The organism is Caballeronia catudaia (assembly GCF_001544755.2).
Taxonomy (GTDB): domain Bacteria; phylum Pseudomonadota; class Gammaproteobacteria; order Burkholderiales; family Burkholderiaceae; genus Caballeronia; species Caballeronia catudaia.
Genome location: NZ_FCOF02000024.1, coordinates 57,672 through 98,090, shown reverse-complemented (window position 1 = coordinate 98,090; position 40,419 = coordinate 57,672). Strand labels below are relative to the sequence as shown.

Annotated in this window: 30 protein-coding genes, 2 pseudogenes and 1 riboswitch (1 of these 33 cut by a window edge); of the genes and pseudogenes, 10 read left to right on the top strand and 22 right to left on the bottom strand. The window is 62.4% G+C overall.

The window, feature by feature from the left end; genetic code table 11:
* Positions 1 to 125 precede the first annotated feature (125 nt).
* A complete protein-coding gene (locus tag AWB75_RS23375; protein WP_061126417.1) occupies positions 126 to 512 on the top strand; it encodes an MAPEG family protein in 387 nt (128 codons plus the stop codon).
* Positions 513 to 1,789: 1,277 nt separating this feature from the next.
* Here the strand turns inward: AWB75_RS23375 and atzF are convergent.
* The 12 genes and pseudogenes from atzF to AWB75_RS23305 form a co-directional block, all read right to left on the bottom strand.
* Entirely contained in the window at positions 1,790 to 3,619 is a 1,830-nt protein-coding gene (gene atzF, locus AWB75_RS23370; RefSeq protein ID WP_061126416.1) for an allophanate hydrolase, read from the bottom strand.
* A 19-nt stretch (positions 3,620 to 3,638) separates the two neighbouring features.
* Positions 3,639 to 7,238, bottom strand: a complete 3,600-nt coding sequence (gene uca / locus AWB75_RS23365) for an urea carboxylase (RefSeq protein ID WP_061126415.1) — start codon at positions 7,236 to 7,238, stop codon at positions 3,639 to 3,641.
* Positions 7,239 to 7,410: 172 nt separating this feature from the next.
* The gene (locus AWB75_RS23360; RefSeq protein ID WP_061126414.1) at positions 7,411 to 8,052 is read right to left on the bottom strand and encodes an urea amidolyase associated protein UAAP2; all 642 of its coding nucleotides are present in this window, start codon (positions 8,050 to 8,052) and stop codon (positions 7,411 to 7,413) included.
* Positions 8,053 to 8,064: 12 nt separating this feature from the next.
* On the bottom strand, positions 8,065 to 8,769 hold the full coding sequence (locus AWB75_RS23355; RefSeq protein ID WP_061126413.1) for an urea amidolyase associated protein UAAP1: 705 nt from the start codon (positions 8,767 to 8,769) through the stop codon (positions 8,065 to 8,067).
* A 16-nt stretch (positions 8,770 to 8,785) separates the two neighbouring features.
* Entirely contained in the window at positions 8,786 to 9,577 is a 792-nt protein-coding gene (locus tag AWB75_RS23350) for an ABC transporter ATP-binding protein (RefSeq protein ID WP_061126412.1), read from the bottom strand.
* Positions 9,574 to 10,389 carry an ABC transporter permease gene (locus AWB75_RS23345; RefSeq protein ID WP_061126411.1) on the bottom strand — a complete coding sequence of 272 codons (816 nt, stop codon included), beginning with the start codon at positions 10,387 to 10,389 and terminating at the stop codon, positions 9,574 to 9,576. The genes AWB75_RS23350 and AWB75_RS23345 overlap by 4 nt, the downstream gene beginning before the upstream one ends.
* 37 nt (positions 10,390 to 10,426) lie before the next feature.
* A complete protein-coding gene (locus AWB75_RS23340; RefSeq protein WP_061126410.1) occupies positions 10,427 to 11,494 on the bottom strand; it encodes a putative urea ABC transporter substrate-binding protein in 1,068 nt (355 codons plus the stop codon).
* Between the two features lie 58 nt (positions 11,495 to 11,552).
* A riboswitch (guanidine-I (ykkC/yxkD leader) is annotated at positions 11,553 to 11,652 on the bottom strand.
* An 895-nt stretch (positions 11,653 to 12,547) separates the two neighbouring features.
* Positions 12,548 to 13,111 (bottom strand): serine O-acetyltransferase, encoded by a 564-nt coding sequence (locus AWB75_RS23330; protein ID WP_061126408.1) that lies wholly within the window; start codon positions 13,109 to 13,111, stop codon positions 12,548 to 12,550.
* Between the two features lie 350 nt (positions 13,112 to 13,461).
* Positions 13,462 to 13,836, bottom strand: coding sequence for a hypothetical protein (locus tag AWB75_RS37750; RefSeq protein WP_159462799.1), 375 nt, complete (start codon positions 13,834 to 13,836; stop codon positions 13,462 to 13,464).
* Positions 13,837 to 14,778: 942 nt separating this feature from the next.
* Complete coding sequence (locus tag AWB75_RS23315) at positions 14,779 to 15,339, bottom strand: cytochrome b (protein ID WP_061126405.1); 561 nt, start codon at positions 15,337 to 15,339, stop codon at positions 14,779 to 14,781.
* Positions 15,340 to 15,613: 274 nt separating this feature from the next.
* Positions 15,614 to 15,815: pseudogene (locus AWB75_RS23310) on the bottom strand (type II secretion system protein GspG); the annotation flags it as partial.
* A gap of 681 nt (positions 15,816 to 16,496) precedes the next feature.
* Entirely contained in the window at positions 16,497 to 17,771 is a 1,275-nt protein-coding gene (locus AWB75_RS23305; RefSeq protein WP_061126404.1) for a right-handed parallel beta-helix repeat-containing protein, read from the bottom strand.
* A 410-nt stretch (positions 17,772 to 18,181) separates the two neighbouring features.
* On the opposite strand from AWB75_RS23305, the gene AWB75_RS23300 reads away from it, so the two are divergent.
* Together AWB75_RS23300 and AWB75_RS23295 are read left to right on the top strand one after the other, a co-directional pair.
* Complete coding sequence (locus tag AWB75_RS23300; RefSeq protein WP_061126403.1) at positions 18,182 to 21,463, top strand: adenylate/guanylate cyclase domain-containing protein; 3,282 nt, start codon at positions 18,182 to 18,184, stop codon at positions 21,461 to 21,463.
* Positions 21,464 to 21,682: 219 nt separating this feature from the next.
* Positions 21,683 to 22,243: a DUF4337 domain-containing protein gene (locus AWB75_RS23295; RefSeq protein WP_061126402.1), complete on the top strand. Its 561-nt coding sequence runs from the start codon at positions 21,683 to 21,685 to the stop codon at positions 22,241 to 22,243.
* 6 nt (positions 22,244 to 22,249) lie between these two features.
* Here the strand turns inward: AWB75_RS23295 and AWB75_RS23290 are convergent, their stop codons facing one another.
* Positions 22,250 to 22,882: a hypothetical protein gene (locus tag AWB75_RS23290; RefSeq protein WP_061126401.1), complete on the bottom strand. Its 633-nt coding sequence runs from the start codon at positions 22,880 to 22,882 to the stop codon at positions 22,250 to 22,252.
* 345 nt (positions 22,883 to 23,227) lie between these two features.
* The gene (locus AWB75_RS23280) at positions 23,228 to 24,430 is read right to left on the bottom strand and encodes a hypothetical protein (protein WP_235012210.1); all 1,203 of its coding nucleotides are present in this window, start codon (positions 24,428 to 24,430) and stop codon (positions 23,228 to 23,230) included.
* A gap of 927 nt (positions 24,431 to 25,357) precedes the next feature.
* On the opposite strand from AWB75_RS23280, the gene AWB75_RS38670 reads away from it, so the two are divergent.
* Together AWB75_RS38670 and AWB75_RS23270 are read left to right on the top strand one after the other, a co-directional pair.
* Positions 25,358 to 25,735, top strand: coding sequence for a glycosyltransferase (locus tag AWB75_RS38670; protein ID WP_235012209.1), 378 nt, complete (start codon positions 25,358 to 25,360; stop codon positions 25,733 to 25,735).
* Positions 25,736 to 26,102: 367 nt separating this feature from the next.
* Positions 26,103 to 27,593 (top strand): N,N-dimethylformamidase beta subunit family domain-containing protein, encoded by a 1,491-nt coding sequence (locus AWB75_RS23270; RefSeq protein WP_061126397.1) that lies wholly within the window; start codon positions 26,103 to 26,105, stop codon positions 27,591 to 27,593.
* Here the strand turns inward: AWB75_RS23270 and AWB75_RS38665 are convergent.
* The 3 genes and pseudogenes from AWB75_RS38665 to AWB75_RS23255 form a co-directional block, all read right to left on the bottom strand.
* Positions 27,532 to 28,193 (bottom strand): annotated as a pseudogene (locus AWB75_RS38665) (hypothetical protein); the annotation flags it as partial. The gene AWB75_RS23270 and the pseudogene AWB75_RS38665 sit on opposite strands and share 62 nt — an antisense overlap.
* Positions 28,145 to 28,921 carry a MipA/OmpV family protein gene (locus AWB75_RS23260; protein WP_061126395.1) on the bottom strand — a complete coding sequence of 259 codons (777 nt, stop codon included), beginning with the start codon at positions 28,919 to 28,921 and terminating at the stop codon, positions 28,145 to 28,147. The pseudogene AWB75_RS38665 and the gene AWB75_RS23260, both read right to left, overlap by 49 nt.
* A complete protein-coding gene (locus AWB75_RS23255) occupies positions 28,918 to 29,799 on the bottom strand; it encodes an alpha/beta hydrolase (protein WP_061126394.1) in 882 nt (293 codons plus the stop codon). Before AWB75_RS23255 ends, AWB75_RS23260 begins: the two co-directional genes overlap by 4 nt.
* Before the next feature lie 522 nt (positions 29,800 to 30,321).
* Here AWB75_RS23255 and AWB75_RS23245 point away from each other — a divergent pair.
* Complete coding sequence (locus AWB75_RS23245; RefSeq protein WP_061126393.1) at positions 30,322 to 31,128, top strand: alpha/beta hydrolase; 807 nt, start codon at positions 30,322 to 30,324, stop codon at positions 31,126 to 31,128.
* A 466-nt stretch (positions 31,129 to 31,594) separates the two neighbouring features.
* Here the strand turns inward: AWB75_RS23245 and AWB75_RS23240 are convergent, their stop codons facing one another.
* Complete coding sequence (locus AWB75_RS23240; protein WP_061126426.1) at positions 31,595 to 32,248, bottom strand: TetR/AcrR family transcriptional regulator; 654 nt, start codon at positions 32,246 to 32,248, stop codon at positions 31,595 to 31,597.
* Positions 32,249 to 32,441: 193 nt separating this feature from the next.
* On the opposite strand from AWB75_RS23240, the gene AWB75_RS23235 reads away from it, so the two are divergent.
* From AWB75_RS23235 to AWB75_RS23215, 4 genes are all read left to right on the top strand, one after another.
* Positions 32,442 to 32,678 (top strand): hypothetical protein, encoded by a 237-nt coding sequence (locus tag AWB75_RS23235; RefSeq protein WP_061126392.1) that lies wholly within the window; start codon positions 32,442 to 32,444, stop codon positions 32,676 to 32,678.
* 358 nt (positions 32,679 to 33,036) lie between these two features.
* On the top strand, positions 33,037 to 34,407 hold the full coding sequence (locus tag AWB75_RS23225) for an MFS transporter (RefSeq protein ID WP_061126390.1): 1,371 nt from the start codon (positions 33,037 to 33,039) through the stop codon (positions 34,405 to 34,407).
* Between the two features lie 47 nt (positions 34,408 to 34,454).
* A complete protein-coding gene (locus AWB75_RS23220; RefSeq protein ID WP_061126389.1) occupies positions 34,455 to 35,666 on the top strand; it encodes a cytochrome P450 in 1,212 nt (403 codons plus the stop codon).
* A gap of 11 nt (positions 35,667 to 35,677) precedes the next feature.
* Positions 35,678 to 36,424 (top strand): glucose 1-dehydrogenase, encoded by a 747-nt coding sequence (locus AWB75_RS23215; protein WP_061126425.1) that lies wholly within the window; start codon positions 35,678 to 35,680, stop codon positions 36,422 to 36,424.
* 18 nt (positions 36,425 to 36,442) lie between these two features.
* On the opposite strand, the gene AWB75_RS23210 is transcribed toward AWB75_RS23215, so the two are convergent.
* The 4 genes in view from AWB75_RS23210 to AWB75_RS23195 are tightly spaced (at most 41 nt apart) and all read right to left on the bottom strand, a layout consistent with a single transcriptional unit that may run on beyond the window.
* On the bottom strand, positions 36,443 to 37,912 hold the full coding sequence (locus AWB75_RS23210) for an MmgE/PrpD family protein (protein WP_061126388.1): 1,470 nt from the start codon (positions 37,910 to 37,912) through the stop codon (positions 36,443 to 36,445).
* Between the two features lie 36 nt (positions 37,913 to 37,948).
* Positions 37,949 to 38,878, bottom strand: coding sequence for an electron transfer flavoprotein subunit alpha/FixB family protein (locus AWB75_RS23205; protein WP_061126387.1), 930 nt, complete (start codon positions 38,876 to 38,878; stop codon positions 37,949 to 37,951).
* The gene (locus tag AWB75_RS23200; protein WP_061126386.1) at positions 38,878 to 39,633 is read right to left on the bottom strand and encodes an electron transfer flavoprotein subunit beta/FixA family protein; all 756 of its coding nucleotides are present in this window, start codon (positions 39,631 to 39,633) and stop codon (positions 38,878 to 38,880) included. Before AWB75_RS23200 ends, AWB75_RS23205 begins: the two co-directional genes overlap by 1 nt.
* 41 nt (positions 39,634 to 39,674) lie before the next feature.
* Positions 39,675 to 40,419 carry the 3' end of an MFS transporter gene (locus AWB75_RS23195; protein ID WP_061126424.1) on the bottom strand. The gene runs 911 nt beyond the window's last position, so only the last 745 of its 1,656 coding nucleotides appear in the window; its start codon lies off the right edge, out of view — the gene reads right to left on this strand; the stop codon is at positions 39,675 to 39,677.

Genomic DNA, 40,419 nt, shown 5'->3' with positions numbered 1-40,419 from the left:
ATGGCGAGGCGTTCTTCAGGTTGAAGGTGCTGGTATGAAGTAGTTTTGTCGGGCATTGCAACACCTTATACGAGATAGGTGTTGCACCTCGCTTTTGAGGCCGCCCTTCAAGGAGGCTCGTTCAAGTGAACATTGTTGCTCTCATATGCGTGATGATTCTTGGACTGCTACTTTTCGGCCTCGGATTGTCCATCTCAGTGATGCGTTTTCACGAAGGTACCAACTTTGGCTGCGAGTCGGACCCCGCGAACCGACTACACAAGCTCGTTCGGGCTCATGCCAACACGGCCGAATACGCGCCATTCCTCGCGGTGCTGTTTCTCTACCTTGGCGCGCGATCGCCTTCGATCGTAGCCGAGTCGCTGATCGTCGCTTCAACCGCGTGCCGCTGTCTGCTCGTCATCGGACTTATCGCGTGGCCCACGATGGCCAAACCCAACCCCTTCCGGTTCGTCGGGGCACTTGGGACCTACGGGGCCGGTCTGGCGCTATGTGTCATGGTGCTGCGTTGAGATGCGACAGACAGATCACGTCTGACTCTCTGCGGCATATGGCCCTAATGCAGAGACGCCATCTTCGACCCCCAAGATCTTGCCGAAGCAATTTCGGCCGGACAAGCGCTGTCATCAAACATCAAACATCAAGGGGGAACATTGAGTTGCCGAGGTGGTCACCGGCGCGTTTCCGGCGAAACTAAAATGCTCCGATCCTTATAAGGCAATGACGGACTATTTGAACATTCGCGTGAAGGCAGTCGTATCAAAGTCGTGAGTCCAGTCGGCCTCGTGAGTACAGAGCAGCAGCGGAACAAGACGCGCACATGTTTCACACGAGTGAGCGGTCAATCCGTGTACCCAATCTTGCCCGCTGGCAGGCGACCGTGTCGGATCGCTTTTGTACATGACTTCGGACATGGCCCAGCGAGTCAGGTCGATACGCTGGTTTCTCCTTTGATGATCCAAAATGGCCTGCTGTATCAGACGCGGCGCAGCGCAAGCACCCGGTGGATATCCGCCCCCGCGTTTCGTGCCTTTGTACAGATCCGGTGTAATCGGTCGAAAGCGGACGTCGAGTAGGCCTGGAAAGTTTGGGCCTCGTTCGTCACAGGTCGTGTATCCGCGTCCACGAGCCGCAATCAAAAATGGCGTGAAACCATTATGCAACTGTCCAGAATGGGCAGCATATATCGCAGCGGGCGTGATTAAAACGCCGAACATCCTGTCAGCCTGATCTACCCCTGCATATTGATGTTTCCGTGCGTAGACGAGTTCACCCATCAACTGCAGAAGTTTGAAGCGGCTGGCCGATGTTTCCTCGATTCCCTCTCGCGGTAGATGAACGCGGGCGCACCGCGGACAATTTTTGCTCGTTCCATAGGATACGTACTGTGATCCGTACATCATGCCCTCCACTTGACGGTGTTGTGTCGCTGCTCTCTGAGAAAGTGTTCTTCTAAGGGCGGCGCGTACTTCCCTCTAAGGGAAGCTGCTACAGCCATTTGCAGAACAGTCGGGCGAGCGTTCCTATTCCATCAAACAAGGCAAGCGAGCGAATGTGCGTCCATCCGGGTCCCGATGTTAAATACTGCCGGGCGGTAAAGAGCTGGGGACGCCCTACGTCCTCTGGGGACATTCACCGACTGGACTGCCACCACTGTGATCGTTGGGTCGATCCCTAAACTAACCCGCCCACGGGTTACGGGACGGAAACACCGGAATTCTTGAAGAATGTTTCCTCATGACGGTGCTTGCTTCTCGCAAAGTGCTTTACGTCTTCGCTATCGACGAACCTAGACGGACTGTTCCCTTTTCTCGGGCGGCGCGGCTTGCGCGAGCCACGCGCGCCATCCGCCAAAGGCCGTGATGTCCTCCGCCGACTGCACGCCGTAGGGCTCACACAGAAAGCCCGTGATCCACGAACCGTCCGCCGCCTCGATCTTGCCCAACGCGAGCGGAGAAGGCACCGTGGCGATGAACGAGCCGAATTGCGAGCTGGGCATCTCCCAGACCTCGATCGCGATTTCGGCACCGTCATTCTCGACCCGCCACATGCCGGGACGCCGCGCGCCGTCCGCCGATGGCGGCAATGCGCACAACCGGTACGAAGAAGCGGTGCGCGTCGCCCGCACGAGACGCGCGTCCCGGCAGAGCAGATCGCGATTCAACGGCAAGCCCTGCATATGCGCGCCGCATACCGCCAGATGCATGCGATCGTTGCTCGCTGCGCCTCGCGCGGCTGCATCGATTTCGTTGTTCCCGACGCACGCGATGCCGCTCACGCGCTGCAGCAGGTCCGCGATGCCGAGCAGATATTGATCGGTGAATGCGCGGCCGAAGACGGTTACGCCCCACGGCAGGCCGTTTTTCATGAAGCCGGTCGGCGTGGCGACCGCCGCATAGTCCAGCAGGTTCACGAAGTTGGTGTAGTGGCCGAGCAGCGAGTTCGCACCGATCGGATCGCGTTCCAGTTCGGCGAGCGTCACCGGACGCGGATACGTCGGTGTCAGTACGAAGTCCAGCGTATCGAGCGCGGTGTCGCAGACGGCCTTCAGCGCCTGCAGACGGTATTGCGCGCGAAACAGCTCGACGGCGGTGGCGCCCGGTGCTTGCGCGAGCACATCGCGAATCACGGGCAGCACGGCGTCAGGCTGCGTCTTCATGAGTTCTTCGGTCACGCTATAGCGCTCCGCCACCCACGGACCCTGATAGAGCAGGCGCGCCGCTTCGACGAACGGCGCGAAGTCGATCTCGACGGCTTCGCCGCCGGCGGCTTGCAGCATCGCTCGAGCCTTGGCGAACAACGCGCGGCTTTCGGCACATCCGTCGAATTCGGGCTGCGCGGGAACGCCGAAGCGAAACGTAACGGGCTTGCCGAATGCGCGCGCGCCGTTCCATTGCGGATTTCTGCGGCTGTATGCGTCGCGCGGATCGGTTTGCGCGGTCAGCGCGAGAAGCTCGCTCGCTTCCGTGGCCGTCGCCGTGAAGAACGTCACGCAATCGAGCGTGCGGCAGGCCGGCACCACGCCCGCGGTCGACAGCACGCCCTTCGTCGGCTTCAGTCCGACGAGGTTGTTCAGCGCGGCAGGCACGCGTCCCGAGCCGGCGGTGTCGGTGCCGAGCGCGAAGCTGGCGACGCCCAGCGCGACGGCAAGCGACGAACCCGCGCTCGATCCACCCGACGGATAGTCAGAATGCACACTGTTGCGGCACTTGCCATAAGGCGAGCGCGTGCCGTTGAGGCCGGTGGCGAACTGATCGAGATTGGTCTTGCCAAGGGGTATCGCGCCGAGCGCGACCAACCGGGCGACGACCGTCGCCGATTCTGTCGGTGTGTATGCGAACGCGGGGCAGGCGGCCGTCGTCTCGATGCCCGCGAGGTCGATGTTGTCCTTGATCGCGAACGGAATGCCGTAGAGCGGCAGGCTCGCGACGTCGTGTTCATCGAGCCGGTTCAGGAAGGGCGCGATCTCTTCTTCCGTCAGAAGATGGATGAAGAGATGAAACTCGGGATCGAGCGCGGCGGCTTTTGCGCGCAGGCCGGTGATCAGTTCGCGTGGCGTGACCGTTCCATCGAGATACGCGCGACGCAGCGTGGAGAGACGCAGATCGAATGACGACATATTGTTTTCGTCCGGTGGTTTATTGACGGTCGATGACTGCGACGCGTTGTCCCGCGCGCACGGGCGACCCGGGTGCGACGTGGATGGCGCTGACGGTCCCGGCGCACGGCGCGCAAACGGAGATTTCCATCTTCATCGATTCGATGACGAGCAGTACGTCGCCAGCCGCGACCGTATCGCCGGGGGCGACTTTCACCTGCCACAGACTGCCCGCGATTTCGCTGTCGACCGCTATTTCGCCGTCTTGCAGCGACGCCAGTTCGATGTCGTCGGCGACGGTCACATCGATCGATTCTTCCGACGCGCCCGCTTCGCGCCAGCGCTCGCGTTCCGCCTGAAACGCCGACTGCTGCCGCGCCCGGAACGCATCGATGCCCGACGATTCCCGCGCGAGAAACGCCTGATAGTCCGGCAGCGACAACTCGGCTTCATCGATACGCAGCGGGTAGCGCCCGAGCGGAAAGTTCGTGCGGATGCGCATGAGTTCATCGGCGGAGACTTCGAAGAAACGGATCTGGTCGAAGAAGCGCAAAAGATAGTGCTGACCACCGAAATCCGCGACCTCGCGATAGCGATTCCACATCTGCAGGGTCCGGCCGACGAACTGATATCCGCCCGGCCCTTCCATGCCGTACACACACAAATAGGCGCCGCCGATGCCCACCGAGTTTTCCGCGGTCCAGGTGCGCGCCGGGTTGTACTTCGTCGTCACGAGACGGTGACGCGGATCGAGCGGCGTCGCGACCGGCGCGCCGAGATAAACGTCGCCCAGGCCCATCACGAGATAGCTGGCATCGAAGACGATCTTTCTGACGGCTTCGATGGAATCGAGATCGTTGATGCGTCGAATGAATTCCAGATTGCTCGGGCACCACGGCGCATCGCGGCGTACGGTGGTCATGTATTTCTCGATCGCGAGCCGACACGCCGGGTCATCCCACGAAAGCGGCAGATGCACGACGCGCGACGGGACGCGCAGATCGTTTTGCAGCAGAACCTCTTGCCATGTCCGGGCGACGATATCGAGCAAACGTGCCAGCGGCAGGTCGTCAGGCCGATAGTGAACCTGCAGCGAGCGAATGCCCGGTGTCAGATCGATCACGCCGGCCAGCGCTTTGGCTTCGAGCGACTGCATCAGCGCATGGCCGCGAAACCGCGACACGAGATCGAGTTCCGCCGGGCCGATCTCGAGCAGCAGATGCGTATCGCCGGACACCCGCGCGACCAGTCTTTCGCGATCCGCACCGGTATCGAGCACGATGGGCGAGCTCAGCGCCGCGTGCCGTTCGACGACCGCATGCCGCTCGATGTCGAGCGTTTCGATCTCGCGACGGCGCCTGCGCGCAGCCTCGCGTGCCTCATCGATTTGCACCGGCACGAAGCGGACCTTGTCGCCCGCCTTCAACTGGCCTATATGCCACAGGTCGGCCTCGATGATCGTCACGGGACAGACGAAGCCGCCGAGACTCGGTCCGTCGGGTCCGAGAATCACCGGCATGTCGCCCGTGAAGTCGATCGCGCCGACGGCGTACGGATTGTCGTGAATGTTCGACGGATGCAGCCCCGCTTCGCCGCCGTCCTCGCGCGCCCATTCCGGTTTCGGACCGATGAGCCTCACGCCGGTGCGGCTGGAGTTGAAGTGGATCTCCCATTCGGTGTCGAGAAAGCGCTCGATATATCGGCTGCTGAAGTATTCGGGCGCGCCGTGCGGACCATAGATGACGCGAATCGTGCGGACGTTTTCGAGTATCGGTACGTTCGCGAGCGCCACCCCGGCCCGTGCATCGCCGAGCGGATAAAGATGCAGCACGTCGCCCGCGCGGAGCGCGCGTCCGCCATGTCCGCCGAACTGGCCGAGCGTGAACGTGCTGCGGCTGCCCAGATAGCACGCGACGTCGAGGCCGCCGCGCACGCAGAGATACGCGCGCGCGCCCGCGCCGCGGATCGCGCCGAGCGCGAGTATCGAGCCGGCTGCAACGTGGATGCTCGTGTGCATCGGCTGCGCGATATCGTCGATCAGGATCGGAGTCTCGGCGCCCGTGACGGCGATGACCGCATCCGTGTTGAAGCGCAGCGTCGGGCCGCTCATCGTCACTTCGAGCGCGGCGGCATCGGCGGGATTGCCGAGCAGGCGATTGCCGAGGCGCATCGCGCGATCGTCCATCGGTCCCGATGGCGGAATGCCGACCGCCCAATAGCCGAGCCGTCCCGGATAGTCCTGCACGGTCGTCTGCGTGCCGCCGCTCACGACTTCGACCGTGCTCGCGCGATAGTTCAGCGTTTCGAGGCAGCGCGTCCACGGCTGGCCGGACGCGAACGGCGCATCGTCGAGAATCTGGCGCAGATAGTCGCGATTCGTTTCCACGCCGTAGAGGCGCGTGTTCCCGAGCGCGTTATCGAGCGCATGGCGCGCTTCGTCGCGCGTCGGCGACCAGGCGATGATTTTGGCGAGCATCGGATCGAAGTAGGGCGGCACTTCGCAGCCTGCCTCGATCCACGTGTCGATGCGCAGCGCGCGGCCGTCCGCCTGCGGGAGCGCGACGTCGGTCAGCAGGCCGGGGCTCGGCTTGAAGTCGCGGCCCGGGTCTTCCGCATAGAGACGCGCCTGGATCGCGTGACCGCGCGGCGTCAGACTGGCCGCGAGCGTCTGCAGCGGCGCGAGCGTGCCGGCGGCGAGTTCGATCATCCAGCGCACCAGATCGACGCCCCAGACCTGTTCGGTGACGCCGTGCTCGACTTGCAGGCGCGTGTTCACTTCGAGAAAGTAGAACTGTTGCGCCGCGCTGTCGTACACGAATTCGACGGTGCCCGCCGAGCGGTAATCGACTGCCTTCGCGAGCCTGATCGCCGCATCGCAGAGCGCGGCCGGAACGCCTTCCGGGAGCGAGGGCGCGGGCGTTTCCTCCAGCACTTTCTGATTGCGCCGCTGCACCGAGCAGTCGCGCACGCCCAAGGCGATCGCGTCGCCCTGGCCATCGCCGAAGACCTGGACTTCCAGATGCCTCGCACGTTCGATGTACTTCTCCAGAAACACGCCCGCATCGCTGAAATTGTTCTCGCCAAGACGCTTCACGGCGTCGAAATTCGCGCCGAGCTCAGCGGCGGTCCAGCACACGCGCATGCCGATGCCGCCGCCGCCCGCCGTGCTCTTCAGCATCACCGGATAGCCAATGGATCGCGCGGCGTCGAGTGCGGCCTGCACGTCTTCGAGCAGGCCGGTGCCTTCGAGCATCGGCACGCCCTGTTTCGCGGCGATCTCGCGGGCCGTGTGCTTCCGGCCGAACGCGCGCAATTGCGCGGGCGTCGGTCCGATGAACGCGATGCCCGCCTCTTCGCACGCTTCGCCGAACGCGGCGTTCTCCGACAGGAAGCCGTATCCCGGATGAATCGCCTGCACCCCTTCGCGACGCGCGACATCCAAAATCTTCGCCATGTCGAGATAAGTCAGCGACGCCGGACCGTCGCCCAATGCATGCGCAATGGGCGCGTCGCTCACATGGCGGCTCGCGCGGTCGGCTTCGGCGTACACGGCGACGCCGGTGACATCGAGCGCGCGCAAGGTTCTGAGAATGCGACACGCAATCGCGCCGCGATTGGCAATCAGGATCTTCTCGAACATGGAAGGAATCGTGATTCGGAGGCGGGCCGTCCCGCCGTGGGCATGGCGAGCCGCGGTCGTCCGCGGCTGCATTCGGATCAGCGACAGCTCTGGTTCAGCCGTTCGCGCGTGAGCGTGCAGCAACGTCCCGAGCGCACCAGCATGACGTGGTAGATCCAGCGGCGCAGGCGCGTCAGTTCCATATGATCAGCTCCGCCGGCGTGGGGTTGTAAGCGTTGCAGGGATTGTTGAGTTGGGGGCAGTTCGAGATCAGCACGATGACGTCCATTTCCGCGCGCAGCTCGACGTACTTGCCCGGCGCGGAAATGCCGTCCTCGAACGTGAGACCGCCATCGGCCGTCACCGGCACGTTCATGAAAAAGTTGACGTTCGCGCCGATGTCGCGCTTCGCAAGCCGCCCGTCGTGCGCACATGCGCGCAGGAAGTTGTCGCGGCAGCTGTGCATGTAGCGCGTCTCGAGCGAATAGCGCACGGTGTTGCTCTCCTGCGCGCAGGCGCCGCCGAGCGTGTCGTGACGGCCGCAGGTGTCCGCGACGATGGTCAGCATCGGATTGCCGAGGTTCGAATACAGCACCGAACCCGTCGTCAGATAGAGGCTCTTCTGTCGACGCAAGGTGCGCTGCGGATCAAAGCGTTCGCGCGCATCGTCGAGGCTGTAGAACAGCGTATCGACGGCCTGATTGCCTTCAAGATCGACGATGCGCAGCGTCTGTCCGGCCTTCAATTCATGCAGCCACGGTTCGCCTGCGGCGAGCGTTTCGCGATGAATCGCGTTCTCGGGGTGTCTGCCGCTAACGGTAAGCGTGTTCGTCATGTCGGGCTTCGCTCAAAGAAAGAATCGTTCGGTGTTGATGAAACCGCGCATGTTCTCCTCGCATGCGGTGCGGCAGGTCTCGGCCACTTCAGGATGCGCGCGGCTCAATTCGAGCTTGACGGGCTTCGGCGCATAGTCGGGATTCGGGTCGAGCGGATGCTGGACCGCGGTGAGCACGATGAGCGTGTTCATCGGCGCATACAGCTCGACGTTGTCGCCCGCCTTCGAGTTGCCGGCCACGAACGCGAGCGCGCCTGTATCGTTCACGTCGACGCGGCTGAAGAGATTGAGCGTCATCATCAGATCGGAGACGTCGAGTCCCCACTTGCTCATTTCGACGAGCAGATTGTCCGTGCCGTTGCGGTAGAACGCGTTGCGCAGCTCCTGATAGCGGCCGGCGCCATATCGCTCGGAGACTTCGTCCGCGTTCGATACCCCGCCGATGCTGTCGTGCCAGCCGCATGTGTCGGCGACGATGGCTGCGAGCACGCGACCCATGTCGGAGTACAGGCAGTGCCCGGCCGTGAATTTTGCGGTGTGCTGGCACTTCAGCGAGTCCGGCACATTGAGGCGCTCGCTTTTCTCGCTTGCGTTGACCATCATCACGCTGACGTTCGCGCCGCCGCGCAAATCGGTGATGCGCAACGACTGTCCGCGTTTGACGATGAGAGAGGTATGACCGCCGCCGGGAACGGTTTCTTCGAATAGCAATGTCATGTGATTGAGCGTCCTTTCAGTCGGAGAGCAGTTCGATGCGGGATGCGCCTTGCACAGCGGCCTGTGCGACATGGATCGCCGACGCGGATGCGCGCGGGCGGTCGAGCGGAATGTCATAGGTGATGCGCGCGCCATACGCGCCCGGCGCTTGCGGATCGATGCGGACCTTGTCGAAGACGAGCACGCGGTTGCCCAACGTGAAGCCTTCCTTGAGGTCGTGTGTGACCATGAAAATGGTGAGCTTCGACTCGCGCCACAGGTCGGACAGCAACGCGTGCATGTCCTTGCGGATGCCGGGATCGAGCGCGCCGAACGGTTCGTCGAGCAACAGCACGCGCGGCTTCATCATCAGCGCCTGCGCGATGGCCAGCCGTTGCTGCATGCCGCCCGAAAGCTGCTGCGGGTACTTATTCAGGGCCGCGCCGAGGCCCACGCGTTCGAGCATCGCGGCGGCTTCCTCGCGGGCAGCGCGCCGGCGGGCGCCGAACAGGCGGCCCGTGAACCTGGCGCGCGGCAGTTCGAGACCGAGCATCACGTTGCGCAGCACGCTCAGATGATCGAACACCGAGTAGCGCTGGAACACGACGCCGCGATGCGCGTCCGGTTCGGCGGGCAGCGCTTCGCCGTCGAACAGGATCTCGCCGCGTGTCGCGCGTTCCTGACCGAGCAGGAGGCGCAGAAACGTCGACTTGCCGCAGCCGGAGGCACCGACCATCGAGCAGAATTCGCCTTCCTTTACCCTTAGATTCAGGCGCTCGAGCACGACCTGATCGCCGTATTGCTTCCACAGGTTGCAGACTTCAATCATCGCACGCCTCCGCCGTACCACGGAAAGCACCACTGCGTGATGCGTCGAAGCAGCTCGTCGGTCAGCCACGCGAGCAGCGTGATCCATGCGACGTACGGAAGAATGAGGTCCATTGACAGATAACGCCGCACGAGAAAGATGCGATAGCCGAGTCCGTCGGTCGATGCGATCGCTTCCGCTGCGATGAGAAAGAGCCATGCCGCGCCGAGCGAAAGACGCAGCGCGACGAGCAGGCGCGGCAGCAGTTGCGGCAGCACCAGACGCAGAATCAGCGTCCAGCTTGTGGCACCGAGCGTTTGCGCCTTGACCCACAATTCCGCCGGAATCTCGTGGGCACGGGCGTGCAGGTCGCGAACGATCATCGGCGTGATGCCGACGACGATGAGCACGACTTTCGACAGCTCGTCGAGGCCAAAGACGATGAAGAGGATCGGCAGAACGGCGAGCGGTGGCACCATCGAAATGACGGTGATGAAGGGCGATAGTGTCGCGCTCACGAGCGGAAACGATCCCGTGGCGATGGCGACGACGAGCGCGATCACACTGCTCACGACGAGTCCGATGCCCAGCCGCCGCAGGCTCGACGAGGTATCGGCCCACAGCAGATATTCGCCGGTGCGCCGGTCTTCGGTGAATGCGGCCGACTTCATCGCCTCGTTCATTTGCGCGGCGCTCGGCAGCAGCTTGTCGTCGGGGTTGATCGCGAGCCGCATCGACGAGCCGGTGAAATAGACCGCGAGCAACACCACGAACGGCAGCAGAAGCAGCATCAGGCCGCCGGTCCTGCTCGGATGTCGATTGATGAGTCGCATGATGACTGTCTCGTATCTAAAGCGTGTGCCGTCGGATTCAGAGCTTGCCGGCCGCCGCCATCTCGACGTAGGTCGGATCGAAGCGCAGCTTCACGTTGCCCTTGTTGCCGACGACGACGCCCTTGTCGAACGCCATGCCGACGGCGTCCGCGCTCCTGGCGTCCTGCCCGAGCAGGCCGTGATCGAACGAGAAGTTCGCGACGCGCGTCATGATCTTCGGCATGTCCGGGCTGGTGACGAAATCGAGCGCGGCCTTGGGTGTATAGAAGAGGGCGGTCGTCGAGAGCTGGCCCTTGAAGTTGGCGAGATCAGTGCCGGACGCCTTCGCCATCGACGTCAGTGCGTTCGTGGTTGCCGGGGAATTACCGTGCATCAGCGCGACCATCTCGAACCACGCGCCGATCAATGCCTTTCCGAGCGCCGGGTTCTCCTTCAGCGTCTTCGTGTTGACGACCATCATGTCCATTATCTCGCCGGGAATCTTGCTGGAGTCGAAGACTTCGGTGACGTTCGGCTGCACCTTGAGATCGGCGAGCATCGGATTCCATGTGACGGTGTTGTGCACGGCAGGCGTGGCGAATGCGCCGGAGATATCGGCATCCGACGTATTGACGACCTTGAGATCGCGCTCGGTCATGTGGGCGCTTTCGAGCGCGCGGGCGAGCAGATAGTGCGAGACGGAGAACTGGACGAGGTTGACTTGCTGGCCTTTCAGGTCGGTGATCTGCCTGCCCTTGCCCTTCATGAGCACGCCGTCGTTCCCGTTCGAATAATCGCTGACGATGAGCGCTGTCGAGTCCACGCCGCCCGACGCCGGAATGGTGAGCGCGTCCATGTTGGTCATCGCGCAGCCATCGAACTTGCCGGCCGTGTATTGATTGATCGACTCGACGTAGTCGTTCAGCTGCACGACATCGACATTGATGCCGTACTTCTTCGCCCACCTGGAAACGATGCCCTGCGTCTTCGCTTCGCCCCACGGCATCCAGCCCGCGTAGATGGTCCAGCAAACCTTGAAATCGTTGCGAGGCGCGGCGGATGCGGCGCCGGAAGCGAAGGCGAGGGAGACGGCGGCGATGCCAAGACAGCGAACGAGCTTGCGCATGAGGTTGACCTCGAAGGGGACGGTTGACGACGGCAGGGAGCAGCGCAAACATCGCGTTCTCTTCCGGGCTTTTATCCCGCCGTGTAACCTCGCCTGAGGTCGACAGCTCTCGGACCAGCACCTGCGAGAAGCAGATCGGAACCCTAGCCGTCCATTGCCAGATTGTTTGATGAACCGGATGATGGGCCGGCTCCTTGCATGCTTGACTAAGCGGGAAGCGTGCCAGCAATGGGATCAGAGTATTTGGACGCAGCGCGGGCGTTTCGTGCCCTCTGGCGGTGAACGGTGCACTCGAAGCTTCACCCGCTGCACCGCCTTCGAGCGTTCGACGTTTGCATCCGCAGCGATTCGCTGAGCAGAGGTCCTTCCCTGTCCGTGATCGGCGTCCAAAAGCGTGGCGCGCTATCACGAGCCGCTTGGTGGGTTGCGGCCTATAGGCCGGTAGCTACTTTGCCGGGGAGGGGACGCAAGGGCGTGGCCGAACCGTGACAGAGGCGTTGTCGAAATCACGCACATCGCAGCCTGAACGACAACAAAGGTTGCGCCGCCTGTCCAGAAAAATTGGCAAGGCCCGAAGGTGGCGAGCAGCCCCACACTTAAAGACTCCGCGCCACGTCGAAATCCCTACAAGGAGTGCCCTTGAGCCAGCCCGAGCAGACGACGCGACATCAATAAAGCGTTGGAGCACGGAGGAGCATCTGTCGCTGCGCCAGACCAGTTCCCAGTCTTGACGGATAGTCAGGTCCGACGGGTGAGTGGCAATGGAGATAATCGGCGACGTGTTGTACGCCGGCTATTTCTGCGCCAAGAGCAAAGGCTGGGACGAGGAAAAACAAGTGTCGTTCGCGCTCGCACATGCTTGCGACGCCATCAGCAAGCATTTCGGCATTGACGCGGGAATCTCGAACACGCGTTGTGGCCCGAGAACCTCGCGGAGTTAGCCGCTCTGGACCCGCAGGCGTTGCGAGAAAAGCATGCGTCAGGCGGCGCTTGCCGACGAACTTGCGAAGGACATCGCTGCTGGCAAAATTACGGCACACTGATCGGGGTCTGTCATGCCGCGCCTGTCTGCCACCGACGCATGATGTAGCGCGCCGCCCGCTCCGGCGTGGCGTCGTCGGTCAGGATACGCGCCGGGCAGCCAGCCACGGTGACGTTCGGCGGAATGTCCTTCGTTACGACGCTGCCCGCGCCGATCGTCACGTTGTCGCCGATGGTCACGTCTTCGATAATGCAGACGTTCGGCCCGATATACACGTTGTCGCCGATCGTCGCCGCCTTGCCGTGGTTCGATCCGATGGTCACGCCCTGCGATATGTTGCAGTTCGCGCCGATGACTGCCGTCGGATTGACCACGATCGTGCCGATATGACTGATATAGAATCCCGGCCCGATGCGCGTGCGCGGACTGATGACGAATCCGAAGCGGCGCTGCTTGAGGCGCACGATGTTATTGAGCACGAGTTGCACCGGCCGCGACGACGCGGCGCTCGCGAGCCGCAGCCAGAACATGTAGTTGAACCCTTCGTTCAGCATCAGTTGCTCGAGAAGGAGCATGACGCTGTACTCGCCCGTATAGCGATAGAGATCGGTTTTGATCAGATCAAAGGTTTTCATCGCGGTGGGTCCGCTGGTCCGTGATTTCTTGTAATACCACCGGCCGAAATCGGCCGTTCCCTCAACCGCTCTGCGCACCGAGATCCGAGACTAGTGCATTGGTCCGAAGCGTTCGGTGCGAAATGGAACATATGACCGAAGCCAGATCGAAACATTATGGGTGATCGGCGCCGGGCCGGACACGACGTGTTGCAGCAACGCGCTGCCACATTGCATGTTTCTCATCTGGCATCCCGTTGCTGGAACTCGTGGCGCAGCGCGAGCAGTTCGTTCGTAAGCGGTCGAGGAGCAACGTCCCTCCAATGAGTGGCTGAAGGTCTGAACCTAAGTGTCCGCGTAGACACATGCACTCAGACCACATGAACGAGAATCAAGACCTTCGCAGCAGACTGGTCGTCGGCCAGAAGCGGGACGGACGACGCGAATTCAATGAGGATGCTGCACGGCCGATTGACACCGGTATCTGCCGCAGATCCGCACGGGTCCCGGGAGCCGGAGCCAATGGTTGTCGACGGCGTGTCGATCGACATTTCCGCGCCGACGATCAAGGGTTCCGCGACGGCAAATACCTTACCGGCGTTCGTGCCCGTCGTCACAGCGCCAATGGCGCCGTCGATGGCGTCTAGTCCGATTCCATCAATGAAGCTGGCGCTGCATGTTCTGTTACCTAATGGTGTCGAACTCAGCTTCGACGAAGCTGGCGTGGGTGAGATCACGACGATCATCCAGTTGCTCGGGAGGCTGCCGTGTTCCGGTTTAACGAACGAGCGCCTTACTGGCCGTCGCGGGTTGGAGAATGCCTGAAGTTCGCAACGGAAGAGACATTTCAGTAGAACCCGGTTGAACGGCTCAGATGGGTCGTGAGCGTGAGTACGCTGATCTAGGCAGTTGCAGTCCTTCCGCGCGACATTGCCATCGTCAACAATCCGTCGGGCTGCTCACGATGAGGGTAACCCGCTTCAATGTCGGCCGACAATTCGTCTTGAACCGGCTTATTTTCACGTCCGAGTGTGCGATTAAGGGGGCAACGCCTTGAAGGCACGACCGAACGCAAGGACAATCGCCGGGCGGGCCAGTGCGGGTCGGCGCGTTCTTTTCCGCGGGCTCGCAACCGGCGCGCACGCCCTGGTTGGTGCCCGAGCCAAGCTTCCGCAAAACGAGCGTGTCGTAGAGCGCTTAGCGGAGTCGCTGAGGCTGCATTACGATCTTCGTCGCGCGCTCGGAAGCGCTCCACGACTGACACCCATGCACTCCCAACTCGCTGGTTCGGGCAAGCTTGCGAGCACCATTACTCCAGTAGGAGTTACCGGAGAAACCAGCGGATGGGGATCAGTTCCGGCACACGGCCTGCATTAGATGCTTCGAGTAGAGCGATCGGGTCTCGCTTCCCAATCTTGCACTCTGCAAGCTTTGCTCGAGGAACCTTTGAACGTGCTTCCTTGCCGCGATCGATGCGGGAGGCAAGCGAACCTCGGCCTGCAAACAGGTCGGAAAAACTTTGGTGTGTGGCCGGGTTCTGTGTCGTCATCGCCTTCACTGAGTGTTTGGATAGCTGATTGATCCTTGTTCAAGGAGTCGCAAGCTGCAGACTCCGTCTCCGGGAGCCGTCCACACAGGCATTGCCTCTATGCTCGAGAATCTTTAACCCGAAACGCCGTTGCGCGAAGTTACCTGAATGGCTTGCGACGAGGTGTCAACATGATGCGCTGAAGCACGTCGTCGCGTAGCACGAAGCGATGAAAGAGTGCATCAGCGATATGGGCGATGGATAGTACGAGCAAAACCCAAGCGAGCCATCCGTGCACCGTGCCCATCGCATCTCCGAGCGCAGAATTCCTGCCCGTAAGCAGGGGATAGAACAGAAATCCAAGTAGACGGACAACCCAGCCCCTCGAAGACGCATTGGCCCAACCTGTGATAGGCACTGCAATCAGCGTTACATACAGTGTCAGGTGGGTCACCTCCGCCAGACGGCCACGCGCAACCGGACCGCCAGCCGGGTCCGGCTCGTAGATCAGTCGGCAAACCACGCGAACCCACATGATCGCGAGAAGTAGCGCACCGACGGACAGATGCCAACCTATTACTCCTGTCGGGGCGCTGGCTTGGGTGAGCCTCGGCATGGCCCAGCCGAGAGCGAACTCGACGAAGACCAACGGCGCAACCAACCAATGCAAAAAACGGACTATCGGGGCGTATGCGGCCGCCTGCGAGGAAGCTTCGGTCACTGGACTCCCGGCTCTTCAAAAATGACGAAGCCGACCATGGTAGTTGGTCGGATCTGATGAGAGCATTAAGGCTCACTCCGATCTCCGACTTGCGCCGAAAGACGATGCGCGGCTTATGCCAAATTCGTCGCTTTGAGTGTCCGCGTGATAGTGCCCTTTGGCTGGGAATGGCTGATCGACGGCGTTTCTGCCGTGCTGACTCTCCGTACTCACGCCGTCATCGCCAGGTGCCGCTGACGTAGCCGGTCTCGCCCGCCCTCCCGGCTTTACCTTATTGGTATGCGTTGCCCCACGGGGTCTTTCGGTAGTCTTTCAAAATAGCCGCCGTCTTTCCAGTTCGCGGGCACGGGATCGGAGTTCGGTTTCTCCACGAGCGCCCGCAATCCCTGCTCTCGGGATGGGTAGCTGCCGTTATTGAGGCGATGAAGTTTCAGGGCTTGCATGATCGTGCCAATGTCCTGCTGCGCAGCGACACGTCAGCCGTTCAGCAGCCAGCCGTACTTCAGTCGCGCATTGACGTGCTGCAATCTTTGCAAGAAGCGAACGTCCTCAAAGCGAGGTCGGGCAGGTTCACCTACTTCCAAGAATAAAAGATAGGTGCTCAATGGCAATCAAAGTGACTTATGGGCACGCCGCCGAGGCGGTCGTCCTCGGCGGTACTCTGAACGGACTCGGTGTCGTTCGGTCGTTAGCGCGCGCAACCTGAGTGAGGATCCTAAATGTGGTGGTCCGGCAGAGCCTTTGACGAGTTCCCCCGGATCGGGCGTCCGGAGTTGCCACGGCTCGGCGCGCCCGCTCGCGAAGATCCAGCAACGCTTTCCAGGAGGAACCGGTTGCGCGAAAAGGATGTCATAGCCAGGAACACCCTGGCATCCCGACCTGCAAGTCAGCGGAGCGCAGCTCGACTGTCATCGTTGATCTATTGTTTTCGTGACGAACTGAAGTCCAACTTCATGCCAACGGCTGGGACGCTGCAACCTTTAGCGACCCGACGCGCGGCTGCGTCCAATCGCGAAATATGGGCGCCGAGACCCATCGTGAAATTTGACGCATGACTTCAGACCCTGGGTGGGCGAATGCCCTACGGTATCAAACGTCGCTGAACCCGCTGTACGGGGACCAAGCCGAAATGATAGGAATGCGGAACATTTTGAATATTACGATAGTTTCGAAGCGAAAGAAGGGTTCACAACCGATACCCTCGGGCCTGACGGAATCCAGTCACCCAGGGACCAGTTCTCGATCCATACAGGATTCATGCTTGCGATCTCTCCCGTCACGATGTAGGCGCTAGGCTCCAGGCCGCCGACGCTGAACGGGCCATCGGTCTGGCTGTTGTCGAAATGGTTGGTGATGCGAATGTCGACGCTCTTGGCGACGGGCCCTGCAAGCGATCCGAGGTAGACCTGAATGCCCGCGCCGGCGCAACCCAGCGTCTTGGGGTTGATAATCCTGATCGCCCGGAGCACCGCCGTGTTGTCATTCGGTTCAATGTCGAGGCCCGCCTGCGGCGCCGTGCCCGCAATGTTCTGCCACACTGGGTTGTGGAAGGTGATGGTCTCGCCCGAAATGATCGTCACACCCTGACGACGGCAGCCGTCCGCGAGATGGTTGCTGATGTTGACGGACTTGCTCGTCACGCTGTCGTCGTTATAGCTGTTTGCGATGTAAATGCCGTCACCCCAGCAGTTGATGGTCGTCGGCGACGTGATGGTGACGTTCGAACTGCCGGCGATCGAGATACCCATGCCCCACTCGCCCGACGTGGCCGCATTGAGCGACTTGCTGCCATCGAGGTACGGCGACTCGAGAGTCACGTTGCTCACATCCCAGACACGCAACATCTGATACCAGTCGGCTTTGTGGGCGAGCAGCTGGATCGACGCGCCCTGTGCGAAGCGCATGTGCGTATTCGAGCGCAGCGTGAGCCCCGTGTTGTCGATCCGGCACTTCCCGGTGATCAAGAGAATCTGCCCGACCGACCCGTCGATCGCGGCTTGCAACGCAACGCGGTCATTCGTAACTCCGTCGCCTTTCACGCCGAAGGACGCGTCGAGCACGACGCCGTTCAGACTGGCGTCGCTCGCGCCCTGCGAGCCGGTGGCCGGGCTAAGGCTGACGCTGTTCGTCTTCGGCGCGCCGGTTGCCTCACCAGAGCTGGCGTTGCTCGCGCTCTGCGAGCCGGTGGCTGTGCCCGGACTGGCGTTGCTCGCGCTCTGCGAGCCGGTGGCTGTGCCCGGACTGGCGTCACTCGCGTCCGCGGAGCCGCTGCTCGTGCCCGGGCCCGTCTTGTTCGACGAACTGGCCGAAGCCGGTGAATTCGCGCTGCCACCGCCACAAGCGGTCAGCGCAATTGAGCCGGCGCCGAGGAGGAGCGTCGAAAGGAAGGTGCGACGCATGGTGCTGGGAATATCGGAGCGTGTCGGGGCCATGCTTGATTTGCTCGATGGGAAAATGCAACACGCCTGTGGCGTCCAATTGATTTGCGCGTCAGGAAGACGGAGCGACGGGCGACGAGAAACCGCCTCGGTGCTTATTTGGTTTTCGGCGCGAAAACCAAATTCCTTAGTGAAAAAGCCGTATTGGATATGTCGTGCCTGGAAAGTCCCGAGCGGCTGAGCGCACGAGCAACCCCGCCAACGAAAGGAATCCGGAGACGTGATCGCGCAAGCGACATAACTTGGCCCGCAGGCGAGGGATTGAAACGCGCCGATCGAGAGCGCTCAGGCAGACGCCTGAGCGTTCACTTGGATTACGGGGGAGACCGGCGCCGCATTGCAAAAAAACCGGATTCCACGGCCCACCACGCGAACTAGAATCAAGATCATCGTGGCGTCGGGCAATGACGATGGATATCGCACAGTGGCTGAGTGAGCTGGGACTCCGCCAATACGCACAGGCGTTCGCGGATAACGACATCGATCAGGCGATGCTTCCCGAACTCACCGAAGCGGATCTGAAAGAGCTTGGCGTACGGTCGCTCGGCCATCGCAAGCGCCTGCTCGCGGCCATCGCGGCGCTCGCGCCGTCCCCCGATCCCGTGCCCTCGGACGAACGCAGGCAGGTCACGATTCTCTTCGCCGATATGTGCGGCTACACAGCGCTTTCGCAAACGATCGATGCCGAAGAACTACGCGATCTGGTCGGCCGCTTCACGGCGCTCGTCGACGGCATCGTGCTGGCCTATGGCGGCACCGTCGACAAACACATCGGCGACGCCGTCATGGCGCTCTTCGGCACGCCGCGCGCGCATGAAACCGATCCGCTGCGCGCCGCCTGCGCCGCGCTCGATATTCACGCGGCGCTCGCCGACGCGAGCGCGAAAGGCTCGCATTCGCTTCAGGCGCATATCGGCATCGCGAGCGGGGAAGTGGTGGCGGGGACGGTCGGCCGCGCCGGTGCACAGGACTATACGGTGCATGGCGATTCGGTGAATCTCGCCGCGCGGATCGTCGGCGCGGCGCTGGCCGGTGAGACGCTGCTCTCCGATGGCGTGCGGCGCGCGCTCGGCGAGAACGCGGTCTGCGAAGCCGCGGGCGACATGCGCTTCAAGGGCATCGACACGCCCGCGCGCGTCTGGCGTCTGCGAAGCGCCGCGAGCCGGCCCGTGCCCGCGAATCGCGGCCGCTTCGTCGGACGGGCGGCGCAACTGGAGCAATTCCGCGTGATCACGCGCGCCTGCGCCGGGCAGCGCGAGGGGCACATCGTCTACGTGCGCGGGCCGGCGGGCATCGGCAAGACGCGCCTCGTCGAGGAAATGCGGGCGTTCGGACAGACGCTCGGTTTCACGGTGCATCGCGGTCTGGTGCTCGATTTCGGGGTGGGCAAGCGCCAGGACCCGGTGCGCGCGGTCATCGACGGTCTGCTCGGGCTTTCGCCCTCCGCCCCGGATGACGAAGCGCAGGCCGCGGCCGATGGTCTGGTGAACGCGCGCGTCGTCATGCCGGAACAGCGCATGTTTCTGTACGATCTGCTCGGCTTGCCGCAACCGGCCAACGATCGCTCGCTCTTCGACGCAATGGATCATGCGGCGCGCAAACGCGGCAAGGAGGCGGTGACTGCCGCGCTGACCGCCAATGCATGCCGTCGTGCGCCAGTGATGATCGTTATCGAAGACCTGCACTGGGCCGATGCGCAGTTGCTCGGCTATCTCGCGTCTTTCGCCGCCGGTATCGCCGAGGGCGCCGGACTGCTCGTGATGACCTCGCGCATCGAGGGCGATCCGCTGGATGCCGCGTGGCGTGCACGCCTGCGCGACCGGCCCCTCGCGACCATCGATCTCGGCCCGCTGCGCCGCGAGGAGTCACTGTCGCTCGCGAGCCATTTCATCGACGCGACCCAGCGTGCCGCACTCGCGTGCGTCGAGCGCGCGGCCGGCAATCCGCTTTTTCTCGAACAGTTGCTCCACAACGTCGAGGAAGGGAGCGGCGAGACGATCCCGCCCTCGATCCAGAGTCTCGTGCTCGCGCGCATGGACCGGCTCGCGGCGCGCGACCGGGCGGCGTTTCGCGCCGCATCCGCGATCGGGCAGCGTTTCAATGTCGCGCTGGTGCGGCATCTGATCGACGATCCCGGCTACGACTGCCAAGCGCTCGTCGCCAATGCGCTGATCATCCCGGAAGGCGACGACTTTCTCTTCGCGCACGCTCTGATTCAGGAGAGCGTCTATTCGACGCTCCTGCGCGGGCCGCGCCGGGACTTGCACCGGCGCGCGGCGCAGTGGTTCGCGCAGAGCGATCCGGTTCTCCATGCGCAGCACCTGGATCGCGCCGAAGACGAGCGCGCGCCGCAGGCTTTTCTCGACGCAGCCATCGCGCAACGTGCGGCGCATTTCACGGAATCGGCTCTAGGTCTCGCCGTGCGCGGACTCGAAATCGCGCGCACACCGCGTGAGCGTCATGCGCTCATGTGCTGTGAAGGCGAGTTGCAACGCGACGTGGGCGATATCGCGGCATCGATCGCTACCTACCGTGTGGCCGTCGCGCAAGCGCCCGACGACGGGAGCCTGTGCGAGGCGCAGCTCGGGCTTGCCGAAGGCTTGCGCGTGAACGAAGGTCTGGCCGAAGCGCTCGCGCTGATCGACGCCGCCGAGCAAACGGCACAACGCGAAGACCGGGTGAGCGAGCTTGCGCGCCTGCATCACCTGCGCGGCAACATCCTTTTTCCGCTCGGGCGCATCGACGAGTGCAGGATCGAGCACGAGCGGGGGCTCGCGTTTGCGAAGCGCCTCCACGCGCCGGAAGCCGAGGCGCGCGCGCTCGGCGGTCTCGCCGACGCGGCCTATGCGCAAGGCCGCATGAAGAGCGCGTTCGAGTATTTCAGCGGCGCGGTGGCGCTCGCGCGCGAGCACGGATTCGGCCGCATCGAAGTGGCGAATCGATCGATGATCGGTTTCAGCCGCATGTATCTCAACGAGACGCGCGAGGCTCACGCGGACGCCGTCGAAGGCTCGCGTGCGGCGGCGCTCGTCGGACAGCCGCGCGCGCAATTGCTGTGCGAAACGCTCGGCGTGTTCGCATGCTACGAACGAGCCGATGCGCGCGCAATGGAAAGACATCTCGATCAGGAACGGGCGCTCATCCGGCAACTTGGCGCGCGTCGCTTCGAAGCGCAAAGCATGGAGCTGCAAGGACGATGGCTGCTCGACTGCGGCAACCGGCACGAGGCGGAGCGCGTCCTGCGCGAATCGCTCGCGCTGTGCCGCGAAGTCGGCATGCAGTTCAGCGCCGCCAAGACCCTGGGCGCGCTCAGTCTGGCCGTGGAAGATGAAAGCGAGCGCGCGCGTCTGCTCGCGGAGGGCGCGGATCTGTTGCGGCGCGGCGCGGTCGGTCACAATCACCTGTGGTTCTATCGCGATGCCATCGATGCGATGCTCGCCGTCGGCGATCACGCGGGTGCGATCGGCTACGTCGAGGCGCTCGAGCAATACACGCGAGCAGAGCCGCTTCCATGGTCGCAATTGTTCGCGGCGCGCGGGCGAGCGCTCGCGGCGTGGTCTCAGCGGCGCGGCGGCGAAACGCTCGCGCACGAGCTTCGGCGGGTGCGGAACGGACTCAGGAAGGCCGGCTACACGCGGCATCTGAGCGCCGTTGACGCGGCGCTGGCCAGGCTGCGAGTCCGTTGAGCATAACGCTTGCCGGAAGACTGCTTGTCGTTCGCCCGATGTGCGCGAGTAGCCGAACCCATCGACCGCGCGGACTCGTCGATTACAGATTCAGCAGGCGCGGCGCTGTGGGTCTGCGCTGGGCAATGCTTTGGGTGCGTTCCGCATGAGGCATTGCGATAAGATCGCAAGTTCCCTCAACTATGAGCGTGGCGTCTGCGCCGCCTACATCGAATCATCATGTCCCACGAACATGCACCACACGACCATCTGGTCGAACACGCGGCTCATGCAGGCGATCCGCTGTCGCGCTGGGTAGCAGTCTTCACGGCGATTCTTGCGGCATTGGCGGGGCTTCTTCACTACGAGGAAGGCGTTCTGCAGACGCAGGCGCTGATTTTCAAGAATGATGCTGTTCTGCTGCAGAGTAAGGCGAGCGATCAGTGGAGCTACTACCAGGCGCAATCGAGCAAAGGCCACTTGATGGAGTTGGCAGCCGAGCTGGCGCCTCAAGAGAGGCAAGCGTTCTACCGCGACCAGATCACGAAATACGAAGACCGAAAGAAGGAAATAGCGGCTAAAGCGCGCGAGCTGGAAAAAGAGGTGGAAGCAGCAAATCAACGCTCGGAGGCAAAGGAGCACCCGCAACATTTATTCGGGCAAGCGCTGGCATGGCTGAGTGTAGCGATCTCGCTTGCGGCCATCACTTCACTCACGGGCAGTCGCAAACTCTTCTGGCTTGCGGGGCTCATGGGCGCGGCCGGACTCGGCGTGTCGATCTTCGCCTTCCTTCACCTTTAAGCGGCCTCAATGCACGGGACAGGCAGAAAGCTGATCATTTAATCCTTCCTGCTCAACGGTGAATGACACGAACGAGGTTCCGGCACGACGGGTGATTCGAACGACGTAGATGCTGTCGAAGTCTGCGCTTGCCCATTTCGGCACGCTTGCAGCATCTCCGCCGTAACGTTTGACGATGCTCCGGGCGGTCTCTTCGACAATCGCGTGCTCCCATGCGACCACCACGACGCTGCTCCGAAAGTTCGTGGAGAGCAGGGCGTCGGCGAGCTTGTCGACGTTCTTGAAACCGATGGATGCATCGACGGGCAAGCCGAAATAAATCGCTGTGGGCTCGATGGTTGCGAGCGGGCGGACGTAGTCATACTTGGCCCCGTGGTCGTTTTTTTGTTTCGCGGGATCGGGCGCGAAAATGGCGTCCGGCCGGCCAAACTTCGTTTCGATGACTCGTGGCAAGGCGAGCGCGCGATTCAGTCCTTGGCAGGAGAGTTGCCCGAGTCCTTCGTCAGGCTTTTCGCCGTGTCGGACCATCACAATGGTCTGCGTGGTTTCGCTGGCAGCGTAGGCACCCAATGGTGCAACGCATTCCGCACCGGCGAGAGCAATGGTCGCAAGTGCGGACGCAACGTGTCGAGCGTTCATTGATCGTGGCGGCCATTATGGTATCCGCTTCATTGTAACAAGCCAGGCCGGGCTTAACCCAGTCAAGACTTCATCATGCTGCGCGTGCCCGTGCTTGTCCGCGCGTGCGACGCCGTCTCGTCGGATTTGCGCTTTTCGACGCGTTGGATTTCTAGTTCAAAAAGCATTGCAGCCTCTCGAACCGTTTTCTGCCAGCGTTCCCTTTGCCGCACCTGGCCCCTGATTCCTTCTACGACCAAGACTGTCAATCTTGTGAGTTTAGCCATCGTCCTTGTTGCGGACGCAGGCTCGAAGGGGGACAAAGCGGCGAAGATGCGCCGCCTCGTCCTCACATCGCGAATGCGCTTACTTCGCCGCAAATACGGACACTCCACCATTGACGAACCCATTGGCCGCACAATTTGAACAACCGGCGGGGGACGTCGCTGACGAGTACGGGACAAAGATGAGGCCCGTCGCCGCGTCGATGGCAACCGAGTGCGCGTTGTTACCTGTGTTCAGGCGCGTAACAACGCTTCGAGATCCTGCGTCCACAATCGTCAGCACCGGTGTGCACGGCGATGCGGACGAGCAGGTGCCGTTCGTCGATGCATTGCCGGAAGGCGTCCACCTACTGGCGGCGTTGTAATAGCGATTGGTTGCACCATCATATTCAAGCTGATCGCCGCCGCCAGCGTTGAGCGATGCCAGAAGCGCGCCATTCGAACGGTCGAATATCTCCATCAACAGGGGCGCGTTGGTCGTCCCTTCTCTGCATCCAACCGCGATATCGTTTCCAGGTCCGAGCGCAAGACCGGTTGGATCGCAATTGCCCTCCCCATACATCGTGACGCCCGCAAGCGTCGTGTAGTTCTGGGTGCCGCCGCTCGGTATCGCACGAACGGACGCCCCCGGCAGTTTCACTAGCTCACCATGAGGATTCGCGGTGCTGCCGTCGACGTTCACGAAGAAGTTGTCACTGGCCGGATCGTACCGGCACGCTTCTAATCCCGCCGTGGGCTTGCCCGCGTTGTCGGTGAACGTCACCTTGGCGACGACGGTCTGCGTCGCCGTGTTGATGAAGGTCGCAAACGGAACGGGTTCCTCCGGGCTCGAGATCATGAAGAGGTTGTGCGTGGGATCGAGGCAGCCTTCATCGGCGCGCACGCCCGTCGTGCTCACGGTGATCTTGCTCACGACGGCACCCACACCGGGATCGACGATCTTTACCGAGTTCACGTCGCCCACATAGATGAGACCGCCGACCAGCGTCGCACCGTCGGGACCGGCCATCGAGTTCGGGCCGGGGCCAAGCCCCGTGAACGCGAGATTGCCTGTACCCTGAATAGCTTTGACGAACGTCTTCGACGGGATGTCGATTTGATCCAGTGACGCGTTATTCCTATCGGTGAAGTAATAACTGCTTCCGGAAACGATGCCGATATCGAACGAGAAATTAACGCCCGCCTTGACGTTCGGAACCGATATGTCCGATACATAATGCGGCGCCCCATTGTCGTCGTCATGCCCGCCGCAACCCGCGATCAAGACAGCTACTAATGCGAACATTGCATTCACCCGCATGGACCTTGGCATCGCACGCCTCCAATCATGGTTAGGAGATGACCTGCGTCAAGAGCGCGTCGAAAGTGACAATGGACGCTGCCATAGGATAAGCACGTCACCAAGCTGACGAATCTTATGGTTTTCCCCGCGCACCAAATCTCCCACGCTTAAGCGGTCCTTAAGGTTGCGCAATGGAAACTTATCGTCTTGTATCGACTACTTCCAAGATTCCGAAGACGACTACCACGATCGACCAGAGGATCAACGAGACGATCCCATACACGGACTTAAGGCTCAGTTGGCAACTTGGTTCGTCGCCTAACTTCTCACACTGGCCATTGCCTCGCTTCTTTCGATCTTGTTACATGCGGCGGGCCAAATGGTTTCGGGACCGCGTTCGCTATCTTCGGAGCCGTTACTCTAGTCATGGCCCGCATCTGGGTACGCGTTCGATCGCCTGCGCCACGTCGCTCCAGTAAATCAGAACGACAAAGGCGACGTCGACATACGCTAGGAGCGCTAGGGCGCTCCATTTTAGGAAGCGCGCATAGCGGTCGTAAGCAATGAAAATCTGACGATCGAAGCGAATATCGTAGTGCTATCAATTCGATTTCAACGCTTCCGATCGTGATTCGAATTCGATGGTCATGCGTCGACCAGTGTGAATAGTTATCGTTCCTGCAAACGCGAACAAGTTTCCCAAAGCAAACCGGAAACCGATTTTATTTTTCTCTTGATGGCGTATGCGCACGCCTGCCAGCAAGAATATGGACCGGCAATGTGCAATTGATGCGGCCTGCCTAACAGTTCGCGCAGAAGCCGGTCTATAGCATTGCACTCTGGGTAACTTCGCATTTGAAAGCCGTCACGCACGACCCGGGCTTGGCCACGGTGGCTCTTCTTCAAACTCTAACCGGCTACACGAGCACTATGGAACGCGTCCATGACGGCAACCCGAAGACATTGCTATCGATGATCACTCCCGCTTACAAGGTGGAGCACTTTGTCACTGAGTCTCTGACGTCTGCGCTGTCGCAGCCGCGCGCCAATGAAATCGAACTCATCGTCATCGACGACGGCTCGACCGATGGAACACTTGAACGAATTCTCAAAGTGCAGCGTGGCCCGTACGGTCGCGATATTCGGGTGCTACGTCGGGAGAACCGTGGGACGGCGTCGAGTTTCCCGTCGGACGCGTATATGAAGACTGCGCCGCGATTCCGCTTGTCTATGCACGCGCGCAGTCGCTCTTCCGTCTCCCCGGCGATCTCTATTACTATCGCCGACGCGCGGGCAGCATCACCATGAAAGCGACGCCATTCACGGTGGTGTCGCTTGCCACCTGCGCCGCGGAAACCATGCAGCGCTGCAATGGCGGCCCACTCGATCCGTTTTGGCTCGCAGTATTCCACAAGGTCTTCGCGTATGCATGCTTCCAGGCCGCGCGCTATAGCGTCTTCGCCGGAATCGCAGCGCGATACCCCAAAGGAGTTGCGCTTTCATATGAGGATAGTCGCCGATCGCCGCTGGCTTCAGGCCAAGCGCATCGTCAAACGTGCGCTAGGTCGCTAACTGTGCCCGCCGAGACCGGCATCTCGCGCGCATCCTCCGGCAAGCATGCGTGGCGGTCCGTCGGCAGGCAGTCAACGATAACAAATCACGAGGGGCGTTCAGCATGCAGATCTATCCGACGAGGCCCGGCTTTACCGCCGGCGAATCGTTCGAACTCGCGGTGCAGCCGGAATGCCGCTTTTGTGTCGCGATCTATCATCAAGGCAACGAAGAAACGTTGACGAGCGTGGGCGGCATCGCAGTGCAGCCGGGCGGCCCCGTGCACGCGGAACTGAAGAACGGGAAGATAATGTTCCGGTCGCCGGGAGGCGCGACACGCAGGCGCCACGACGAAGATTGGGGATGGCCTGTTATCACGATCCGGCCGCATACGGATGCGCTCGAGACAGGCGCGTACGTGGCGATCGCCTATGAAGTCGATGCGAACGGCGCACCGCGCACGGACCTCGGGCGTCGCGCCGCCGCGCACAAGCCGATCTTCGCGGGGCCGCCGGATAGCGATAGCATGGCGCTCGTCATTGTGAGGCCGCGCGCGCCATCGGCGCATATCGCGTATATCGTGCCGGTCAACACGTATCACGCTTATAACTCGACTGGTGGTGGCTGCTATTACGGCGATCCGATTCATCGCACGCAACCTCGGACGACAGTAAGCTTGCTGCGCCCGGGCGGCGGACTCGGCGCGCAACTCGGCGAGCCGACCGATCCATACGATCCGCGCTCGCCACGCCAGCAATTTACCCACTGGGATGCGAAGTTCATACGCTGGCTGCGCGCGGAAGGCATCGCGTGCGACTTCTATACGGATCACGATCTGCATCGCGGCACGGATCTCGTGCTCAAAAACTATCGCTGCATGTTGAGTGTCGGACATCATGAATATTGGTCCGTGCAGATGCGCGAGCGCGTCAGAAAATTCATCGCGCAAGGCGGCAATCTGGCAATCTTCAGCGGCAACACGTGCTTCCGCCCGGTCGATTACGGCGATGCACCCATTGATGGCGACTACAAGACGATGGTTCGTCTCGGGGCGCAATGGCCGGGACATGACGAGTCCGATCTCATCGGCCTCAGCTATGCGTACGGTGGCGGAAAGTATGGCGTATGGAAGCGTCTGCGCGGGGGCTGGGTCCAGCGAGAGCGCGAAGCGATCGGTTATGCCGTGCGCCAGGCCGATCACTGGGTCTTCGCGGGAACGGGCCTCGTTGATGGCCAGACATTCGGCGCGAGGGATCGGCTGGTTGGTTATGAAGTCGATGGCGTACCGCCCGTTTCCAATGGCTTCACCACGCTCGCGGATACGCCTGTGCTCACTGGCTGGGACATGGGCGGCAAGGGCGCGATGGGCGTGTTCCAACCCGATCTCGATGGCGCCCCCGATGCAGGGCTGGTATTCAACGGAGGCACGACCGACTGGGCCCGCGTGTTGATGGATTCGGAAGCCGAAAGCCGCGTGATCGTGGATCAGATCACACGCAACGTGTTGCGCAGGTTCATCGGCTGGCCGAAGCGCGTTATCGAACGTGATGACGTTATGCTTGACGAGGCGCCGGCATCCAACGATGAACCTGCAAAGGCCGCCGCCGCTGTGTAAGCATCGCTCTCCATAAGCATGCTACGGTCACCAGATAGCCGCGCAAGACGCCCATCCAGACCCGCGTCGCGACTGTCATGTTTTTCGGTCCGAGCGTGTCCAGCGAGGGCATGCGTCATGCACCGCGCAGCGCGCGATCGACCGGCGCGGGCGGCGCATCCTTGGCCGCGCGTGCGCGACGTAGCCGCATCGTGCCTGTATAGCCGACGATCACAAATGCTGTGCCGCCGACCAGCACGCCGATGATCGTCCTGCCGCTGAAGTCCGGGTACATCACCGAGCCTGTGAGTATGATTGAGAGCATCACGAGCATCCAATCACCGAACCCGTAATCAGGTTCAGTTTCTTGGAATTGAGCCACGGACCGAGCACGGCGCTGTCGTTGCAAAGGAGCAGCAGAAATACGGTGCCTCTCGCCAGCAGCACGCCCGCGAGCGTCTGCACCGCTTCCGTCAGCAGACCGAGCGGGCTGTCAGGGATGAGGACGAGTGCCGCCGCAAGCGCGACAATGCCGAAATGCGTTCGCGATTTCGTGACGCGACGCTCGATCCCTAGAACCGATACATCACCGATGCCATGCCGTTGAGATCGAGCCGGCGCTCGGTGATCGGGCTGCCGGCCGCATACCGCTGAAGCCGCCCCACCACAGCCGCGATGTTGCCGGACCAATGCGAGTCGAACGCGTAAGTGGCGTTCACGTTCAGATGCACGTCGCGCAGACCGGAGCTCGTCGCGTATTGCGGCAATCCCGAAGCCGTGCTTTCCTGCGAGTTCACGCCGAAGAACGTCTTCGTGTATGTTGCGTTCGCCCATGTGAGCCCTGGGCCCACGGAGAGGAGCAACTTGCCGAGCGGAGCGGAGACGAACAGATCGGCCATCGCCGTGAGGCCTTGTCCAGTACCGGCAATATCCTGATAAATCGCCGCCGCTCCGGTGAAAGCCCACCATGTGTAGTCGCCGAAGAGCCGCAGCTTCGGCCCATAATGAACATCGGGCAAGCCTTTTACACGCGAATCGTCGGAGGCGCTGCGCGACTGAAAATCGAAACTGAGTGACGCTCCGACGTGATAGTTCTCGGCGCGCCACGCATTGACGCCCAACACATCCGGGCCTTGCGAGAACACGCGCTCGCGCCAAGAAATGTCCTGGACCGGAAACGGCAACACCTGAAGCTGCGACGAGCCGGGAAACTTTGGGAATACGTACAAGCCGGGGCCGACCGATACCTTCCAGTCGCCGGTAGTAAGCGGCTCGTCGGCGTACGCAGGGCACGCGACGCCCGTCGCTGCCCAGGCGATTACTCCAGCGAGCGTGAATTGGCGCCTCATGCTTTCCCCAAGACCTGCGCGAGTTGACGCAATCGACGTGCAAGCGCGCGTGAGACGACGGGCGCCGGGTTGTCGCTGGAGACCGAGGCTGCCGCGCTTTCGCGCAGAAAGAGCGCGCATTCCCGCGCAACTACTTCGCGCTCGTTGTCGGATGTAATCATGTGGTATGAATCGTCGAGCCAGATAGTGCGCAAAAACGATGCACCGACGTTGGCCGAGACGTAGCGCGCGTTATGCGGGCTTGATGTTTCGTCGTCGATGGCGTGAATGATGAGGCAGTCCGTCACGATACTCTTGAGCTTCTTGCGAACAGAGCCCGCGAGGCGGCTCGCTTCGTGCAGCGCGGGCATGCCAATCGACGCGGGACCGACTTCGCTGATGTCGCTTTTCTGCATGGTGCGGGCGATCTTCGCACGCAACGCCTCATTGCGCAGGCCGTAAGGTTCGTGCTCGCGATAGCTGTAGCGCGAGCGCAGCGGCGTGTAATAGGCATAGCTAAGCAGGAATCGATACCACGGAATCGCCCGGCCGTCGTAGCTTAGCGTGACCGAGAGTAGCAGCAACGCCCGTGCTGACGGCCGCTCGTGCGCGACCGCCGCCGCGAGCGTGGCGCCCATCGAGAGGCCGCAAATAGAGACGTGCCGATATTGTTTCGCGAGTTTGTCGAACTCCGCGACTGCCGCGTGAACCCATTGCTCCATAGGCTGATGCGCGCTGCGGGCGCTATATCCCGGCAATCCAGGCGTGTTGGTGGCGAAGCCTTCGTCCGCGAGAAAGCGCGCGAGGAAGCGCAGTTCGAGCGGCGAGCTCGACAGCCCATGCAGAAGCAGGACGGCGTGATCGTTGCCCCGAAACGTCGATTTGTTGGAGACGGTCATGCTGAGTCCTCGGCGCGCAATATGAGAAATTCGCCGGAGGGCATAGTAAAGCGGTCACATACACATTCGACCGGCCTCCACTCGTTCCGCCCGCCCGAAACAAACCGCATGCGATGATGCCCCGGCGTCAAGCGATCGCGCACCCGCGCGAGATGCAAAGCCCCGCCAGCATGACGCAGAAAGCGGGCACGAGTCCGCAGTAGTATTCGACGAGTACAGCGGCGATCAGGAACGCTGTTCCCGGCATGACTTGGCCGAGCAGCGGATGAAGCATGGCTCTAAAGACGGCGGCGGTAAACAGTGCTGCCGCGGCAATTATCCACCGGTTTGGGCCCCGAGCTGCCCACCGTTTCGAATTTCTGACTTCCATGCACTCGACACAAAAATGAACCATCGCCTGATACCGGCGCCCTAGCGCACGAGGGCCGGCCAATCTCCGGGCGGCGCCGGCAGGTTGACCGCTGCGCGCGTGCGTACTTCCATATACTGAGTCACTGCCAAGAAGTCAACTCGGAGACACCGATGCGTCTTCTTTCCTACGTCTTGGGCCTAGTCCTCGCGATGTACCTTTGCGCGATCCTCGCGCTGTTCTTGATGCAGGACCGCATGCTGCTGCCGTCCACGCCCGATGCAGCCGATCTGCGCTCGCTCCCACACGCTGGCGAGGACATTGAGCTGTGGAAGGCGCATGGCGAATACGCAGGATATATCGTGGCGCCGGTGGAAAGGCGGGCGCGCGGCACATTTATCGTCTATCACGGGAACGCAGAGTCGGCAGAGACGAAGCTGCCGCTCGCCGATGTGTTCGTGCGAAACGGATATCGAGTAGTCGTCGTCGAATATCCGGGACATGGCAACCGTGCGGGCGCGCGCACGATGAAGGCGGCACTCACAGCATCGCGCGAAGCGCTCGCCGGCGCACTGGCTCAATGGGGCGGGCCCGTCTTTCTCGTTGGAGAGTCGCTCGGCGCGGGAATGGCATCCCAAGTGACGAAAGGAAACGAGACGGCGGTAGCCGGTGTAGTGCTCATTACGCCGTGGGACTCACTCGCCGAGGTGGCCGCGGAGAAGTACCCGTTTCTCCCGGTGCGTTGGCTACTGCATGATCCCTTCGATTCGGTCGCTGCGCTGTCACACTTCGACGGGCCGCTCGTCATCGTTGGTGCGCAACAGGACACGTTGATTCCCGTTCTGCATGCAAGACGCTTGGTTAGCGAACACAAACACTCGCACTTGCTAGTTTTACCTACCGCCGATCATGACAACTGGTTCAGGCTCATGAGGGTAAGCGATTGGCGCGAGATCCTTGCGTTGCTTCGCGCCGGGTGAAGCGCTGTCGTCCATCGGCGCGATTAGATCTCTAGCGAACACTGCCGACGGGCAGGCACGAGACGAGGCCAACGCGGTTCCCTCGGTGAGAAGGGTGTAGTGACGATCGCTTTCGCCACGCGAAGAAAGTTACCGGCTCGTGCGGGAAAGCGCTGAACCACACCTACGCTTCGGTAAGCTCAAGAATCGAAGCTGATCTCCAACATACTCAACAAACCGAAGCAAGCGAGCCGATGCGCCGTGTGCCACTGACGCGAGCGCACGTGGCGTCTGATAAGAGGGCGTCAACAACTCACTGAGCAAGCTGCCCCGTCATATACACGACGGCGGAAATCCCCGACTGGAAGGCAGCCATGCGGCAATTCGCGATCCTCTACGAGGATCGCTTTACACGGCCGGTGCCGCCGCGCATGTAGACGGCCTGAATTTTCGATTGACTCACACGACTCTCCGATGATTTATCGATTCACGTCGCCGTCTTTCCGAGCGCCGTCCACAAGACAACAGTCGCCTTGCGAAACGCGGCGAGGTCGGGCGCATTCCTTCCCGAGCGGCGCAGAAATACGATCAGCCCCTGCCAGTGCGAGTAGATCAGCGCGCCTCTTATGCGGCATTCGTCCGCGGCTAGATCCGGATTGATCTGCGCGACGAGTCCGCTGAATACCGACTGATATTTCTCGCTGACTTCTTCCATCAGTTCGCGCACCGACGCGTGATGTTCGGCAAGGCACCAGCATTCGAGCGCGAACGGACTGATGAGATTGCCCGGCCGGGTCAGCGCGTTGAATGTTTCGTCGAGCACGGCGTGAAGACGCGCTTCAGGCGTCAGACGGGCATCGTCTCCCAACTCGTGAAAGCGGCGCAGATAGCGTTGCGCCAGTTCCTCGATGGTCGCCTTGAGAAGGGAATCGCGGGTGCCGAAGTAGTGCTGAAGCGTGGCGAGCCTGATGTTCGCCGCCGCTGCGACGCCTCGCTGCGTGAATCCGCCATTTCCCTCGGCCGCGAACACGCTGATCGCCGCTTCGAGAATTTCCGGCACGCGCGTTTCGCGTCGCCCGCGCAGGGATGCTTTTTTCTCCGTTCCCGCTATGTCGGAAAGCGCGATCGTCAGATTTTTCATGGCTTCGTTCCGCTGTGCATTCGACCAAAATAATTGAGTCATATGACCAATTTGATCGAATCTTATACCGCGTCGGGTGCATATGTGATGGCTTTAATGGTAAACGCCTAAGCGAAACGTCCTTGTTTATTGGTCGACTGACCACTAGTATTTGGTCATGGGACCAATAAACAACCGCCCCTGGAGTCGCGAAATGAACGATCGGTCGATGACGTTGCGTGAGCTGGTCGAGAAATGGCTGGCGCCCTACCTCGCGGCTCCCGCGCGCGTCGCGCGGCTCGCGCGTGACGAAGCCGGTTCGCATCGCTGCGTGCGCGTCGAGGTCAGTCGCGCGTCGCGAAACCTGTCGATGCTGTTCTTTCGCCATGACGATGGCTCCTGGCAGGTCTATCCCCCGCAAAAAGCGCGTCCCTTCATCAATGCGTGGTGAAGCGCGGCGAAAGCCCTTCGATCGTCGCTAGATTTTTCGTCTCAATGGATCGGAAAAACGTATTGGTCGCCTCATGCGTCCGCGCATAAGCTACCTGCAGACAAACGCATCCGGACAGACCGACGAGCGCGGCGCGCCAGGCGTCGTGCACGACCTTCAGCGAGCCAATCTGAACGCAGGGACCACGAACCATGTTCGCGGCCCCGGGGCGTCGTCGTCTTGGCGATCCGCGCGAGACCGGCAGGCCCTCGTCTCGCGCCGCGCTGTCGACGCCTCTCCGACGTTTGCGCCATGCCGCCACCAAGAAGCGGTGAAAGACAGTCGACAGTGCCCGATCACTCTCATTGGTGAGGAGACGATGCAAGCCAATTCAGTCGCGCAAAGCGCCGAACGGTCCGACAGACACGCCGCCATCGAGCGGAAGATCTTCCTGAAAGTGACACTGCGGATCGTCCCGATCCTCATACTGTGTTTCTTCATCAACTATATCGATCGCGCCAATCTCGGCGTGCTGTTCTCGCCCATATCCAAGGAACTGCATCTCACGGCATCCGCGTTCGGGTTCGCGGCAGGGGTCTTCTTTCTCGGTTACCTCGTTTTCGAAGTGCCCTCGAATATGGCTATGGTGCGTTTCGGCGCACGGCGCTGGATCGCGCGGATCATGATCAGCTGGGGCATCGTTACATGCCTCCTTGCGGCAACGCATAGCGTGCCCATGCTCTATACGCTGCGCTTCCTGCTAGGTGTGGCGGAGGCGGGCTTCTTTCCCGGCGTGCTGTTCTATCTGACGTTCTGGTATCCGCGTCATCTGCTCGGTCAGGCGTATCTGACGCTCGAACTGAGCGTGCCCGTGTCGCTCGCGCTCGGCTCGGTCGTCACGGCCGGGTTGTTGCTGATGGACGGCGTGGCAGGCATCGCGGGATGGCGCTGGGCCTTCGCGCTCGAAGGCATTCCGGCCGTGCTGATGGGTATCCTCGTGCTGTTCATTCTTCCCGATGGCCCGAAGCAGGCGAATTGGCTCACACACGAAGAGCGCGACTATCTGCTCTCGAAGACCACATCGGGTCATGGGCATTCGAAGGCGGATCTGGGCGAGCTCAAAGCCGTCGTTTGCGATTCGCTGACCTGGCTCTATATCGGTCTCGAGTTCTGCATCATCATCGGCTTCTGGGCCGTCACGTACTTTCTGCCGAAGATCGTGCAGGAACGCTTTCATGTCGATGCAGTCGCGGCGGGCCTGATCGCTTCGATTCCGTGGCTGGCGGCGGTCGTCGGCATCGCGCTCGTCGCATGGACGTCGCGCAAGACCGGCGACCGGAAATGGCATCTGCTGATCGTCCTGCTGCTGTCCGCGGTCGGCCTGTGCATCACGGCGCGGGTCGAATCGCCCGTCATCGGCCTGATTGGACTGTGCATCAGCGCAGCGGGCGTGCAGGCCGCGGTGCCGCTCTTCTGGACCATCCCCGCGATGTCGTTCAGCGGCGCGCGTGCGGCCATCGCGATCGCCTTCATCAACTCGGTCGCGAGCACCGCGGGACTCGTGGGGCCGTGGATTCTCGGCATATCGCAAGACCTGACGGGGACGAGCCGCACGGGACTCTACGTGATGTCCGGCTTCTTCCTGATATCGGCGTTTTTGGCCTTTCATGTCAGCCAGTCGCGCTCGAAAGCGGATGCCGGCCGCAGCACGCTCGACGTGCCGGCGACGGGCGGTGTCGGCCTGGAATGAAGGCTTCGAATCGAGGAGCAATACAGGTGCAAAACGATGCAGACGTAATGGCTCACGATCGCGCCGAGCGGGCATTCCCTTTCGGGCGTCCGGGCGCGCCGCTCGGTCCGCCACCCGAATATGCGCGCCTGCGCGCGGATCAGCCGCTCAGCAAGGTCAGCCTGTGGGATGGCTCGACGGCCTGGATCGCGACGCGTTGGGAGGACGTGCGCACGGTCCTCGGCAGTCCGTTCTTCAGCGTCGATCCATGTCGTCCGGGCTATCCGTCCGTATCACCCGCACGGGCCGTACAGGCGCGCTCGCGGCAGGCGTTCATCAACATGGACGACCCGGATCATGCGCGCTTTCGGCGGATGCTCACGAAAGACTTCATGCAGAAGCGCATGAGCGACTTGCGCCCGATGGTGCGGCAGTTCGTCGACGAGCTCATCGACAGGATGATCGAGCAGGGCCCGCCGCTCGACTTCGTCGAGCACTTTTCGCAGCCGCTGCCGTCGATGGTCATCTCCGCGCTGCTCGGCGTGCCCTACGAGGATCACGCGAGACTCGGCGAATGGAGCACGACGCGTAACGATCACACCGCTGCGCCCGAGGTCGTGCAGGATGCCGTGCGCAAGATGGAGGCGCATCTCGGCCGCATCGTCGCGCAAAAGGAAGCCGATCCCGGCGATGGCCGCGACATGCTGAGCCGTCTCGTCATCGAACAGATTCACCCCGGTCACGTGACGCGCGAGGAAGTGATGCGGATCGCTTCGCTGCTGTACTCGGCGGGACATGGCACGACCGGCAGCCAGATCGGTCTCGGCACCTTGTCGCTCTTGATGAACCCCGCCCAGCGCGCGGAACTCGACGCCGATCCTTCACTGCTCGCGGGCGCGGTGGAAGAGATGCTGCGCTTTCATACCATCGCGCATTTCAATTCGGCGCGCGTGGCGACGGCGGACGTGACGATCGGCGGGCAGCTCATTCGCGCCGGAGAAGGCGTCTATCCGCTGATTTTCGCGGCCAATCGCGATCCCGACGTGTTCCCGCAACCGGATACGTTCGACATCCATCGCAATCCGCAAGAGCATGTCGCGTTCGCCTACGGCATTCATCAGTGCCTCGGGCAACCACTCGCGCGTCTCGAACTCCATACCGTGTTCAGCATGCTCTTCAAGCGCCTGCCGGGATTGCGGCTCGCGGTGCCGGTCGAATCGCTCGCGTTCAACAGCACATCGCAGGTTTATCGGCTGGAAGCGTTGCCTGTCGCATGGTGAACGCGCCCGCCATGCCGTCTTTTTCCGGCAAGGTCGCGGTGATCACCGGTGGCGCGTCGGGCATCGGCCGGGCGACGTCGGCGTGGTTCGCGCGTGCGGGCGCGCGTGTCGTCATCGCGGACCGGAGCCGCGAGGAAGGCGATGCGCTCGCATCACGTCTGAGCCGCGATCAGGGCGACGCCTTGTTCATCGAGACCGATGTCACCCGCCCGGACTCCATCGAAGCGACGGTCGCGCGCACGCTGCGTGAATACGGCCGCATCGATTGCGCCGTCAACAACGCAGGCTTGTCCGAGACGCCGATCGATCTGACCGACGCGACGCCCGAACACTGGACGCGTCTCATGTCGGTCAACCTGCGCGGCGTATTTCTGTCGATGCAGCAGGAGATCCGGGCCATGCTGGGAAGCGGCGGCGCGATCGTCAACGTGTCGTCGCGCACGGGGCTGGTCGGCAAGCCCCGGCACGCGATCTACACGGCGGGCAAGCACGGCGTGCTCGGACTGACGCGTTCGGCCGCCGTCGATTACGCGCGGCACGGCATACGCATCAACGCCGTGTGTCCGGGGCTCGTGCGCACGCCGTTCGTAGAACGAAAATTCGGCGATGGTCTGCCCGCGCTGGCGGCGGCGATGAATCCAATGGGACGCATCGGCGAGCCGGAAGAAATCGCCGAATGCATCGCGTGGCTGTGTTCGGACGCGGCAAGCTTCGTCACGGGCGTCGCGTTGCCGGTGGATGGCGGCGCGGTGGCCTGAGCGCCGCGCCGCCGCTCTTCATGCTTGCACGCGCATCGACCGGCACAGCTCGCCGAGGCTCTCGGTGAGCCGTTCGACCGGCAACTCGTCGAGCGCCATCACCACGTCCATCACTTCGCGCGCCGCGCGCTGACGTTCTTCCGGGCCTCCGCCTGCCGCATCGAGCCCGGCCATCACGCCGAACTTGCTGCGGATCTGCGCGTCCGAGAAACGCGTCGCGGCGGTCCACGGGTCGCCCGTCGCGTTATCGGCAGTCGCGCTGAAGACGGTGCCGCGCGCGTGAATGTCGACGCCGCCGGGCACGCCGCGCCACTGTCCGCCCGTCATCCATTCGGCGATGTTCGATGAAGACGGCTCGGCGGTGACCGTCACGCGTTCGCGAAACGCCGCGATGCGCGGGTCGCTCATGGTCGCCGCGTCGTACCAGCGTGGACCCGGCGGAATAGCGTGGGCGAGGGCGGCGAGCGCGTGCGCGTGGCTGAACTCGGCGCTCAGCAGATCGCGCGGCTGCTGTTCGCGAAAGATGGGCGTGAGCGCGAAGGGATTCGCCCGCACCACGACGCGCGTGATTTCATCGGGCCGCAGCGCGTGCCGATCCAGCAGTTGCGCTAACGCGGTCAGGGGATGATGAATCCAGCGGCAGCAAGGCCAGGGCTTGTAGGTGGTGTTCAGGATCTGCCAGTCTTGCCCGAGGCCGGCGAGCAGCGCGTGATCGTCGTGGCCGGGCGAGCCGTAGAACTTCCAGAAGGCATTCTCTCCGTCGAGTATGTCCTTGAAGCCCGTGCTGCCGAGCCGCGCGAGCAAGGCGGACGACACGCCGATCTCCGCGCACCAGCCGGCATCGGCGTACTTGTACATCGGCTGCTCGACGGATTCCGCCCATTTGCGCAGCGTGGGCTGCGGCGAATTGCTGCCGCCGATGCCGAACGCGTGATTGGCCTGCCCGCCGTCGAGACGCGCGATATGCGCCGACGCCCCGATGGCCGCCCACGCGATGGTCGCGGCAGGCCCGCCGAGTTCGTTCCAGCCGATCACCTTGCCGTTCTCGATCTGCATTGGCGCGCCCATCCAGCTTCCGATGCGCGCGCCGACATCGAAGCCCACGGCGATCGCGCCGAGCAGATCGCGGCCGCTGCGCCCGTCGATTTCGGCGAGCGCCAGCGCGGAAAACACCGTGGCGTTGCCGAAGTGCGTCGACGTGGGAAAGGTGTCGTCGGCGTCGAGCACGTTGGCGAGGCGCGCGTTGGCATACGCGGCCGCCGTCGCGGAGCTGCGCCGCGCCGCGCCGACCACGCTCGCATGCGGCGCGCCTCCGAGCGTATCGACATACTCGAGCGCGATTCTCCCACTTGGCGTATCGACCGCGCCGAGCGCGCAGCCGATCGTATCGAGCAGCAGGCGTTTCGTTTCATGCACGACGGATCGGGGAAGATCTTCGAAACGCGTCTTCACGGTGAAATCGGCCAATGTCTGCGTGAGCGAGGTCATGCGAAAGCTCCTGAATATACGATGAACAAGCGCGCGTCATAGCGCGTCCTGCAGTTGCGGCAGCGCCTCGAACAGATCGCCGACGAGGCCGTAGTCCGCCACCTGGAAGATCGGTGCATCGGCGTCCTTGTTGATCGCGACGATCACCTTCGAGTCCTTCATTCCGGCGAGATGCTGGATCGCGCCAGAGATGCCGACGGCGACATACAGTTGCGGCGCGACGATCTTGCCCGTCTGCCCGACCTGCAGATCGTTCGGCGCGAAGCCGGCATCGACGGCGGCGCGCGATGCGCCCACGGCGGCGCCGAGTTTGTCGGCGAGCGGGTAGAGCAATTCGAACTGCTCCGCGCTGCGCATGCCGCGCCCGCCGCTTACGACGATGTGCGCAGCGCCGAGGTCCGGGCGATCCGAACGCGCCATGCTCTCGTCGACGAACGCCGAGGCGCCGCTATCCACCGCGCTCGCGACGGACACGATATCGGCGCATGCGCCGGTCGCATCGACAGGCGCGAAGGCGGTCGCGCGCACGGTTGCGCATTTGATCGCCGCGCCCGAGCGCACCGTCGCGATCGCGTTGCCCGCATGGATGGGGCGCTTGAACGTGTCGGCGGAAAGGACCGCGACGATTTCGGAAACGGGGTCCGTGTCGAGCAGCGCGGCGATGCGCGGCAGCACGTTCTTGCCGTGCGAGCTGGCCGCGCACAGGACATGGCTGAAATCCGCCGCCAGCGACACGACGAGCGCCGCGAGATTCTCCGGCAACTGATGCGCATACGCGACGTGATCGGCGACCAGCACCGTTTTCACGTGCGCGATACAGCGCGCTTGCGCCGCCACTTCCCGCACGTGATGTCCGGCCAAGAGCAGCGCGATGTCGTCGCCGATCGCCCGCGCCGCCGCGACGGTGTTCAAGGTGGCCGCGCCGAGCACGCCGTTCGAATGTTCCGCGATGACGAGAATGGCCATCAGATCACCTTTGCTTCGTTCTTGAGCTTGTCGACGAGTTGCGCGACGGACGTCACCTTCACGCCGCCCTTGCGCTCGGCGGGCGGTTCGACTCGCAGTGTTTCGAGGGAAGTCTCGACGGCGACGCCCATCGCGCTCGCCGCGAGCGTTTCGAGCGGCTTCTTCTTCGCCTTCATGATGCTGGGCAGCGTCGCGTAGCGCGGCTCGTTCAGACGCAGGTCGGCCGTGACGACGGCGGGCAGCCGCAGCGATACCGTCTGCAGGCCGCCGTCCACTTCGCGGGTCACGGTCACGCGTTGCGCCGCGACATCGACCTCGGCGGCGGACGCGAACGTGCCCTGCGGCCAGTTCAACAGCGCGGCGAGCATCTGGCCGGTCTGGTTGTTGTCGCTGTCGATCGCCTGCTTGCCGAGCAGGACGAGTTGCGGCGCTTCGCGTTCGACGACGGCCTTTATCAGCTTCGCGACACCGAGCGCGCCGGGCATCTGCGCCGTTTCGACCAGAATCGCGCGGTCCGCGCCAATCGCGAGCGCCGTGCGCAACTGCTCCTGCGCGGCGGCGGGTCCGACCGACACGGCGACGATTTCCGTCGCGATGCCTTTTTCCTTCAGACGCACGGCCTCCTCGACGGCGATTTCGCAGAACGGATTGATCGACATCTTCACGTTGTCGAGTTCGACGCCGCTGTGACCCGATTTGACGCGCACCTTCACGTTGTGATCGACGACGCGTTTGACCGTAACCAATACCTTCATGCTGACGACCTCATTGCCTGACTCCTGATTGAAAAATCACACTAGTGCGTGAGCTGCGGGCTATTGACTTCCACGTAGCCTTCATCGCGCGTTTCGGCGTTGAAGCGTTCGAGCTCGGCATGCGCGGCCGCTTCGCCTTGCAACAGCGAGCGGCTCGCGAACAGCAGCGCGCCGATCGAAACGGGCAGCACGCCGAGCGCGAGAAGAATCGCGAGCCTCAGATCGCCGGAAGCGTCGCTGACGATGCCGACGAAGTACGGCCCGAGCCCCAGGCCGAAGATGTTCGGCCCGAGTGAAAACGCGGCGAAGGCCGTGCCGCGAAGACGCGGAATGACGAGATCCTGCGTGGTGGCCTGAAGCGGGCCGAACCACATCGGCACGAAGAACGTCGCGACCGCGTACGCGCAATAGAAGGTCGTGACGTCTTGCGTGAGGTACTGCACCACGCTTGCCGCGCTGAACGCCGTCGCGGTCACGCAGACGAAATAGAGGCGGCCGAACGCGTGCCTGCGCTTGGCCCAGTCGCACAGGTAGCCGCTCACGCTGATGCCCGCGCCGCCCGCGATGATCGCGATGATGCCCAGATGCAGGCCGGCGCTCGCGGTCAGGCCGAGCGTGCGGCTCGCGTAGACGAACACGAAGGCGTTGACGGCGTTCATCGCGAACGCGAGGAATGCGCCCGCGACGGTGACGGCGGCGAAGGTCCGCGATCCCGTGATGAGACGGTGCGCGTAGGCGTCGCCGAGGCGCGTTGCCTGATACCAGTTCGAGCACACGTAGAACGCG

What these genes read in the sequence shown, in the direction of transcription:
- atzF (WP_061126416.1), bottom strand. Translation starts at nt 3,619, where the DNA reads ATGTCGTCATTCGATCTGCGTCTCTCCACGCTGCGTCGCGCGTATCTC.
- uca (WP_061126415.1), bottom strand. Translation starts at nt 7,238, where the DNA reads ATGTTCGAGAAGATCCTGATTGCCAATCGCGGCGCGATTGCGTGTCGC.
- AWB75_RS23360 (WP_061126414.1), bottom strand. Translation starts at nt 8,052, where the DNA reads ATGACGAACACGCTTACCGTTAGCGGCAGACACCCCGAGAACGCGATT.
- AWB75_RS23355 (WP_061126413.1), bottom strand. Translation starts at nt 8,769, where the DNA reads ATGACATTGCTATTCGAAGAAACCGTTCCCGGCGGCGGTCATACCTCT.
- AWB75_RS23350 (WP_061126412.1), bottom strand. Translation starts at nt 9,577, where the DNA reads ATGATTGAAGTCTGCAACCTGTGGAAGCAATACGGCGATCAGGTCGTG.
- AWB75_RS23345 (WP_061126411.1), bottom strand. Translation starts at nt 10,389, where the DNA reads ATGCGACTCATCAATCGACATCCGAGCAGGACCGGCGGCCTGATGCTG.
- AWB75_RS23340 (WP_061126410.1), bottom strand. Translation starts at nt 11,494, where the DNA reads ATGCGCAAGCTCGTTCGCTGTCTTGGCATCGCCGCCGTCTCCCTCGCC.
- AWB75_RS23330 (WP_061126408.1), bottom strand. Translation starts at nt 13,111, where the DNA reads ATGAAAACCTTTGATCTGATCAAAACCGATCTCTATCGCTATACGGGC.
- AWB75_RS37750 (WP_159462799.1), bottom strand. Translation starts at nt 13,836, where the DNA reads ATGATCGTCGTGATCTCACCCACGCCAGCTTCGTCGAAGCTGAGTTCG.
- AWB75_RS23305 (WP_061126404.1), bottom strand. Translation starts at nt 17,771, where the DNA reads ATGGCCCCGACACGCTCCGATATTCCCAGCACCATGCGTCGCACCTTC.
- AWB75_RS23300 (WP_061126403.1), top strand. Translation starts at nt 18,182, where the DNA reads ATGACGATGGATATCGCACAGTGGCTGAGTGAGCTGGGACTCCGCCAA.
- AWB75_RS23295 (WP_061126402.1), top strand. Translation starts at nt 21,683, where the DNA reads ATGTCCCACGAACATGCACCACACGACCATCTGGTCGAACACGCGGCT.
- AWB75_RS23290 (WP_061126401.1), bottom strand. Translation starts at nt 22,882, where the DNA reads ATGAACGCTCGACACGTTGCGTCCGCACTTGCGACCATTGCTCTCGCC.
- AWB75_RS23280 (WP_235012210.1), bottom strand. Translation starts at nt 24,430, where the DNA reads ATGTTCGCATTAGTAGCTGTCTTGATCGCGGGTTGCGGCGGGCATGAC.
- AWB75_RS38670 (WP_235012209.1), top strand. Translation starts at nt 25,358, where the DNA reads ATGGAACGCGTCCATGACGGCAACCCGAAGACATTGCTATCGATGATC.
- AWB75_RS23270 (WP_061126397.1), top strand. Translation starts at nt 26,103, where the DNA reads ATGCAGATCTATCCGACGAGGCCCGGCTTTACCGCCGGCGAATCGTTC.
- AWB75_RS23260 (WP_061126395.1), bottom strand. Translation starts at nt 28,921, where the DNA reads ATGAGGCGCCAATTCACGCTCGCTGGAGTAATCGCCTGGGCAGCGACG.
- AWB75_RS23255 (WP_061126394.1), bottom strand. Translation starts at nt 29,799, where the DNA reads ATGACCGTCTCCAACAAATCGACGTTTCGGGGCAACGATCACGCCGTC.
- AWB75_RS23245 (WP_061126393.1), top strand. Translation starts at nt 30,322, where the DNA reads ATGCGTCTTCTTTCCTACGTCTTGGGCCTAGTCCTCGCGATGTACCTT.
- AWB75_RS23240 (WP_061126426.1), bottom strand. Translation starts at nt 32,248, where the DNA reads ATGAAAAATCTGACGATCGCGCTTTCCGACATAGCGGGAACGGAGAAA.
- AWB75_RS23235 (WP_061126392.1), top strand. Translation starts at nt 32,442, where the DNA reads ATGAACGATCGGTCGATGACGTTGCGTGAGCTGGTCGAGAAATGGCTG.
- AWB75_RS23225 (WP_061126390.1), top strand. Translation starts at nt 33,037, where the DNA reads ATGCAAGCCAATTCAGTCGCGCAAAGCGCCGAACGGTCCGACAGACAC.
- AWB75_RS23220 (WP_061126389.1), top strand. Translation starts at nt 34,455, where the DNA reads ATGGCTCACGATCGCGCCGAGCGGGCATTCCCTTTCGGGCGTCCGGGC.
- AWB75_RS23215 (WP_061126425.1), top strand. Translation starts at nt 35,678, where the DNA reads ATGCCGTCTTTTTCCGGCAAGGTCGCGGTGATCACCGGTGGCGCGTCG.
- AWB75_RS23210 (WP_061126388.1), bottom strand. Translation starts at nt 37,912, where the DNA reads ATGACCTCGCTCACGCAGACATTGGCCGATTTCACCGTGAAGACGCGT.
- AWB75_RS23205 (WP_061126387.1), bottom strand. Translation starts at nt 38,878, where the DNA reads ATGGCCATTCTCGTCATCGCGGAACATTCGAACGGCGTGCTCGGCGCG.
- AWB75_RS23200 (WP_061126386.1), bottom strand. Translation starts at nt 39,633, where the DNA reads ATGAAGGTATTGGTTACGGTCAAACGCGTCGTCGATCACAACGTGAAG.